Source organism: Pseudonocardia kunmingensis (assembly GCF_006716445.1).
In the GTDB taxonomy this organism is placed as follows: Bacteria; Actinomycetota; Actinomycetes; order Mycobacteriales; family Pseudonocardiaceae; genus Pseudonocardia; species Pseudonocardia kunmingensis.
In genome coordinates this window covers 517,876-573,302 of sequence record NZ_VFPA01000003.1, presented here as the reverse complement: position 1 = coordinate 573,302, position 55,427 = coordinate 517,876, and the positions used below count along the sequence as shown (strand labels likewise).

At 74.2% G+C, this 55,427-nt stretch carries 57 protein-coding genes and 1 pseudogene (2 of these 58 only partly in view); 40 read left to right on the top strand and 18 right to left on the bottom strand.

Features of this window, described 5'->3' with window-relative positions; genetic code table 11:
- The 9 genes from FB558_RS25600 to FB558_RS25560 all read left to right on the top strand — a co-directional run.
- Positions 1-222, top strand: partial view of an extracellular solute-binding protein gene (locus tag FB558_RS25600; RefSeq protein ID WP_142057603.1) — the final stretch only. It extends 1,068 nt beyond the left edge of the window; only the last 222 of its 1,290 coding nucleotides appear in the window; its start codon lies off the left edge, out of view; it ends in the stop codon at positions 220-222.
- Positions 223-310: 88 nt separating this feature from the next.
- Entirely contained in the window at positions 311-1,234 is a 924-nt protein-coding gene (locus FB558_RS25595; protein ID WP_211366840.1) for a carbohydrate ABC transporter permease, read from the top strand.
- Positions 1,231-2,151 (top strand): carbohydrate ABC transporter permease, encoded by a 921-nt coding sequence (locus tag FB558_RS25590; protein WP_142057601.1) that lies wholly within the window; start codon positions 1,231-1,233, stop codon positions 2,149-2,151. Before FB558_RS25595 ends, FB558_RS25590 begins: the two co-directional genes overlap by 4 nt.
- A 25-nt stretch (positions 2,152-2,176) precedes the next feature.
- A complete protein-coding gene (locus FB558_RS25585; RefSeq protein WP_142057599.1) occupies positions 2,177-3,058 on the top strand; it encodes an SIS domain-containing protein in 882 nt (293 codons plus the stop codon).
- Between the two features lie 2 nt (positions 3,059-3,060).
- Positions 3,061-3,990 carry an ROK family protein gene (locus tag FB558_RS25580; RefSeq protein ID WP_246106742.1) on the top strand — a complete coding sequence of 310 codons (930 nt, stop codon included), beginning with the start codon at positions 3,061-3,063 and terminating at the stop codon, positions 3,988-3,990.
- Positions 3,991-3,995: 5 nt separating this feature from the next.
- Positions 3,996-5,111: an N-acetylglucosamine-6-phosphate deacetylase gene (gene nagA, locus FB558_RS25575; protein ID WP_211366933.1), complete on the top strand. Its 1,116-nt coding sequence runs from the start codon at positions 3,996-3,998 to the stop codon at positions 5,109-5,111.
- Positions 5,108-6,034 (top strand): 1-phosphofructokinase family hexose kinase, encoded by a 927-nt coding sequence (locus FB558_RS25570; protein WP_142057595.1) that lies wholly within the window; start codon positions 5,108-5,110, stop codon positions 6,032-6,034. The genes nagA and FB558_RS25570 overlap by 4 nt, the downstream gene beginning before the upstream one ends.
- A complete protein-coding gene (locus FB558_RS25565; protein ID WP_142057593.1) occupies positions 6,012-6,860 on the top strand; it encodes a class II fructose-bisphosphate aldolase in 849 nt (282 codons plus the stop codon). The genes FB558_RS25570 and FB558_RS25565 overlap by 23 nt, the downstream gene beginning before the upstream one ends.
- Positions 6,857-8,467, top strand: a complete 1,611-nt coding sequence (locus FB558_RS25560; protein WP_142057591.1) for a DUF4091 domain-containing protein — start codon at positions 6,857-6,859, stop codon at positions 8,465-8,467. Before FB558_RS25565 ends, FB558_RS25560 begins: the two co-directional genes overlap by 4 nt.
- A gap of 5 nt (positions 8,468-8,472) precedes the next feature.
- On the opposite strand, the gene FB558_RS25555 is transcribed toward FB558_RS25560, so the two are convergent.
- Positions 8,473-9,234, bottom strand: a complete 762-nt coding sequence (locus FB558_RS25555) for a DedA family protein (protein WP_142057589.1) — start codon at positions 9,232-9,234, stop codon at positions 8,473-8,475.
- Positions 9,235-9,330: 96 nt separating this feature from the next.
- Between FB558_RS25555 and FB558_RS25550 the strand changes: the two genes are divergently transcribed.
- A complete protein-coding gene (locus FB558_RS25550) occupies positions 9,331-10,248 on the top strand; it encodes an isoprenyl transferase (protein WP_142057587.1) in 918 nt (305 codons plus the stop codon).
- Positions 10,249-10,265: 17 nt separating this feature from the next.
- The gene (locus tag FB558_RS25545) at positions 10,266-10,646 is read left to right on the top strand and encodes a hypothetical protein (RefSeq protein WP_142059074.1); all 381 of its coding nucleotides are present in this window, start codon (positions 10,266-10,268) and stop codon (positions 10,644-10,646) included.
- 21 nt (positions 10,647-10,667) lie between these two features.
- Here the strand turns inward: FB558_RS25545 and FB558_RS25540 are convergent, their stop codons facing one another.
- From FB558_RS25540 to FB558_RS25530, 3 genes are all read right to left on the bottom strand, one after another.
- On the bottom strand, positions 10,668-10,862 hold the full coding sequence (locus FB558_RS25540; RefSeq protein WP_142057585.1) for a DUF1918 domain-containing protein: 195 nt from the start codon (positions 10,860-10,862) through the stop codon (positions 10,668-10,670).
- Between the two features lie 140 nt (positions 10,863-11,002).
- Positions 11,003-11,431 carry a Fur family transcriptional regulator gene (locus FB558_RS25535; protein WP_142057582.1) on the bottom strand — a complete coding sequence of 143 codons (429 nt, stop codon included), beginning with the start codon at positions 11,429-11,431 and terminating at the stop codon, positions 11,003-11,005.
- The gene (locus FB558_RS25530) at positions 11,428-11,832 is read right to left on the bottom strand and encodes an ArsR/SmtB family transcription factor (RefSeq protein ID WP_211366839.1); all 405 of its coding nucleotides are present in this window, start codon (positions 11,830-11,832) and stop codon (positions 11,428-11,430) included. The genes FB558_RS25535 and FB558_RS25530 overlap by 4 nt, the downstream gene beginning before the upstream one ends.
- Before the next feature lie 97 nt (positions 11,833-11,929).
- On the opposite strand from FB558_RS25530, the gene FB558_RS25525 reads away from it, so the two are divergent.
- Entirely contained in the window at positions 11,930-12,244 is a 315-nt protein-coding gene (locus FB558_RS25525) for an antibiotic biosynthesis monooxygenase family protein (RefSeq protein WP_142057580.1), read from the top strand.
- Between the two features lie 10 nt (positions 12,245-12,254).
- Here the strand turns inward: FB558_RS25525 and FB558_RS25520 are convergent, their stop codons facing one another.
- The 3 genes from FB558_RS25520 to FB558_RS25510 form a co-directional block, all read right to left on the bottom strand.
- A complete protein-coding gene (locus FB558_RS25520; protein WP_142057578.1) occupies positions 12,255-13,436 on the bottom strand; it encodes a winged helix DNA-binding domain-containing protein in 1,182 nt (393 codons plus the stop codon).
- Positions 13,437-13,534: 98 nt separating this feature from the next.
- Positions 13,535-14,158 (bottom strand): SRPBCC family protein, encoded by a 624-nt coding sequence (locus FB558_RS25515; protein WP_142057576.1) that lies wholly within the window; start codon positions 14,156-14,158, stop codon positions 13,535-13,537.
- A gap of 3 nt (positions 14,159-14,161) precedes the next feature.
- The gene (locus FB558_RS25510) at positions 14,162-14,503 is read right to left on the bottom strand and encodes an ArsR/SmtB family transcription factor (protein WP_211366838.1); all 342 of its coding nucleotides are present in this window, start codon (positions 14,501-14,503) and stop codon (positions 14,162-14,164) included.
- Between the two features lie 67 nt (positions 14,504-14,570).
- Here FB558_RS25510 and FB558_RS25505 point away from each other — a divergent pair, with 67 nt between their 5' ends.
- Together FB558_RS25505 and FB558_RS25500 are read left to right on the top strand one after the other, a co-directional pair.
- Positions 14,571-14,945, top strand: coding sequence for a hypothetical protein (locus tag FB558_RS25505; RefSeq protein WP_211366837.1), 375 nt, complete (start codon positions 14,571-14,573; stop codon positions 14,943-14,945).
- 91 nt (positions 14,946-15,036) lie between these two features.
- Positions 15,037-16,434: a glycine--tRNA ligase gene (locus FB558_RS25500; protein WP_142057572.1), complete on the top strand. Its 1,398-nt coding sequence runs from the start codon at positions 15,037-15,039 to the stop codon at positions 16,432-16,434.
- A gap of 59 nt (positions 16,435-16,493) precedes the next feature.
- Here the strand turns inward: FB558_RS25500 and FB558_RS25495 are convergent, their stop codons facing one another.
- Positions 16,494-17,492: a hemolysin family protein gene (locus tag FB558_RS25495; RefSeq protein WP_142057570.1), complete on the bottom strand. Its 999-nt coding sequence runs from the start codon at positions 17,490-17,492 to the stop codon at positions 16,494-16,496.
- Positions 17,489-18,865, bottom strand: a complete 1,377-nt coding sequence (locus FB558_RS25490) for a hemolysin family protein (protein ID WP_142057566.1) — start codon at positions 18,863-18,865, stop codon at positions 17,489-17,491. Before FB558_RS25490 ends, FB558_RS25495 begins: the two co-directional genes overlap by 4 nt.
- Positions 18,866-19,095: 230 nt before the next feature.
- On the opposite strand from FB558_RS25490, the gene FB558_RS25485 reads away from it, so the two are divergent.
- The 4 genes from FB558_RS25485 to FB558_RS25470 are packed head-to-tail and all read left to right on the top strand — an operon-like array spanning position 19,096 to position 22,536.
- Positions 19,096-20,133 carry an XdhC family protein gene (locus tag FB558_RS25485; RefSeq protein ID WP_246106740.1) on the top strand — a complete coding sequence of 346 codons (1,038 nt, stop codon included), beginning with the start codon at positions 19,096-19,098 and terminating at the stop codon, positions 20,131-20,133.
- A 41-nt stretch (positions 20,134-20,174) separates the two neighbouring features.
- Positions 20,175-20,828, top strand: coding sequence for a YdcF family protein (locus FB558_RS25480; protein WP_142059066.1), 654 nt, complete (start codon positions 20,175-20,177; stop codon positions 20,826-20,828).
- Positions 20,828-22,093 (top strand): deoxyguanosinetriphosphate triphosphohydrolase, encoded by a 1,266-nt coding sequence (locus tag FB558_RS25475; protein ID WP_142057564.1) that lies wholly within the window; start codon positions 20,828-20,830, stop codon positions 22,091-22,093. Before FB558_RS25480 ends, FB558_RS25475 begins: the two co-directional genes overlap by 1 nt.
- Positions 22,094-22,122: 29 nt before the next feature.
- Entirely contained in the window at positions 22,123-22,536 is a 414-nt protein-coding gene (locus FB558_RS25470) for a YccF domain-containing protein (RefSeq protein ID WP_142057562.1), read from the top strand.
- Here FB558_RS25470 and sigJ read toward each other — a convergent pair.
- Entirely contained in the window at positions 22,530-23,408 is an 879-nt protein-coding gene (gene sigJ / locus FB558_RS25465) for an RNA polymerase sigma factor SigJ (protein ID WP_142057560.1), read from the bottom strand. The genes FB558_RS25470 and sigJ overlap by 7 nt on opposite strands.
- A 136-nt stretch (positions 23,409-23,544) precedes the next feature.
- Here sigJ and FB558_RS25460 point away from each other — a divergent pair, with 136 nt between their 5' ends.
- Entirely contained in the window at positions 23,545-24,003 is a 459-nt protein-coding gene (locus FB558_RS25460; protein WP_142057558.1) for a group II truncated hemoglobin, read from the top strand.
- A gap of 18 nt (positions 24,004-24,021) precedes the next feature.
- Here FB558_RS25460 and FB558_RS25455 read toward each other — a convergent pair whose 3' ends face one another.
- Complete coding sequence (locus FB558_RS25455; protein WP_142057556.1) at positions 24,022-25,377, bottom strand: cytochrome P450; 1,356 nt, start codon at positions 25,375-25,377, stop codon at positions 24,022-24,024.
- 57 nt (positions 25,378-25,434) lie between these two features.
- Here FB558_RS25455 and FB558_RS25450 point away from each other — a divergent pair, with 57 nt between their 5' ends.
- From FB558_RS25450 to FB558_RS44745, 6 genes and pseudogenes are all read left to right on the top strand, one after another.
- The gene (locus FB558_RS25450; RefSeq protein ID WP_142057554.1) at positions 25,435-26,016 is read left to right on the top strand and encodes a TetR/AcrR family transcriptional regulator; all 582 of its coding nucleotides are present in this window, start codon (positions 25,435-25,437) and stop codon (positions 26,014-26,016) included.
- A gap of 627 nt (positions 26,017-26,643) precedes the next feature.
- Entirely contained in the window at positions 26,644-26,844 is a 201-nt protein-coding gene (locus tag FB558_RS25445) for a hypothetical protein (protein WP_142057552.1), read from the top strand.
- A 178-nt stretch (positions 26,845-27,022) separates the two neighbouring features.
- The gene (gene dnaG, locus FB558_RS25440) at positions 27,023-28,888 is read left to right on the top strand and encodes a DNA primase (protein ID WP_142057550.1); all 1,866 of its coding nucleotides are present in this window, start codon (positions 27,023-27,025) and stop codon (positions 28,886-28,888) included.
- A complete protein-coding gene (locus tag FB558_RS25435; RefSeq protein ID WP_142057548.1) occupies positions 28,885-29,406 on the top strand; it encodes a hypothetical protein in 522 nt (173 codons plus the stop codon). Before dnaG ends, FB558_RS25435 begins: the two co-directional genes overlap by 4 nt.
- Entirely contained in the window at positions 29,403-30,170 is a 768-nt protein-coding gene (locus FB558_RS25430; protein WP_142057546.1) for a trans-aconitate 2-methyltransferase, read from the top strand. The genes FB558_RS25435 and FB558_RS25430 overlap by 4 nt, the downstream gene beginning before the upstream one ends.
- Before the next feature lie 169 nt (positions 30,171-30,339).
- Positions 30,340-31,067, top strand: a pseudogene (locus FB558_RS44745) (RtcB family protein).
- A 20-nt stretch (positions 31,068-31,087) separates the two neighbouring features.
- Here the strand turns inward: FB558_RS44745 and FB558_RS25420 are convergent.
- The gene (locus tag FB558_RS25420; protein WP_142057544.1) at positions 31,088-32,665 is read right to left on the bottom strand and encodes a putative glycoside hydrolase; all 1,578 of its coding nucleotides are present in this window, start codon (positions 32,663-32,665) and stop codon (positions 31,088-31,090) included.
- 135 nt (positions 32,666-32,800) lie between these two features.
- Here FB558_RS25420 and FB558_RS25415 point away from each other — a divergent pair, with 135 nt between their 5' ends.
- Positions 32,801-33,793 carry a polysaccharide deacetylase family protein gene (locus FB558_RS25415; protein ID WP_142057542.1) on the top strand — a complete coding sequence of 331 codons (993 nt, stop codon included), beginning with the start codon at positions 32,801-32,803 and terminating at the stop codon, positions 33,791-33,793.
- A gap of 16 nt (positions 33,794-33,809) precedes the next feature.
- On the opposite strand, the gene FB558_RS25410 is transcribed toward FB558_RS25415, so the two are convergent.
- The gene (locus tag FB558_RS25410; protein WP_211366835.1) at positions 33,810-35,597 is read right to left on the bottom strand and encodes a family 20 glycosylhydrolase; all 1,788 of its coding nucleotides are present in this window, start codon (positions 35,595-35,597) and stop codon (positions 33,810-33,812) included.
- Positions 35,598-35,614: 17 nt separating this feature from the next.
- A complete protein-coding gene (locus tag FB558_RS25405) occupies positions 35,615-36,025 on the bottom strand; it encodes a RidA family protein (protein WP_142057538.1) in 411 nt (136 codons plus the stop codon).
- Positions 36,026-36,134: 109 nt separating this feature from the next.
- On the opposite strand from FB558_RS25405, the gene FB558_RS25400 reads away from it, so the two are divergent.
- The 3 genes from FB558_RS25400 to FB558_RS25390 are packed head-to-tail and all read left to right on the top strand — an operon-like array spanning position 36,135 to position 40,632.
- Complete coding sequence (locus tag FB558_RS25400) at positions 36,135-37,694, top strand: N-acyl-D-amino-acid deacylase family protein (RefSeq protein ID WP_142057536.1); 1,560 nt, start codon at positions 36,135-36,137, stop codon at positions 37,692-37,694.
- The gene (locus FB558_RS25395) at positions 37,691-38,995 is read left to right on the top strand and encodes an alanine racemase (RefSeq protein WP_211366834.1); all 1,305 of its coding nucleotides are present in this window, start codon (positions 37,691-37,693) and stop codon (positions 38,993-38,995) included. The genes FB558_RS25400 and FB558_RS25395 overlap by 4 nt, the downstream gene beginning before the upstream one ends.
- Positions 38,996-39,027: 32 nt before the next feature.
- Complete coding sequence (locus FB558_RS25390; protein ID WP_142057534.1) at positions 39,028-40,632, top strand: SLC13 family permease; 1,605 nt, start codon at positions 39,028-39,030, stop codon at positions 40,630-40,632.
- Here the strand turns inward: FB558_RS25390 and FB558_RS25385 are convergent.
- Positions 40,583-41,191, bottom strand: a complete 609-nt coding sequence (locus FB558_RS25385; protein ID WP_142057532.1) for a TetR/AcrR family transcriptional regulator — start codon at positions 41,189-41,191, stop codon at positions 40,583-40,585. The genes FB558_RS25390 and FB558_RS25385 overlap by 50 nt on opposite strands.
- 94 nt (positions 41,192-41,285) lie before the next feature.
- Here FB558_RS25385 and FB558_RS25380 point away from each other — a divergent pair, with 94 nt between their 5' ends.
- Both FB558_RS25380 and FB558_RS25375 read left to right on the top strand, forming a co-directional pair.
- Positions 41,286-42,197: a TIGR03620 family F420-dependent LLM class oxidoreductase gene (locus FB558_RS25380; RefSeq protein WP_142057530.1), complete on the top strand. Its 912-nt coding sequence runs from the start codon at positions 41,286-41,288 to the stop codon at positions 42,195-42,197.
- A gap of 109 nt (positions 42,198-42,306) precedes the next feature.
- On the top strand, positions 42,307-43,362 hold the full coding sequence (locus tag FB558_RS25375; protein ID WP_170231587.1) for a tartrate dehydrogenase: 1,056 nt from the start codon (positions 42,307-42,309) through the stop codon (positions 43,360-43,362).
- A 67-nt stretch (positions 43,363-43,429) separates the two neighbouring features.
- On the opposite strand, the gene FB558_RS25370 is transcribed toward FB558_RS25375, so the two are convergent.
- Both FB558_RS25370 and FB558_RS25365 read right to left on the bottom strand, forming a co-directional pair.
- Positions 43,430-44,803 (bottom strand): FAD-binding oxidoreductase, encoded by a 1,374-nt coding sequence (locus FB558_RS25370; protein ID WP_211366833.1) that lies wholly within the window; start codon positions 44,801-44,803, stop codon positions 43,430-43,432.
- A 196-nt stretch (positions 44,804-44,999) separates the two neighbouring features.
- Positions 45,000-45,623, bottom strand: a complete 624-nt coding sequence (locus FB558_RS25365; RefSeq protein ID WP_211366832.1) for a GntR family transcriptional regulator — start codon at positions 45,621-45,623, stop codon at positions 45,000-45,002.
- 104 nt (positions 45,624-45,727) lie between these two features.
- Between FB558_RS25365 and FB558_RS25360 the strand changes: the two genes are divergently transcribed.
- Both FB558_RS25360 and FB558_RS25355 read left to right on the top strand, forming a co-directional pair.
- The gene (locus FB558_RS25360; RefSeq protein WP_142057524.1) at positions 45,728-46,633 is read left to right on the top strand and encodes a fumarylacetoacetate hydrolase family protein; all 906 of its coding nucleotides are present in this window, start codon (positions 45,728-45,730) and stop codon (positions 46,631-46,633) included.
- A complete protein-coding gene (locus FB558_RS25355) occupies positions 46,630-48,093 on the top strand; it encodes an aldehyde dehydrogenase (NADP(+)) (RefSeq protein WP_142057522.1) in 1,464 nt (487 codons plus the stop codon). Before FB558_RS25360 ends, FB558_RS25355 begins: the two co-directional genes overlap by 4 nt.
- Before the next feature lie 27 nt (positions 48,094-48,120).
- Here FB558_RS25355 and FB558_RS44740 read toward each other — a convergent pair whose 3' ends face one another.
- Positions 48,121-48,303, bottom strand: coding sequence for a creatininase family protein (locus FB558_RS44740; RefSeq protein WP_246106738.1), 183 nt, complete (start codon positions 48,301-48,303; stop codon positions 48,121-48,123).
- A 133-nt stretch (positions 48,304-48,436) separates the two neighbouring features.
- On the opposite strand from FB558_RS44740, the gene FB558_RS25345 reads away from it, so the two are divergent.
- From FB558_RS25345 to FB558_RS25315, 7 genes are all read left to right on the top strand, one after another.
- Positions 48,437-50,110 (top strand): FAD-dependent oxidoreductase, encoded by a 1,674-nt coding sequence (locus FB558_RS25345; RefSeq protein ID WP_142057520.1) that lies wholly within the window; start codon positions 48,437-48,439, stop codon positions 50,108-50,110.
- Positions 50,107-51,543, top strand: a complete 1,437-nt coding sequence (locus FB558_RS25340; RefSeq protein WP_142057518.1) for an ATP-binding protein — start codon at positions 50,107-50,109, stop codon at positions 51,541-51,543. Before FB558_RS25345 ends, FB558_RS25340 begins: the two co-directional genes overlap by 4 nt.
- Complete coding sequence (locus tag FB558_RS25335; RefSeq protein WP_142057516.1) at positions 51,540-51,956, top strand: OsmC family protein; 417 nt, start codon at positions 51,540-51,542, stop codon at positions 51,954-51,956. Before FB558_RS25340 ends, FB558_RS25335 begins: the two co-directional genes overlap by 4 nt.
- Positions 51,957-51,987: 31 nt before the next feature.
- The gene (locus FB558_RS25330) at positions 51,988-52,893 is read left to right on the top strand and encodes a hypothetical protein (protein WP_142057514.1); all 906 of its coding nucleotides are present in this window, start codon (positions 51,988-51,990) and stop codon (positions 52,891-52,893) included.
- Between the two features lie 139 nt (positions 52,894-53,032).
- Complete coding sequence (locus tag FB558_RS25325) at positions 53,033-53,470, top strand: hypothetical protein (protein WP_142057512.1); 438 nt, start codon at positions 53,033-53,035, stop codon at positions 53,468-53,470.
- 221 nt (positions 53,471-53,691) lie between these two features.
- Entirely contained in the window at positions 53,692-54,381 is a 690-nt protein-coding gene (locus FB558_RS25320) for a hypothetical protein (RefSeq protein WP_142057510.1), read from the top strand.
- Positions 54,374-55,427: the 5' portion of an SRPBCC family protein gene (locus FB558_RS25315; RefSeq protein ID WP_142057508.1), read on the top strand. It continues 83 nt past the right edge of the window; only the first 1,054 of its 1,137 coding nucleotides appear in the window; it begins with the start codon at positions 54,374-54,376; the stop codon falls past the right edge of the window. Before FB558_RS25320 ends, FB558_RS25315 begins: the two co-directional genes overlap by 8 nt.

Sequence of the window (55,427 nt, the reverse complement as noted above, 5' to 3'; positions counted from 1 at the left end):
TTCGGCGGCCAGGAGATCAGTGACGTGTTCGTCGACGCGGCCGCGCGCCTGCCGGTCACCTGGTCCTACGGGCCGGGCATGTCCCAGGCCTACGAGGACTTCGGCGACGCGATGGCCGGCGTGATCGCGGGGCGGGAGACGATCCCGCAGGTCATCGGCCAGGTGCAGGAGTCGACGGTGCAGCTCCTGCGGTCGCAGGGGCTGGGCGTGACCGTCCCGTGAACGCAAGCAGGCCCGACGATGGAAGGGGTTCGATGACGACCACTCGTGGCTCGCGCGCGGCGAGCGGCACGGCGGATCGGGGCCGGTCGTGAGCATCGCCGTGGCACCGGTGGCGGCGCCGGGCGACGCGGGGCGGTCCCGGCGGCGCCGGGCCGACCGGATCGCCTACACCTTCCTCGCGCCGTTCCTCGTGCTGTTCGTCGTGTTCGCGGTGCTGCCGATCCTGCTCGCCGTGTACAGCAGCCTGTTCTCGGTGCGCCGCTCCGGCCTCGGGCTCGACGGGGGCACGCTGCACTTCGTCGGCCTGGAGAACTACGCGGTCGCGCTCACCTCGCCCGAGCTGATCGGCGGCGTGCTGCGGATGGTCGGTTTCGGGCTGGTGCAGGTGCCGATCATGCTGGCGATCTCGCTGGTCCTCGCGCTCGTCTTCGACGCGGGCGGGTCCCGCCGCCTGCACCCCGTGCTGCGCACGGTCTACCTGCTGCCCTACGCGGTGCCGGGTGTGATCGGCGCGCTCGCCTGGGGGTTCCTGTACACCCCGCAGACCAGCCCCCTCTCGGGCATGGTCGGGCTGGACTTCCTCGGCGAGTCCACCGTGCTGTTCTCCATCGGCAACGTCGTCACGTGGGCGTTCGTCGGGATCAACATGACGATCCTGTTCGCCGCGCTGCGCGGCCTGCCGCGCGACGCCTACGAGGCCGCCCGCCTGGACGGGGCGGGGGAGCTGCGGATCGCCTGGTCGATCAAGGTGCCGCAGCTGCGCGCCGCGCTGACGATGACCACGGTCATCTCGATCGTCGGGACGCTGCAGCTGTTCACCGAGCCCACCATCCTGCGCAACCTCACGTCGGCGGTGTCCGCCTCCTACACGCCGAACATGGCGATCCACTCCATCGCGTTCGGGGCGCAGAACCCGCAGCTCGCCTCGGCGACCGCGATCCTGCTCGCCCTCGTGGCCTTCGTCTTCTCCTTCGGGTTCCTCACCCTGGCCCAGCGCAGGAGCGCCCGATGACCGGACTGCCCCAGCTCGCCCCGTCCGCGCCCGCTCCCGCCCCCGCTCGGGAGGCCGCGCCGGCGCCGCGCCGGCCGCGCCGCTCGCTGTGGTGGTGGCTCACCACCGTCCTGCTGCTGGGCGTGGCGGGCTACTTCCTGCTGCCGGTCTACTGGCTGGCGCTGGCCGCGTCGAAGGAGCAGTCGGACCTCTACGCCACCAACGGCCTGGTCCCGGGGGAGTTCCACCTGTGGGAGAACCTGGTGGCGCTCACCGCGGAGAACGACGGGATCTTCTGGCGCTGGATGCTGAACTCCGTCGTCTACACCGGCGGGGGTGCGCTCGGCTGCGCCTTCATCTGCGCGCTCGCCGGCTACGCGCTGGCCGTCTACGACTTCCGCGGCAAGTCGATCGTCTTCGTGGCGATCATCGCCAGCGTGCTCGTGCCGAACACGGTGCAGGTGCTGCCGATCTACCAGATGCTGCTCGCGCTGAACCTCGTGGACACCTACTGGGGCGTCCTGCTGCCGGTGCTGGTGCTGCCGTTCGGCGTCTACCTGGCGCGGGTGTACGCGGAGAGCAGCATCCCGCCCGAGCTGCTGGAGGCCGGGCGCGTCGACGGGGCGGGGGAGTTCCGGCTGTTCTTCACCGTCGGGTTGCGGATCATGCTCCCCGGGGTGCTGATGGTGTTCCTGTTCGCGTTCATCAACATCTGGAACAACTTCTTCCTGCCGCTGATCGTGCTCTACGACGAGCGGCTCTACCCGCTCACGCTCGGGCTCTACAGCTGGAACCAGAGCGGTCTCGCCGAGCAGCCCGAGCTCCAGCACCTCGTCGTCGTCGGGTCGTTCGTGTCGATGGTCCCGCTGGTCGTGCTGTTCCTGACCCTGCAGGACCAGTGGCGGTCGGGGCTCACCGCGGGTGGCGTGAAGTTCTAGTGCCTACGAGGAAGGACGAACGAGGGTGAGCAAGACCAGCGAGGAGATCGCGAGCCAGCCGGAGTGCTGGGAGCGGGCCGCGAGCGAGGTGGACCGGCACCGGGGCGCCCTGCCCGCCGCCGGCGAGCGGGTGGCGGTGGTCGGCTGCGGGACGTCGTGGTTCGTCGCGCAGGCCTACGCCAGTGCCCGGGAGGGTGCGGGGCTCGGGGAGACCGACGCCTTCGCCGCGTCGGAGCTGCCGGTCGGTCGGGCCTACGACCGGGTGCTCGCGATCACCCGCTCCGGCACCACCACCGAGGTGCTGGACGTCCTGCGCGCGCTCCGCGGCAGCGTCCCGTCCGCCGTGATCACGGCGGACGCGGGCACCCCGGTCGTGGACGTCGTCGACGAGGTCGTCGCGCTGCCCTACGCCGACGAGGAGTCGGTCGTCCAGACACGGTTCGCCACCTCCGCGCTCGCGCTGCTGCGGGCGTCGCTCGGGCAGGACCTGGCGCCCGCCGTGCAGGACGCGCGCCGGGCGCTGGCCGACGAGCTCGACCCGCAGCTCGTCGGGGCGTCGCAGCTGACGTTCCTCGGCCGCGGCTGGACCGTGGGCCTCGCCCACGAGGCCGCGCTGAAGCTGCGCGAGGCGGCCTGCGCCTGGACCGAGTCCTACCCCGCGCTCGAGTACCGGCACGGGCCGATCAGCATCGCGGGCCCCGGGCGGGTCGTGTGGATGCTCGGCACCGCGCCTCCCGGGCTGGAGGCCGAGGTCCGCGGCATCGGCGGCGCGTTCGTCACCTCCCCGGCCGATCCGATGGCCGAGCTGGTGCGCGTGCACCGCACGGCGGTGGCGAGGTCGGCCGCGGCCGGGCTCGACCCCGACCAGCCGCGCCACCTGACGCGCTCCGTGATCCTCACCGGCTGACCGTGGCCGTCACCTCCGAGCCCGTACTGGCGATCGACGTCGGCGGCACCCGGATGAAGGGGTCCGTCGTCGACGCGGCCGGCCGCGAGCTGCACGGTTGCACGCGTCCCACCCCGCGCGCGGACGGGCCGGACGCGGTCGTCGAGGCGGTCGTGGCGTTCGCGGCCGATCTCACCGCGCGTGCGGGTGGCGTCGCCGCGGCCGGGATCGTCGTGCCCGGCATCGTCGACGAGGACAGCGGCACGGCGGTGCTGTCGGCCAACCTCGGATGGCGCGACCTGCCGATGCGCAGCGTGCTCGAGGCCCGCCTGGGCGTGCCGCTGGCCTTCGGCCAGGACGTGCGGGCCGGCGGCCTCGCCGAGGTCCGCCTCGGTGCGGCCCGGGGCGCGCGCGACGCGCTGTTCGTCCCCATCGGCACCGGCATCGGCGCCGCGGTCGTGCTCGACGGCCGCCCGGTCTCGGGCTCCGGGTTCGCGGGGGAGATCGGGCACCTCGTCGTCGACGCGGGCGGGGCGGCGTGCGGCTGCGGGCTGCGCGGGTGCCTGGAGACCGTCGCGTCCGCACCCGCCGTCGCACGGCGCTACGCGGCGCGCACCGGGCGCGCCACGCCGGTGCCGGAGATCGCCGCGGCCGCGGGCCGGGGCGACGACCCGGCTGCCGTCGCGGTGTGGGCCGAGGCGGTGGACGCCCTCGCCGGCGTGTTCGCCACCTGCGCCACCCTGCTCGGACCCGAGATCGTGGTGGTGGGCGGCGGGCTCGCCGAGTCGGGTGCGCTGCTGCTCGACCCGCTGCGCGCCGCGCTGGACGGGAGGCTGTCGTTCCAGCGCCGCCCGCGCGTGGTGCGCGCGGCCCTCGGTGACCGGGCCGGCGCGCTCGGCGCCGGGTTGATGGCGCGCGAGCGGCTGCAGGCCGGGGTGGGTTCGGCCCGGTGACGATCCTGCTGGGCGGGGCGCGGGTGATCGCGCCTGATGGTGTGCTCGACCCGGGGTGGGTCGAGGTCGACGGTGCGCGCATCGCCCGCGTCGGTGCGGGCGCTCCGCCGCGCGTCCCCGACCACGACCTCGCCGGCAGCTGGGTCACGCCCGGTTTCGTCGACATCCACGTGCACGGCGGCGGCGGGGCCGGGTTCGCCGACGGCCCGGACGCCGCCCGCCGCGTGGTCGCCCACCACCGCAGGAACGGCACGACCACCATGCTGGCGAGCCTCGTCTCGGCGCCGATCGCGGCGCTGGAACGCGACATCGCCCACCTCGCCGAGCTGGTGCAGGACGGCGAGCTCGCCGGCGTCCACCTGGAGGGGCCGTTCCTGAGCGCGGCCCGGTGCGGGGCGCACGACCCGGCTGCGCTGCGGCCGCCCGAGCGCGCCGACGTGGCACGGCTGCTGCGCGCCGGCGGGGGAGCGGTGCGGATGGTCACGCTCGCACCCGAGCTGCCCGGCGGGCCGGAGGCCGTCCGCGCGGTGGTCGCGGCCGGTGCCGTCGCCGCGGTCGGGCACACCGACGCCACCTACGCGGTGACGCGCACGGCGGTCGAGGCCGGGGCGAGGGTCGCGACGCACCTGTTCAACGGCATGCCCGGGGTGCACCACCGCGAGCCCGGCCCGGTCGCCGCCCTGCTGGAGGACGAGCGGGTGGTCGTGGAGCTGATCTGCGACGGCGCCCACCTGCACCCCGCGGTCGTGCGCGCGGCGGCGCGGGCGGCGGGCCCGGACCGGGTCGCGCTCGTCACCGACGCCGTCGACGCCGCCGGCGTCGGGGAGGGCACCTGGACGCTCGGCGGGCGCCGCATCCACGTCGAGGGCGGGGTCGCCCGCCTCGCCGACGGCAGCTCGCTCGCCGGGAGCACGCTCAGCACGTCCGCGGCGCTGCGGGGCGCGGTCGGGGCCGGGATCCCGCTGGTCGACGCCGTCCGCGCGCTGACCGCGACGCCCGCCGCGGTGCTCGGGCTGCCCCGCGTGGGTGCCCTGCGCGCGGGGTACGACGCCGACCTCGTGGTGCTCGACGCCGCGCTCGGCGTGCGGCGCGTGCTGGCGAAGGGGGAGTGGGTCGCGTGATCCTCGCCGTCACCCTCAACGCCGCGCTCGACGTCACCTACGACGTCGACGCGCTCGTCCCGCACGCGACGCACCGGGTGCGCGAGGTCCGCACCCGCGCGGGCGGCAAGGGCGTCAACGTCGCCCGCGTCCTGCGCGCGCTGGGCCACGACGTCGTGGTGAGCGGGTTCGCCGGCGGCGCCACGGGCGCGGCGATCCGGGCCGACCTCGCCGCGGCGGGCCTGCCCGACGCGCTCGTGCCCGTCGCCGGGGAGAGCAGGCGCACGGTCACCGTCGTGGCCGCCGCCGACGGCGACGCCACCCTGTTCAACGAGCCCGGCCCCGAGGTGTCCGACGACGAGTGGGCGGCGTTCGCCGACCGGTTCGCGGTCCTCGCCGCGGGGGCCGACGCGGTGGTCCTCTCCGGCAGTCTGCCCCCCGGTGTCCGCCCCGACGCCTACGCGCGGCTGGTCGCCGCCACCGACGCGCGCACCGTCGTCGACGCCGACGGGCCGGTGCTCGCCGCCGCCCTCGCGGCGCGACCGGACGTGGTCAAACCCAACGCCGCGGAGCTCGCGGCCGTGGCCGGTGCCGGGGATCCGCGGGAGGCCGCGGCGTGGCTGCGCGCCCGCGGCGCCGGTGCCGTGGTGGCCTCGCTGGGCGCCGACGGGCTGCTCGCGGTGACCGCGGACGGGGCGTGGCGCGCCCGCCCGCCGCGGCGCGTCGCGGGGAACCCGACCGGGGCCGGGGACGCGTGCGTCGCCGCGCTCACCGCCGGGCTCGTCGCCGGCGCGGCCTGGCCGGACCTCCTGCGCGACGCCGTGTCGCTGTCGGCGGCCGCCGTCGCGGCCCCCGTGGCGGGCGACGTCGATCTCGACCTCCACCGGCGGCACCGCGCCGCCGTCCACCTCGAGGAGATCCATGCCGCTCACACCGACCGGTGACATCGTCGGCCCCGCCGCGGAGGCGGGGTGCGGGGTCGGCGCGTTCAACGTCATCCAGCTCGAGCACGTCGAGGCCCTCGTCGCGGCGGGGGAGCGGGCGCAGGCCCCGGTCGTGCTGCAGATCAGCGAGAACGCGGCCCGCTACCACGGCGCGCTGGACCCGATCGCCGCCGCGACGATCGCCGCCGCGCGGCGGTCGGCGCCGCCCGTCGCCGTGCACCTCGACCATGCCGAGGACGAGGAGCTGGTGCACCGCGCCGTCGCGCTCGGGTTCGGCTCGGTGATGTTCGACGCCTCCCGGCTCGACTACGCCGACAACGTCCGGCGCACCCGCGAGGTCGCGGCCTTCTGCCACGACCACGGGGTGTGGGTGGAGGCCGAGCTGGGTGAGGTCGGCGGGAAGGACGGCGTGCACGCCCCGGGCGCGCGGACCGACCCGGACCAGGCCGCCGAGTTCGTGGCGGCGACCGGGGTCGACGCGCTCGCCGTGGCGGTCGGGAGCTCGCACGCGATGCTGGAGCGCACCGCGGCACTGGACTTCGCGCTGATCGCCCGGCTGCGCGCGGCCGTACCGGTGCCGCTGGTCCTGCACGGCTCCTCGGGCGTCGCGGACGCCGACCTGGCCCGCGCGGTCGACGCCGGCATGACGAAGATCAATATCGCGACGCACCTGAACCACGTGTTCACCGCCGAGGTCCGCCGCCGGCTGGCCGCGGACCCGGCCGTGGTGGACACCCGCAAGTACCTCGCCCCCGCCCGGGCCGCGGTGGCAGACGAGGCCGCGCGCCTGCTGGGCATGCTGCGGCCGCTGCCGACCCCGAGATGAGGATCATGCTGCACGCCTGGTCGGCGCCCTCGACGCGCCGGTTCTTCCCGTCCTCCCCCGCCGAGGAGGAGCGGCCGCTGCGCCTGGCCGCCGCGCGCGGCGAGCGCGTGGCGTTCCAGGTCGTGTTCCGCACGGGCGAGCAGCCCTGCACCGTGTCGGCGGCGGTGTCCGCGCCGATCCCCGCGACGCTGCGCCGCGTGGGGTACGTGCCGGTGGAGCAGCTGACGGCCGGCGTACCCGCCGAGGAGATCGACGGCCTCGCGCACCTCCCCGGGCCGGCCCCCGACCCGCTCCTGGAGCAGACCGAGATCCCCGCCGGGCCGCACGAGACCCACAGCTTCTGGGTCACCGCCGCGGTGCCGCCCGCGGTCGGGCCGGGCGCCTACGAGGTCCGCGTGGCGCTGCGCCCGGAGGGCGGCGAGCCGCGGCAGGTGAGCGCCGTCCTGGACGTCCACCGCGCGGTGCTCCCCCCGCGCGAGGGGTTCCCCGTCACCAACTGGCTCTACGCCGACGCCCTCTGCGACCACTACGGCGTCGAGCCGTTCGGCGACCGGTTCTGGCAGGTGCTCGACCCCTACCTGCGCAACAACGCCGAGCACGGCTCGGACACGATGTACGTCCCGCTGCTCACCCCGGCGCTCGACGGCGTGAAGCGCCCGACGCAGCTGCTCGGGGTGCACCGCGACGGCGACGGGTACCGGTTCGACTGGACGCTGGTGCAGCGCTGGATCCGCGCCTGCCGGGCGCACGGCATCTCCGGCTTCGAGTGGTCGCACCTGTTCACGCAGTGGGGGGCCGCGCACGCGCCGCGCGTCTACGAGGGCCACGGCGCGGGCGGGCGGGCGCTGTGGGCGGACGGCACCGGCGCCACCTCACCCACCTACGAGGCGTTCCTGGCCCGGCTGCTGCCGGAGCTGGAGCGCTTCCTCGACGCCGAGGGGCTGGTCGGGCGCAGCTGGTTCCACCTGTCCGACGAGCCCTCCGGTGACGAGGCGCTCGCGAACTACCGGGCCGCGCGGCAGCTCCTGCGGACCGTGGCCCCGTGGATGCGGGTGACGGATGCCCTGAGCGACGTGCGCTTCGCCGCGGAGGGGCTCATCGACGTGCCCGTCCCGATCGTGGAGACCGCCCCCGAGTTCCTCGCCGGGGGCTTCCCGGCCTGGGCGTACTTCTGCAACGTGCCGCGCGGGCACTACGTCAACCGGCTGATGGACACCCCGCTGCCCAAGCTGCGGATGCTGGGCTGGCTGCTGCACCGCAGCGGCGCGCAGGGCTTCCTGCACTGGGGCTACAACTACTGGTACCGGCACCTGACCAGCGAGCTCGTCGACCCCTACCGCGTCACCGACGGGGGGCGGGCGCTGCCCAGCGGCGACTGCTTCGCCGTCTACCCCGGGGAGAGCGGGCCGGTCGACTCCACGCGCTGGGAGGTCTTCGCCGAGAGCCTCCAGGACCTCGCGCTCCTGCGGCACTCCGGCGTCGGGCCGCAGGACCCGCTGCTCGGCGAGCTGCACGACTTCGCCCGCTTCCCCCGCGACCCGCGATGGGTGGGCCGGGCCCGGCGCCACGTCCTGGACCGGGTGGCCGCGGTGCAGGCCCGCGACTGACCCGGCTACCGGGGCGGCGGGGGCGCGTCCCGGGGGACGGCCGGCATCCGCTCGGTGACGTCGCCCGCGCCCGGCCTGGGCTGCGGGGCCTGCGTGGGCACCACCGGGATCCGCTCCGTGGGGGCGTCGTCGACCGGCACGGCCCGGCGCCTGCGGGCGATCCGGCGCGCCACGAACACGACGACGGCGATCACGGCCGCCGCGAGCACCGCCTTCGAGAGGATGCCCGCGTAGCCCTCGACGATGTGCCAGTTCTCCCCGAGGAAGTACCCGGCGAGCACGAACACGGAGTTCCAGATGAGGCTGCCGGCCGTGGTGAGCACGAGGAACAGCACGATGCTCATCCGCTCGACGCCCGCGGGCACCGAGATCATGCTGCGCACGATCGGCACCATCCGCCCGAAGAACACCGCCTTCGGGCCGTGCCGGGCGAACCACGCCTCGCCCTTGTCGAGGTCGGCGAGGTCCACGAGCGGCATCCGGTCGACGATCGCGCGCAGCCGGTCGCGGCCGAGCGCGGCGCCGAGCCCGTACAGCGCGAGCGCGCCGACGACGGAGCCGATCGTCGTCCAGACGATCGCGGCGACCAGGCTCAGATCACCCCGCGCGGCGGCGAAGCCGGCCAACGGCAGGAAGACCTCGCTGGGCAGCGGGGGGAACAGGTTCTCGAGTGCGATCGCGAGGCCGACGCCCGGGGCGCCGAGCGCCTCCATGAGGTCGACGACCCAACCGACGATCCCGTCCAGCTCTGGGGCGGTGGCGGTCATGGCCTCCACGCTAGAGGCTCGGGCGGTGTGCCCGGAGTGGGGTGATCGCCGCAGGCACCCTGAGGTTTCCCGCACCCCGGCCCTTAGGGTGGCCCCGTGACCCGGTTCCAGCCCCCGTCGCCGCACCCGTCCGGCGCGCGACCGCCGGCGATCCCGCGGGAGCTGGTGCCGCGGCACGTCGCGCTGGTGATGGACGGTAACGGCCGCTGGGCCAACGCCCGCGGCCTGCCCCGCGTCGAGGGCCACCGCCGCGGTGAGGCCGCGTTCATGGACGTGGTGCGCGGGTCGATCGACATCGGGGTCCGGTGGCTCTCGGTCTACGCCTTCTCCACCGAGAACTGGAAGCGCAGCCCCGACGAGGTGCGCTTCCTCATGGGCTTCAACCGCGACGTGATCCGCCGCCGCGTCGACGAGATGGACGCGATGGGCGTGCGCGTGCGCTGGGCGGGGCGGCGCCCGCGGCTGTGGCGCTCGGTGATCAAGGAGCTCGAGGTCGCCGAGGAGCGGACGAAGGACAACCCGGGGCTGACGGTCACCCTGTGCGTCAACTACGGCGGGCGCGCCGAGATCGCCGACGCGGTCAAGCAGGTGGCCCGCCTCGCCGCCGAGGGCCGGATCAACCCCGACAAGATCGACGAGCGGATGATCGCCCGGCACCTCGACGAGCCGGACATGCCCGACGTCGACCTGTTCGTGCGCTCGTCGGGCGAGCAGCGCACGTCGAACTTCCTGCTCTGGCAGTCGGCCTACGCCGAGATGGTGTTCCTCGACACGCTCTTCCCCGACTTCGACCGGCGCCACCTGTGGGAGGCGATCGAGATCTACGCCCGCCGGGACCGCCGCTTCGGGGGCGCTGCCGAGGCTCGCTTGTCGGGGCCGAGCATCCACACCGAGGCTCGCTTGTCGGGGCCGAGCATCCACACCGAGGCTCGCTTGTCGGGGCCGAGCATCCACACCGAGGCTCGCTTGTCGGGGCCGAGCATCCACACCGACACTCCTGGAGCCGCATCGTGACCGAGACCATCCCGCAGATGCTCGCCGTCGCGAAGGCGGCGCTGGAGCGCTTCCACGACGTCACCGCCGACGAGGACGGCGCGCTGACCTTCGCCCACGGCGGCGTCGTCTGCGCGCTGCAGGGCATGGAGCTGGAGGAGGGCCTCCCGGTCCTCAACCTGACGTGCGTGGTGGCCTGGGACCTGCCCGCGGAGTCGGACGTGCCCACGCAGGTGGCGATGGGCGTGGGGGAGGGCCTGTTCGGCACCCCGCGGGTGATCCGCGGCGAGGCGGGTTGGGACGTCACCTGGCGCTACGCCTTCCCGGCGGTGGGGCTGGACGAGAAGGCGATGGGCACCCTGCTGATGCTCGTGGTGAGCGGCGCCTCCACCCTCCGGGCCGCGCTGGTCCCGGAGTAGGCGAGGACAGATCAGGGTCTGTCATCCACCCCGGGCATCCGGCGCCACGTGCGCGCCGGGGCCGGGCTGGAAGATCGATTCGTGCCCGTCGTGCCAGCGCACCCGGTAGCACGTGCGGTCACCGGAGCCGATCACCTCGAGGACCTCGCCCTCGCGGCGCCCCTGGTCGACGACGGTGCCCTCCACGACGATGTGGTCGCCCGTTCGTGCCTCCATCGGCAGGTCATCCCCTTCCTCCGGTTCGGCTGCCTCCGATGCTCCCGCAGCCGGCCGGTCGGGTCCAGGTTCTTTCGCCGCCTTCCTCCGTTCGGCTACCGCCCCCGCATGCGGCGAATCCCGTTCCGCGACCGGGAGCGTCAGCGGGCTGTGCCGCACTCCTTGCAGAGTCCGAACACCTCGGCCGTGTGGCTCAGCTCCACGAACCCGTGCGCCTCGGCCACGCGCTGCGCCCAGGTCTCCACGGCCGGCCCCTCGATCTCCACGGTGTGGCCGCAGCGGCGGCACACGAGGTGGTGGTGGTGCTCCGCGGTGGCGCAGCGGCGGTAGACGGCCTCGCCGGAGCCGGTGCGCAGGACGTCGACCTCGCCGCCGTCGGCGAGCGTCTGCAACGTGCGGTAGACCGTGGTGAGCCCGATGCCCTCACCGGTGCGGCGCAGCTCCTCGTGGATCTCCTGGGCCGAGCGGAAGTCCTCCAGCCGGTCCAGCAGGGCCGACACCGCGGCCCGCTGCCGCGTGGCGCGCAGCGCGCGCGTGGTGGGCGCCTGCCCGTCCGTGCTCGTGTTCATCGGCCCTCCTCCACGTGTGCGACCGCGTCGACCACGATGTGCGCCAGGTGGTCGTCCACCAGCGAGTACACCACTTCGCGCCCGCGGCGCTCGCCCCGCACCACGCCCGCCGACTTCAGCACCCGCAGGTGCTGGCTGATCAGCGGCTGCGCGACGCCCAGCGCGTCGACGAGGTCGTGCACGCAGCGGTCGGACTCCAGCAGCTGCAGCACCACCGCGATGCGCACGGGCGCGGCCAGCGCCCGCAGCAGGTCGCCTGCGGCGGCCAGCGTGCGCGGGGTGCGCACCGGAGCCGGGGTGGCGGCGGTGTGCCCGTCGACGTGCTCGACGTGATCGTCGGCGGGTAGCCCGCCGTCGGCGGCAGCCGGACCGGCGGGCCCGGTACCTGCGACGATCGACATCGGCGTCCCCATCCCCGGGAGCGGCGGCCACGCCCCCCGGTGCTTCGTCCGTCCGGGCCGCGCCTCCATCGTAGGCGCGTGCTGGAAGGCTGGGGGTGTGCTGCTCGTCTGCCGGTTCGCCACGACCCCCGATCTCCTCGTGCGCGCCCGCACGGCGCTGGAGCTGCTCACCGCGGCGGACGGGTGCCTCGGGGGCGAGCTGGGGCGCTCGGTGGACGAGCCGGACCGCTGGGTGCTCACCGTCCGGTTCGCCTCGGTGGACGCCTACCGCCGGGCGCTCTCGCCGTTCCCGGTGCGCGAGCACGTGGTGCCGCTGCTGTCGGAGGCGGACGCCGATGAGCCCGCGACGTTCGAGACGCTGCTGGAGGCGAGGGCCGGCGCGGTGGAGCAGCACGAGAGCCTCCGCGCCTGACGCCCCGCGGTCATCGGCGTAGTTCGGTCTGGAGGGGAGCGGGGAAGCGGGGTGTGAAGCGGACCTCGCCCAGCAGGGTCTCCAGTGCGTGGGCGGCCTCCTCGATCTCCGTCATCCGCTCGGCGCCCACGTCCTCCAGCACCCGGACGGCCAGCGTGCCGTCCGCGCGCTGCACCCAGCCCCCGACGATGCGGCCGTCGACCCAGACGGTCGGGCCGCCGTTGCCGTTGCGGTCGAACAGCAGCGGCACGTGGGCCGGGTCGAGGTGGAACGCGCGCTGCTTCCAGCCCATCGTGGACGGGTCGAGCCCGGGCAGCAGCGCCACGAACGGCTCCGCCGGGCCGGCCGGGTCGACGTCGTCGGGCAGCACGTGGCCCGGTCCCTCGTCGAGCGCGACCTCCACCGCGCCGACGTCGGCGAGGGCGCGCTTCGTGGTGGCGACCGTCCAGCCGGTCCACCACGCCACGTCGGCACGGGTGCCGGGGCCGAACGCGCGCAGCCAGGAGCGGGCGAGGGCGGCCGCGGCGACCGGCGGGTCGAGCGGGGCGGCGAACTCCGGCGCCCACGCGCTCGCCGCCGCCCACCGGTACTGCCCGTTGATCCACGTGCCGGTCGGGCGGGCGCGCAGCACGCGGCCCTCGAACCCCAGCACCAGCAGCACGCGGGTGTGCGCGGACTGGACGGAAACCTGCCGGCCGCTGCCGATCGTGAGCGGCACCGCGAGGTGCGGCACCCGCGTGCCCAGCTCCCGGGCGCTCAGCGGACCCTCGGCGGCGAGCACGGCGAGGATCTCGTCGGTCGCGGCGGCGACCCAGCGCTCGGGATCGGGCCCCAGCCCGGCGCCGGCGACGGCGTCGAGCAGCAGCGTGCGCTGCCGTGCCAGCAGTGTGACCGTGGACGCGTGGTGCGCCGCCCGGGCGAGCTCGGCGCCGAGGACCCACAGCGTGCGGCGCATCGCGTGGTGGCGCAGGAGCGTGCGCTCGGAGTAGAGCGCCTCGTCCACCGCGGGCAGCCGCGGGTGGCGCATGCGCGCCGCGGCGGACAGGTGCACCGTCACGGGATCGGTCGAGTGCAGCCCGGCCAGGTCGTCGGCGATCGCGACGACGTCGTCGGTGCGCCCGGCCGGGGTGAGCCGGTGTCGGGCGGCGAGGCGGGCACGCCGCTCGGCGGCGTCGATGCGACGGGGAGGCACGCGGCGAGCGTGCCAGAGCACGCTGACACACCGATCGCTGCGCTCGCACACCGATTGCAGTCGGTGTGGCAGCGCAGGAGTCGGTGTGCGAGCGGGTGTCAGGCGGTGTAGGCCGCGATGGTCCGGTCGGCGGCGCCGCGGGCCGTCTCCGGCGGCGCGCCGCCGGCCACGTCGGCCTCGTACCAGCGCTCCCCCGCCGCGGCCAGGAACCGCTTGCCCGCGTCCGAGGCCCACCAGCCCGCGTGCTCCTGGTCGCCTGCGGCCGATCCGGTGCGCAGGTGCAGCGCCAGTGCGGCCAGCGACATGTCGTAGCCGAGCCCCACCGCGCCCGGGCCGTACTGCTCCCAGTGCTCCTCGACGTACGCCGTGTGCGCCAGCTCGAAGCGCGACCCGCCGCCGGGCTCGGGGGAGAGGCGGACCTCGACCCAGCTGACCCCGCCGCCGAACTCCCAGGTCAGCGAGAAGCTCTTCGGCGGGTCGCACCGCTGCACCGTGCCTTCGGCGTTGCCCTCGATCCGGTAGCGCCCGCCCAGGCGCAGCTCGCCGGAGACGGGGGCGAACCAGCGCGCCAGGCGCTGCGAGGTCGTGCAGGCCTCCCAGAGGTCGTCGACCTCGGTGTCGTAGGCCTGGCTGATCGTGACGACCTTGGCCTCCCTGCCGTCGCGCTCGGTCGTGCCGACCTGCCGCTGCACGGCGCTGATCTGGGGGTCGATGTCGAACATCGGTCACTCCTCGGGTTGGTCGCGGCGCTCCCGCTTGCCGCGCGCGATCTCGGTGGCCAGCGCCGCCAGCCGCGGCGTCCAGAACCGGCGGAAGGGGGTCAGCCACGCGTCGACGTCCTGCAGCGGTTCGGGCCGCACCGCGTAGAGCCGGCGCGTGCCCTCCGCGCGGACGGAGGCGAAGCCGTTGTCGCGCAGGACCTTCAGGTGCTGCGACACCGCGGGCTGGGAGATGCCGAACTCCGCGCGGACGACCGCGGTGACCTCCCCCGAGCTCTGCTCGCCCGCGGCCAGCAGCTCGAGGATCCGGCGCCGGACCGGGTCGCCGAGGACGTCGAACGCGTGCACGGGAGGAATCTAAAGAAGCTGCTTATATAAGTCAACTCTTCTAGGAGGTTCGAGGCATGATCCCAGCATGCTGCTGCGCGGGAGGATGCTGATCGAGAGCCTGCGGACCGGGGCCGTCGTGGAGGTCCCGGACCTGCGGGTGGTGCGGCTGTGGCGGGAGGACGTGTCGGGGTCGACGTCACCCGGCCAGCCGCCCGTGTGGACGTTCCTCGACTTCGAGGCGCCGGCGGAGCGGGCCGACGCGCTCGCCGCGGCCCTCGCCGCCGCGCTGCTCCCGGACGACGGGTGGTACGCCGATTTCGAGGTCGGCGGGGACCGCGTGGTGGTCTTCGCCGGGCGGGCGTTCCGGTACCGCAAGGGTGACGCCGTGGCCAGGTCCGCGGTGGTCGCGCACGGCAGGGCGGTCGGCACGCCCGAGCACCAGCTGGACTGGGGCGAGTAGATCTCACCCCTCCGGGCGGACGGGGCTCGGCAACCCGGTGGAGCGCGGCGGATAGGCTGGGCGCTCACCATCCGTCGTCCTGGAGTCACCCGTGGCCAGCAAGCCCTCGTCCGCAAAGATCGACACCATCGTCGCGCTCGCCAAGCGCCGCGGCTTCGTCTTCGCGTCGGGTGAGATCTACGGCGGTACCCGGTCGGCGTGGGACTACGGGCCCTTGGGCGTCGAGCTCAAGGAGAACCTCAAGCGGCAGTGGTGGAAGTACATGGTCACCAGCCGCGAGGACGTCGTGGGTCTCGACTCCTCGGTGATCCTGCCCCGCCAGGTCTGGGTGGCCTCGGGCCACGTCGGGGTCTTCAACGACCCGCTCGTGGAGTGCCTGAGCTGCCACCGCCGGTTCCGGGCCGACCAGCTGGCCGAGGAGTACTCCGAGCGCACCGGCAAGGAGACCACCGAGGACGACCTGTCCGACGTGCCCTGCCCCAACTGCGGCACCCGCGGCCAGTACACCGAGCCGCGCGACTTCAACATGATGCTCAAGACCTACCTCGGCCCGGTGGAGTCCGAGGAGGGGCTGGCCTACCTGCGCCCGGAGACGGCGCAGGGCATCTTCGTCAACTTCCTCAACGTCCAGACCACGTCGCGCAAGAAGCCGCCGTTCGGCATCGGCCAGATGGGCAAGAGCTTCCGCAACGAGATCACCCCGGGCAACTTCATCTTCCGCACGCGCGAGTTCGAGCAGATGGAGATGGAGTACTTCGTCGAGCCTGGCTCCGACGAGGAGCTGCACCAGTACTGGATCGACGAGCGCACGCGCTGGTACACCGACCTGGGCATCGACGGGGAGAACCTGCGCCACTACGAGCACCCGAAGGAGAAGCTCTCCCACTACTCGAAGCGCACCGTCGACATCGAGTACCGGTTCGGCTTCACGGGCCAGGAGTGGGGCGAGCTCGAAGGCATCGCCAACCGCACCGACTTCGACCTCACCACGCACTCCAACCACTCCGGCGTGGACCTGTCGTTCTACGACCAGGCCTCGGGCACCCGCTACCGCCCGTACGTGATCGAGCCGGCGGCCGGTGTGGGCCGCTCGATGATGGCGTTCCTCGTCGAGGCCTACACCGAGGACGAGGCCCCCAACGCCAAGGGCGGCGTCGACAAGCGCGTCGTGCTGCGCCTGGACCGCCGCCTCGCGCCCGTCAAGGCCGCGGTGCTGCCGCTCTCGCGCAACGCCGACCTCTCGCCGAAGGCCCGCGACCTCGCCGCGGCGCTGCGCAAGCACTGGAACGTCGAGTTCGACGACGCGGGCGCGATCGGGCGCCGCTACCGCCGCCAGGACGAGATCGGCACCCCGTTCTGCCTCACGGTCGACTTCGACACCCTCACCGACCAGGCCGTCACGATCCGCGAACGCGACTCGATGACGCAGGAGCGGGTGGCCCTGGACCAGGTGGAGACCTACCTGGGCGCCCGCCTCCTGGGCTGCTGACGCACCTGACGAACGGCACTCTCGTCGGCTAGGTACCGACGAGAGTGCCGTTCGTCGCGTCAGGCGGGGGCCGGGAGCAGGCGGTCCAGCAGGTCCTGCAGGGTCACCAGGCCCACCACCGAACCTTCCTGCTCCACCAGGGCTATCTGGGTGTGCTCGGCGCGCATCGCGCCGAGCGCGTCGTGCAGCGGGAGGTCGGCCGCCAGCGTCCGGACCGGGCGCATCAGCTCCCGCGCCGTGGTGCCGCCGGGGACGGCCAGCGCGTCCCGCACGTGGACGACGCCGACCGCGTGCCCGTCGGCGTCACCGACGACGAGCCGCAGGTGGCCGCTGTCGCGGGCGGCGGCGCGGATCGCCGCGGCGTCGGCGTCGGCGGGCACGCCCGCCACCTCCGACCGCGGCCGGACGACCTCGCGCAACGGGACCCGGTCCAGCTCGAGCGCGGTGACGATCTGGTCGCGGCGCTCCGGGTCGAGCGCGCCCGCGGTGGCGGAGTGCTCGACGAGCTCGCGCAGGTCGTCGGGGTTGTGCCCGCTCGCCAGCTCGTCGACGGGCTCGACGCCCACCCGGTGCAGGCACCAGTTCGCCATGCCGTTCAGCGCGACCAGTACCGGCCGGGTGAGGACCATGAAGGCCCGCATCGGCAGCGCCAGCAGGGTGGCCGAGCGCTCGGGGTGCGCGATGGCCCAGGACTTGGGGGCCATCTCCCCGACGACGAGGTGCAGGAACGTCACGACCAGCAGCGACAGGACGAACGAGACGATCGTCGTCCACGGGTCACCGAGGCCGGTGAACAGCGGGTGCAGCAGCTCCTCGACGGCCGGCTTGCCGACCGCGCCGAGCCCCAGGGTGCACAGGGTGATGCCCAGCTGCGAGCCCGCCAGCAGCAGTGACAGGTCCTTCGCCGACTTGAGCGCCGCTCGTCCGGACGCGCTGCGCGCGGCGGCCTCCTCGAGGCGGTAGCGGCGGGCCGCGACGAGCGCGAACTCGATCGCGACGAAGAACGCGCTCAGCGCGATCAGCAGCGCGGACACACCCAGTGCGGCACCCGTGCTCATGAGGAGGTCTCCGCGTTCTCGTCGACGTTCTCGTCGGCCCACGCCAGCCGCACGGACGACGGCACGCGTCGTTCGAGGGCGAGCACCGTGAGGGCCAGCGTGCGCGGGGGTTCGCCCTCCTCGGTGAGCGAGGGGTTCGCCAGCGTGATGCGCACGGTGTCGCCGGGCTGGGGGAGCCGCTGCAGCTCGTCGATCACCAGGCCGCCGACGGTCTGGTACTCACCCGCGGGCAGGTCGGCGTCGAGCAGGCGTTCCACCTCCTCCACGGAGAGCGTGCCGGGCACCGTCCACTCCCCGTCGCCGACGGCGGTGCCGTCCGCCCCGGCGGGGTCGTGCTCGTCGGTGATCTCGCCGATGAGCTCCTCCGCGATGTCCTCCGTGGTGATCACGCCGGCGAGGCCGCCGTACTCGTCGACGACCACGGCGAACTCGTCGTCGGCATCGCGGAGGCGGTCGAGCACGGCGGGCAGCGGGAGCGAGGCGGGGACGAGGACGGGTGTGCGGGCGACGTCGGCGACGCGCAGCGTGGCGAGGTCGGCGCGGTCCTCGAGGGCGAGCACGTCGCGCAGGCAGATGACGCCCACGACGTCGTCGGGGCTCGTGCCGATGACCGGCAGGCGCGAGTGGCCCGAGGCCATGAGCTCGACGAGCTGGGCGACGCCGGTGTCGGCCGGGATCGAGGTGACCTTCGGTCGCGGGATCATCGCCGCACGCGCCGTGCGGTCGGTGAAGTCGAGCACCCGGTCGAGCAGGGTGGACATCTCGTCGTCGAGGTCGCCGCTGTCGCGGGACTCGTCGATGATCGCTTCCAGGTCGCGCGGCGTTGCCGCGTGCTCGACGTCGTGCACCGGCTCGATGCGCAGCGCCTTGAGCAGCAGGTTCGATGCGGCGTCGAACAGCCGGATGAGCCAGCCGAACGCCGCGAGGTAGACCGAGGTGGACAGCGCCAGCGCGCGGGCCACCGGCTCGGGCCGGGCGATCGCGAGGTTCTTCGGGAACAGCTCGCCGAACACCATCTGCACGACGGTGGCGACGAGCAGCGCGACGACCGCGCCGACCGCGGCACCGAGGCCCGCGGGGATGCCGGCGCCGCCGAGCAGGCCCGCGACGCCCTCGCCGATCAGCGGCTCGGCCACGTAGCCGACCAGCAGGCCGGTGACGGTGATGCCCAGCTGCGCGCCGGAGAGCATGAACGAGGTGCGGCGGGTGATGTCGAGCGCGCGTCGCGCGCCTGCGTCACCCGCGTTCGCGCGGGACTTCAGCCGGGAGCGGTCCACGGCCATGTAGCCGAACTCCTGGGCCACGAAGTACCCGGTGAGGGCGGTGATCGCGACGACCACGAGAACGCCCAGGAGGATGTTGAGTACGGTCACGGGCTACCGGCCCGGTCGGGACGCCGTCCTGCGAGGACGGCGCCGGTACTGTCTGCGGGGTCCATTGTTCCTGTCGTGGGTGCGGGCAGATCGACGTCCGTTGCGGGCGCGATGTCCGGATCAACGGTGGCAGCGGCGGAGGAGTTCCGCAACTGCTGACCGATCGTGTCACACGCCGGTCGGTGCTCGGGGCCGCGTCGTCGTCGGTGCCGGTCGCTACTCTTGGCCGCGTGACGGATGCGGGGCCTGCGGCGGGGGTCGGGGAGCTGGGTGCGGCCCTGGAGCTGGGTGCGGCACTGCGTCGCTGGGCCCCCGAGGGCGTTGCCGTGGTGCGTGTGCTCGCCCGCCACGGCTTCGGCACGGTCGAGAGCGGCCAGCTCGTGGCGGGCACGGCGAGCGGCGCCACGGCGGGCGTGCTCTACCGCGGCGCGCTCGACGACGCGGTGCTGCCGCTGGCCGCGGCGGCCGTCGCGGGGCCCCGCACCCAGGAGGCCCACGTGGCGGAGGCCACGGCGCTCGACGCCGGGCTCGCCTGCGCAGGCGGGGCCACCCTGCTCGGGCATCCGCTGCCCGCGGCCCCGGCGGCCGCGCTGGGCGAGGCTCTCGAGGGCGGCGTCCCGGCCGCGCTGGTCTCGGTCGCCGACGGCACGGGCGCGCTGGTGCTCACCGGGCCGGAGCTGGGAGCCGCGCACGGCACCCTGGGCGCAGCGGCGCTCGACGAGGCGGCGGCCGACGCCGCCCGCGGGCTGCTGCGCCGTGGTGCCACCACCACCGAGCGGGTCACCGCGGGGGATGCGGAGCTGCTGGTCGACCTGTGGGTGCCGGTGCCGTCGGTGCTGGTGGCCGGGGCGGGCGCGATCGGCGAGGCGCTGGTCGCGCAGGCCCGGCTGCTCGGCTGGGGCGCGCGCACCGAGACGTCGCTCGAGCCCGTGCGCGCTGCCGTCGCCGCCTTCACCGACGCCGACGTCCTGGTGCTGCTCGACCACGATCCGGCGTTCGACGTGGTGCTCGCCGCCGCGTTGCGCCGCGGGCGCGGGTTCGTCGGCGCGCTGGGGTCGCGCCGCACCCAGGCCGCCCGCCGGGAGCGGTTGCTCGCCGCCGGTCTCACCGAGGCCGAGCTGGCCCGTCTGCGCGGGCCCGTCGGGCTCGACCTGGGCGCCCGCACGCCGGCCGAGACGGCGGTCTCGATCGTCGCGCAGGTGGTGGCGGTCCGGTCCGGACGCGCCGGCACCCCGCTCGCCGCCACCGACGGCCGGATCGGCGGATGACCACCGCCCGCCCCGCCGTCGACGACGCGCCGACCATCCCGATGCACGACGGGTACCCGCAGCCACCACGCAGGCGCCCCCACTGGATGTGGCGGCTGGTCGTCGGCGCGCTGCTCGTGGCCGCGCTGCTGGTGGGTGGCACCGCCTTCCGGGTGTGGCAGGTGGCGCGGGTCGACCAGCGGCAGCCCGCCGATGCGGTGATCGTGCTCGGCGCGGCGCAGTACGACGGCGAGCCCAGCTCGATCTTCGCCTACCGGTTGCGGCACGCCGAGGCCCTCTACGACGACGGCCTCGCCCCCCGCATCGTCACCACCGGCGGCAACCGGGTGGGCGACGCCTACACCGAGGCCGAGGCCGGGCGCCGGTACCTCATCGAGCGGGGGGTGCCGCCGGAGGACGTCATCGCCGTCGAGGAGGGGGCGGACACCCTGCTGAGCCTGCAGGCGGTCGCCGCCCGCGCGGAGCAGGACGGGTGGCACAGCGCGCTCGTCGTGAGCGACCCGTGGCACTCGCTGCGGGCGCGCATCATGGCGCGCGACAGCGGGCTGGAGGCGTGGACCTCGCCCACCCGCAGCGGCCCTGTGGTGCAGACCCGTGAGACGCAGCTGCGCTACATCGTGCGGGAGACCGCGGCGCTGCTGTACTACCGGCTCACCAACGCATCGGCCGACACCCGGTCCACCGGGCTCGGTTAGTGTCGCCCCCCACCTGGGCCGACTACTCAGCGCACGACAGGGCCCGGCCGGCCACCGAGGGCCCGAAGGGCGGCGCGCCCGGCGGCGGGGGCGAGGACCGGCGCAGCCCGTTCGCCCGCGACCGGGCCCGCGTTCTGCACTCGGCCGCGCTGCGCCGCCTGGCCGGCAAGACGCAGGTCGTCGGCCCGGGCGAGGGTGCCGAGGTCAGCGGCGTGCCGCGCACCCGGCTCACCCACTCGCTGGAGGTCGCGCAGATCGGCCGCGGGATCGCCGAGGAGCTGGGGTGCGACCCGGACGTCGTCGACACGGCGGGGCTCGCCCACGACATCGGGCACCCGCCGTTCGGCCACAACGGGGAGCGGGCGCTCGAGGAGTTCGGCGCGCCCTGCGGCGGTTTCGAGGGCAACGCCCAGACGCTGCGCATCCTCACCCGGCTCGAGCCCAAGATCGACGGTGTGGGGCTCAACCTCACCCGGGCGTCGCTGGACGCGTCGTGCAAGTACCCGTGGGTCCGGCGGCCCGGCGACCGCAAGTACGGCGCCTACGCCGAGGACGCCGATGTGTTCGCGTGGGTCCGCGAGGGCGCGCAGGGGGGCAGGCGCTGCATCGAGGCGCAGGTGATGGACTGGTCCGACGACGTCGCCTACTCGGTGCACGACGTCGAGGACGGCATCCTCGCCGGCCGCATCGACCTCGCCGCGCTGGGTTCGCCCGTGGAGCGGGCCGCGCTGGTGGAGCTGGCGGTGCGCCACTTCGGCGGCGAGGCGGGCGCGCTCGCCGAGGCGGCCGACGCGCTGCTGGCACTGCCCGTGGTCGACGCCGTGCGCGGCTTCTCCACCCGCAGCGCCCCGTCGTCGGCCCACGTGGCGCTCAAGCGGCTCACCAGCGAGCTGGTGGGGCGGTTCGTGCTGGCGGCGGTGGACGCCACCCGGGCGGCCCACGACGACCGCCCGCTGCGTCGCTACGCGGCCGACCTCGTCGTCCCGGCCCGGGCGGCGGCGGAGGTGGCCCTGCTCAAGGCGGTGGCCGTGCGGTACGTGATGAGCGACCCGGGACGGCTCGCGATGCAGGCCCGGCAGCGCGAGCTGCTCGTCGAGCTGGCCACCGCCCTGCGCGACGGTGCGCCGGAGTCGCTGGACCCGGTGTTCGCCGGGGAGTGGACGGCCGCCGCCGACGACGCGGCCCGCCTGCGGGTGGTGCTCGACCAGGTCGCGATCCTCACCGACCAGCAGGCCGTCGCCCGCCACCGCGCACTCGCCCGTTGACCCGGCCCGGAAACGGGCATCCTGGACACATGCGCTTCCTCGGGAACGTCTTGTGGCTCGTCCTCGCGGGCTGGTGGCTGGCCCTGGCCTACGTGGTGGCGGGTGTACTGGCCTGCGTCCTGATCGTCACGATCCCGTTCGGCATCGCGTCGTTCCGGCTCGCCGGGTTCGCCCTGTGGCCGTTCGGGCGCCGGGTGGTGGTCGCGCGGGACGCAGGCCTGATGTCGGTGATCGGCAACGTCATCTGGATCGTGCTGTTCGGGTGGCAGCTCGCGGTGCTGCACGTCGTCGCCGGGCTGCTGCTGATGATCACGATCGTGGGCATCCCGTTCGGCATCGCCTCGGTGAAGCTCGGCGCGCTGGCCCTGGTGCCGCTGGGCACTCGCGTGGTCGACGCCGACGACGCGTGGGTCCCGCAGTACGAGCGGCAGCCGGCCTACTGACCCAGCTTCTCCGGGTCGACCACCTGGTAGATCGCCGCGATCCGCCCGTCGCGCAGGGAGAGCACAGCGGCGCCTGCGGCGACGTCGGCGAACGCGGGTGAGCGGATGCCGAGCTCGCCGTTGACCATGACCGGGGTCCACCCCGCGAGCAGGTCCGCGCCGTACAGGTCGAGCAGGCCGAGCAGCAGCCGGGCGACCTTCTCGGCGCCCACGATCGTGCGGCGCGCGGCCTTGGACCGCCCGCCGCTGTCGGCGACGTACACGGCGTCGGGGTGCAGCAGCTCGACCAGCGCCGCGCTGTCGCCCCGAGCGATCGCGTCGGCGAACTTCCCGATCACGCTGTGCTGCTCGGCGGTGGATGCGCGCGGCGGCGGGTCGGCGTCGGCGACGATCCGGCGGGCGCGCGCCGCGTGCTGGCGCGCGGTGGCCTCCGGGCAGCCGAGCACGTCGGCGATGTCGGCGTAGGGCAGTGCCAGCGCCTCGTGCAGCACGAACGCCACCCGCTGCGGCGGCGTGAGCCGCTCCAGCACGACCATCGCGGCCATCCGCACGCCCTCGTCGCGCACCACGGCGCTGAGCGGCTCGTCCGGGTCGTCGCCGGTGAGCAGCGGCTCCGGCAGCCACGGCCCCACGTACCGCTCGCGGCGGGCGGCCGCGGAGCGGAGCCGGTCGAGGCACAGCCGTCCGACGACCGTGGTGAGCCAGGCGCGCTCGTCGCGGATGGCCGCGCGGCCGTCCGTGTCCAGGCCGGCGAGGCGCAGCCACGCCTCCTGCACGGCGTCCTCGGCGTCGCTGACGCTCCCGGTGATCCGGTAACCCACGCGCACGAGGTGTGCGCGGTGCTCCTCGAACACCAGCTCGTCGGTCGGCACGCCCGCGACGATACGGGGGAAACCGGTATCGCGGGCCAGGCACTTCCGTCGGAGGGCAGAGGTGATTACAGTGTTACTCGCCCGCGTCGTGTGATCGGCGTTTCGAGGTCTACACAGCTCCGCCTGGAGGAGAAGGATGTCCGCTCCCGATGCCGGGACCGCCGAGTCGCTCTACGAGCACGCCGGAGGCCACGAAGGGCTGCACCGCGCGGTCGAGGCCTGGTACCCGACCGTGCTCGCCGACCCCCTCCTGGCGCCGCTGTTCGGGGAGGGGCGCCCCAGCCACGTCGGACACCTGACGGCGTTCTTCGCCGAGGTCTTCGGCGGCCCCCGCACCTACACCGACGAGCTCGGCGGCTTCCCGGCTGTGCTCGAGGCGCACCGCGGTCTGCGGATCCGGGAGGACCAGCGGCAGCGCTTCGTCGAGCTGTTCATCCACGCCGCCGACCGGACCGGCCTGCCCGACGACCGCCGGTTCCGCGACGCGCTGCACGCCTATCTCGAGTTCGGCACCGAGGTCGCCGTCCAGAACTCGCACGCGAGCGCGGACGACCAGCTGCACCCGTGCCAGGAGGTCCCGCGCTGGGACTGGTAGCCGCCGCGCGTGCTCCGGCTACGCCCCGCCGTGGGAGGGCGCCGCTGCCGCGGCCGGGATGCCGGCGCGGGCGTCGGGCCGCCGTGCCCGCACCCGGATCCGCGCCCCGCGGTGCGGGACGAAGGTGATGTGCTTCGCCCGTTGGCGTTCCGCCGGGGCGCTGGTGGTGCTCAGCTCCACGCGGCGGAGCACCTCGCCCAGCACCACCCGCATCTCCACCTGCGCGAACGTGGCACCGAGGCAACGCCGCCCGCCACCGCCGAAGGGCAGCCACGTGGTCGGGGTGAGGGTGGCCCCGACCATCCGGTCGGGGTCGAAGCGCAGCGGCTCCGGGTAGTGGCGCGCCGAGCGCTGCACGAACCCGATGGCGGGTGACACGACGACGCCCGCGGGCAACCGGTGCCCGCCGAGCGCGACGGGCGCGGCGAGCCTGCGGGCCACGTCGAAGATCACCGGACGGACCCGGAGGGTCTCGCGGACGACCGCGTCCAGGTACTCGTCGTCGCCGGAGTCCGCGGCGCGCACCGCGCGGGCGAGCACGTCGGGGTGGCGGACCAGCCGCTCCAGCGTCCACGACAGGCCGGTCGCAGTGGTCTCGTGACCGGCGAGCAGCAGCGTCATCAGCTGGTCGCGCAGCTCGGCGTCGGTCATGCCCCGGCCGTCCTCGTCGGTCGTCCGGACGAGCATCGCGAGCACGTCGGTGCGCTCGTCGAGGGCGGGGTCGGCCCGGCAGGCCGCGATCTCGGCGCGCAGCAGCCGGTCGGCCTCGGCGCGCACGCGCCGCACCCCGCGCCAGGGGCGCCGCGCCATCAGCGACGGGCGGGCCAAGGCGGCGGTCGCAAGGACGCCCATGTCCACGACGGGCGGCAGCGCGCGGCGCAGCGCGGCGAGGCGCCCCTCGTCCCGGCTGCCGATCACCACCTGCAGGATCACCTCGAGCGTGATCGCCGACATCCGCGGCGCCACGGCGAACTCGCGCTGCACCGGCCACCTCGCGACGTCCGCGGCCGCGATCGCGGCCATCTGCCCGGCCTGGCGGCGCACCGCGTCGCGGTGGAACGGCGGCAGCATCTGGCGGCGCCGCTCGCGGTGGCGCTGCCCGTCGAGCACGAGCACGGAGCTGTCACCGACGATCCCGCTGAGCACCGAGTTCGCCTCGCCCGCACGGTAGACCGCGGGATCTCCGGCGAAGACCGTCCTGATGTCGTCCGGGTCGGCCAGGTAGACGAGCGTGCCCATCGGCGCGGCCCGCACCGCGAAGACGTCGCCGTAGCGGCGGTGGCACCGGTCCAGCCACCACCGGGGAAGGCCCCACAGCAGTGCGGTCTGGACCGGCGTCGGCAGGCGGGACCCGGGCGGGAGGGCGGAGTCCATGCGCCGATCATACGGACGTATAATACGTCTGTATAGATGCTCCGCTAGGATCGGCGCGTGGGACACCGGGAAGACCTGCTCGCCGGCGCGCGCCGCTGCCTCGAGACGCGCGGCTACGCGCGCACCACCGCACGGGACCTGGTGGCCGAGTCCGGCACCAACCTCGCCTCGATCGGCTACCACTTCGGGTCGAAGGAGGCCCTGCTCAACGCGGCCATCGGTGCCTCGTTCGAGGAGTGGGCGCAGCGGGTGCGCGAACTCGCGCTCGCGCTCGCGGTCGAGGCGGGCGGCGAGCCGACGACGGTGCTCGCCGCCTCGTGGGACGCGATGCTCGCCTCGTTCGCCGAGTACCGCGGCCTCGCGGTGGCGTTCACCGAGGCGATGGCCCAGGCGGAGCGCCAACCCGCCCTGCGCGCCCAGCTCGCCGGCATCTACGAGCAGAGCCGCGCGTCCGTCGCCGCGATGATCGCCGAGGCCCTCGGGATCCCCGACGGCCCGCAGACCCGCGCGCTCGCCACGTTTCAGATCGTCGTGTGCGACGGGCTGCTGGTGCAGTGGCTGCTCGACCCCGACGCGGCTCCGTCCGGGCCGGAGCTGGGGGAGGCGTTCCGGCTGGCGCTCGGCCGGCTGCCGACGTAGTGCGCCGGCTCCGAGCCGCAACAGGGTCCTCGCCGGATTGATCGCCAGGAGTGGTGTGGGGACGTCAGCCCTGTCGCTCTCGCACCACTTCTGCTGATCATGGCCGGTCGCGCGTTCCGCGGAACGCGCCTGTGCGGACCCGGTCGACGTCATGGGTCTTCGGTCGCGGTCGCGGGCACTTTCCCGGCTCGAGACCGCTGCCTCCCGGCTCAGCCCGGGTCTTCGGTGCAGTCGGCGCCTTTCCCTGGTCCCGCCCGTCGGCGTGGTGGCCGGGTTGGGCGAACTACCGAGGGAGCTGGAGGGGGGCCATGATCGAGACTTCGGCGCGAAGACGGGCGTTTTCCACCCGGGAACGCGCCGAAGTGCTGATCACGAGGTCGGGGCCCGGATGAGCAGCTGGCTGTGGGGCGAAGCAGTTCGCCTCGAGCCGGGAACGGCGCGCCCACGAACGGGGAGGAGCGGCCGGCGCGGCAGCGGTGGTCGCCCATCGGCCGCGGCACGACCCGGTGGACGTTCGTGGCTCCCGCGCCGGTGCCTCCCGCGACTCGGCCGATCGGCCGAGGTCGCGAGCGGGACCCATACCTCCGGCCGAGGCGGCAAGGGCGCCCCCGCGCGCAAGGTGGAGCCATGACGAACACCGCCGACATCCTGAACCTGCTGGCCGCCGCAGGCGGTCTCGGCGTCCTGCTGGTGATGGCGCTGGTGCCGTTGCTGGTCGACCACCACCGGCCCCGCGAGCGCCCGGCCGTCGCGGTGCCGGCCCCGACGAGGCGCGAGCCCGGCCGGCCGGCCGTCCGTCGATCGCCGGAGGCGACTCTCTGCCCGTGATCGCCGCGGTGTCCGGCGCCACGCACCTCGCGACCCCGGGTGAGCCGCACACGTCCCGCCGACCCCGCACACGTGTCCGGACGCATGTGCGAGGACGGCCAGGTGTGCGGGGCGGCGCCGGTGGGGCACCCGGGCCAGGGCGCGGAGGTCGTCGGAGGGCGCGCCTAGACTCGGACCCGTGGCGGGCCGGATTCGGGACAGTGACATCGCGGAGGTCCGCGATCGCACCCGCGTCGACGAGGTCATCGGCGAGTACGTGGCCCTGCGCCGCGCGGGGGCGGGGTCGCTCAAGGGGCTCTGCCCCTTCCACGACGAGAAGACCCCGTCGTTCAACGTCCGCCCCAGCCACGGCACGTTCCACTGCTTCGGCTGCGGCGAGGGCGGCGACGCGATCGCGTTCCTCATGAAGATGGACCACATCGGGTTCATCGAGGCCGTGGAGCGGCTCGCGGAGCGGGTCGGGTACCGGCTCACCTACGAGGGCGGCGGCGCCTCCGTGCAGCGCGACCGGGGCACGCGCTCGCGCCTGCTGGAGGCCAACAAGCGCGCGGCCGAGTTCTACGCGGCGCAGCTGCACACCCCGGAGGCCGCGCCTGCCATCCAGTTCCTCACCAGCCGCGGCTTCGACGTCGCCGCGGCGCAGCAGTTCGGCTGCGGGTTCGCGCCCGCGGGCTGGGACCGGCTCACCAAGCACCTGCTCGCGGCCGGGTTCTCCCTCGACGAGCTGATGAAGGCCGGGTTGTCGAAGGAGGGCCGCCGCGGCCCCATCGACCGGTTCCACCGGCGGCTGCTGTGGTCGATCAAGGACCTCGGCGGCGACGTCGTCGGGTTCGGGGCGCGCCGCCTGTTCGACGACGACGGCATCGAGGCGAAGTACCTCAACACCTCCGACACCCCCGTCTACCACAAGACCAAGGCGCTGTTCGGGCTCGACCTCGCCAAGCGCGAGATCGCCAAGCGCCGCCAGGTGGTGGTCGTCGAGGGCTACACCGACGTGATGGCCATGCACCTGGCCGGCGTGCCCACCGCGGTGGCGTCGTGCGGCACCGCGTTCGGCGCCGACCACATCTCGGTGATCCGGCGGCTGATCGGCGACGACTCGTTCGACCTCGGCGAGGTCATCTACACCTTCGACGGCGACGCGGCGGGGCAGGCGGCGGCGCTCAAGGCGTTCGAGGGCGAGCAGAGCTTCGCGGCCCAGACGTTCGTGGCCGTCGCGCCCGACGGGCAGGATCCGTGCGAGCTGCGCCAGGCCCACGGCGACACCGCGGTGCGCGACCTGGTGGCCCGCCGCGAGCCGCTGTTCGAGTTCGCGATCCGCAGCATGCTGCGCGAGCACGACCTCGACACCGCGGAGGGCCGGGTCGCGGCGCTGCAGCGCACGGTGCCGCTGGTGGCGCGGATCAAGCGCGAGGAGCTGCGCGACGAGTACGCGCGCCGGCTCGCCGGGTGGACCAGCTGGGACGACATCGCGATGGTCGTCCGGCGGGTCCGCGAGGCGGCGGGTGCACCGGCCGAGCCGGTGCGGGGCGGCCGCAACGGCACGCGACAGGCCCCCACGCCACCACCGAAGGACGATCCCCGCCTGCACCTGCAGCGCGAGGCGCTCAAGGCGGCCCTGCAGGTGCCCGCCGTCGCCGGCCCGAGCTACGACGAGCTGCCGGAGCAGGTCTTCGCGCACCCGGCGTTCGCGGCCGTGCACCGCGGCGTCCAGGCGGCCGGCGGGGTGTGCGCGGGCCTGGAGGGGCACGCCTGGCTGGAGGCGGTGATCTCCGAGTGCCCGCCGGAGACGCGTCCGCTGGTCACCGAGCTGGCGGTCGAGCCGCTGGAGCTGCCGCGGCGCAACACCGAAGAGGCCCGCTACGTCGCCAGTGTGATCGCGGGGGTGCGGCTGGCGCTCGTCGAGGCACAGGTCGCCGACCTCAAGTCGCGGCTGCAGCGCACCAACCCCGTCGAGGAGCCCGAGGCCTACCACGAGCTGTTCGGCGACCTCGTGCCGCTGGAGCAGTACCGGATCGCGTTGCGGGAGAAGGCGGCGCGATGAGGGGCCTGCTGCGGAAGCTGCTCGGGCGCGAGGAGATCCCGGCCGAGGTGGCCGGGCGCCTCGCCCCCGACGAGCGCGTGCTCGCCGTCGCCGGGCTCGGCGAGGGCGGTCATCTGGTCGTCACGTCGCTCGGCATGTGGCTGCCCTCCGACGACGGCCCGCGGCTGCTCGGGTGGCACCTGGTGAGCAAGGCCGGCTGGCAGGGGGGCGCGCTCACCGTCGTCGAGGCGCAGGAGGCCGAGACGCTCGGGGGCGCCGTGCTGCTCGCCGACCTGCCGCCGCGGCGGCTGCGGCTCACCGAGCCCGGGCGCGTGCCGGAGTCCGTGCACGCGCGCGTGGAGGGCTCGATCCGCAGCAGGCACCACCGGCAGCTGCCGGGGGGTGGCGCGTGGTTCGTGCAGCGCAAGGTGCCGGGGCGCGACGGGATCGTGCTGCAGGTCCGTCCCGATCCGGGCACCGACGGGGCCGCGGTGCGCCAGGTCGCCGCCGACGTCGCGCGCTCCCTGGGCCTGTCGTGACCCGCACGAGCTGGGATCCCGCGCTCTACCTCGGCTTCGACGACCACCGCTCCCGCCCGTTCCTCGACCTGCTCGCCCGGGTGGGTGCCGCCGAGCCCCGCCGGGTGGTCGACCTGGGCTGCGGACCCGGGCACCTCACCGGGCTGCTCGCCCAGCGCTGGCCGGGGGCCGCCGTCACCGCGCTGGACTCGTCGCCCGAGATGGTGGCCGCGGCCCGCGAACGGGGTGTCGACGCCGAGCTCGCCGACGTCGTCGACTGGTCGCCCTCGCCCGACACGGACGTCGTGATCACCAACGCCGTGCTGCAGTGGGTGCCGTCGCACCCGCAGCTGCTGCGGCGCTGGGTCGCGGCGCTCGCGCCGGGGGCGTGGTTCGCGATGCAGGTGCCGGGCAACTTCGCCGCCCCGTCGCACGCGCTGGTCCGCGAGCTGCTGGCCGAGCCGCGGTGGCAGGGCGGGGTCACGCTGCGCGGGGAGCTGGCGGTCGCGGAGCCCGCCGAGTACGCCGAGCTGCTCGCCGGCGCCGGGGCGGCCGTCGACGTGTGGGAGACCACGTACCTGCAGCGGCTCACCGGCGCCGACCCGGTGCTGCAGTGGATCAGGGGCACGGCGCTGCGCCCGGTGCGCGACGCGCTCGCCCCCGACGGCTACGCGGCCTTCGAGGCCGACCTGGCGCCGCGCCTCCGGCGGGCCTACCCCCAGCGGACGGACGGGGCGACCTGGTTCCCGTTCCGGAGGATCTTCGCGGTCGCGCACGCGGGCTGATCCGGCAATTCGGCTCCGCGACGGGAGCGGGTGGGGTAGACCATCCGGGTGGAGCAGATCGCCAAGGGGCTGCTGAGTTGGGCGTCCATCCTCGAGCCCGCGACGCGGGAGCAGGCGTTGCAGACCGTCCGGATGCCGTTCGTCCGGCCGCACGTCGCGCTGATGCCCGATGCGCAATCACTTCGTCGAACTGTGCCGCGACGAGACGGACCGGGTGTGGGTGTTCCTGCACTCCGGCTCCCGCGGCGTGGGCAACCGGATCGCCCAGCGCCACATCCGGGTGGCCCAGCAGCTGTGCGAGAAGTGGTGGGTCCCGCTGCCGCACCGCGATCTCGCCTACCTGCCCGAGGGCATCGACGAGTTCTGGCACTACATCCGGGAGCTGCGGTGGGCCCAGCGCTTCGCCCTGCTCAACCGGGCCGAGATGCTCGACCGGGTCGTCGCCTGCCTCGCCGGGTGGGCGGGCCGCGAGATCGAGCGGGCCGAGGACGTGCAGTGCCACCACAACTACACCGAGCGCGAGGAGCACGGGGGCGGGGAGGTGTGGCTCACCCGCAAGGGCGCGATCGACGCCTCCCCCGGCCGGCGCGGCCTGATCCCCGGCTCGATGGGCACGCGGTCCTACGTGGTCACCGGGCTGGGGAACGCGGCCTCGTTCCACTCCGCCCCGCACGGCGCGGGCCGCAACTTCTCCCGGCGGCCGCGCGCGAGCGGTTCACCGTGGCGCAGCTGGCCGAGGCCATGGCGGGCATCGAGTGGCGCGCGGAGAACGCCGAGGCGTTCCTCGACGAGATCCCCGGTGCCTACAAGGACGTCGACCAGGTGATGCAGGACGCGAAGGACCTGGTGAGCGTCGACCACACGCTGCGCCAGATCCTCAACGTGAAGGGCGACTGAGCGCTCGGGGCCGGTGCGTCCTACTGCGGCGCCACCGGCTGCAGGGCGGAGGCCTGCGGGTAGCGGCAGCTCGGGTCCCACAGGATCCACGAGTCGATGCCGATCGACTCGGCGGCCTCGATCTGCGCGCGCAGCTCCTCGGGTCCGTAGTGGACCCGGAGGCTGAACGCCTGCAGCCAGGGGATCACCGCCGTGGCGCCCCCGTCGGTCAGCTTCTGGAAGTCGGCGAGCGAGCGGGCGGTGATGTCGAAGGGCTGCGACTCCGGGTTGCTCACGCCGTACTCCCCGCGGCCCCAGTGCGAGGGGTACACCATCGGCGCGACGTAGTCGGAGTACGGCGCCATGAGCGCGATGTCCTGCGCTATCTGGGTGGGGCGCGTGGCCGCTATCCCGAACACCGACGCACCGAGCAGCGCGCCGTGCTTCCGCACCTCCGGCCGCGTCTCCGCCATGAAATCGGCGATCGACTGCTCGGGCGTCGTGGTCAGCCCTTCGAAATGCATTCCGGAGACGGCGCCGTCGGGCCGGCGGATGTAGTCGTAGAGGATCTCGTCGAAGCCGAGCGCGGCCGCCTCCTCGGCGAGCGCGATGTTGTAGGCGCGCACCTCCGGATGGGCGAAGTTGGTGAACGAGTACTCGCCGTAACCACCCGAATAGGGGCCCCCGGACGCGGTCTGCACCAGCCAGTCGGTCTTTCCCGACTTCCACGAGGCCGCGCCGAGCACCGGGTCGCGAAAGGCGACGATCCGCCCGATGACGCGCAGTCCGGCCGCGTGCATCTGGTCCAGCGCGGCGCGCGCGTCGTAGTAGCCCTTGGCCGCGCCGATCTCCACGGCGAGCGGCACCTGGCTCGCGTAGCCGACCTCGCCGCTCTCGTCCTTGATGTCGAGCTGCACGGCGTCGATCCGGCCCTCGCGAGCCAGCTGGAGCACCGGTTCGCGCAGCGACGCGGCCGCCCAGGCCGACGCCGTCATGTGCACGGCGCGCATCCCGGGGTGCTGCACCGGGATCGGCACCTTCTGCGCCGTCGTGTTGCCGGCGTCGTCGCGGGCGGCCAGGTCGACGTCGGCGGCGCCCGCCGGCACCGTCAGCGTGAAGGCGCCGTCGTCGTCCAGCTCCTGCGGAACGCCCCCGACCAGCAGCTCCTCCGCGCCGTCGACACGCCCGCGCACCTCGGCCATGGCGTCCAGCGCGGTGGGCGGGATCTTGTCGACGAGCAGCGCGGGGGGCGTGTCGTCCACGGTGAAGTCGATGCGGGTGCCCAGGCCGGGCAGCGGCATCGCCGCATCGGGGGAGTCGATCTGGAGCGTGTGCTCGCCCTCGGGCAGGGGCGGCTCGTCGAGCACGATGCGGTCGCCGTCGCGGCGCACCGTGGCGGGCTCGCCGTCGAGCAGGACGTCGACGTGGGACGGGTCGCTGAGCGTCGTGATCGCGACCTCGTTCACCTTGGCGGACGGGATGGCCCCGCCGTCGGTCAGGCCGGTCACGGTGACGTCGGGTCGCAGCCAGGCCACGACCAGCACCAGCACGCCTGCGACGATCAACGCGACCGCCGCCGGCACGAGGAACCGGTTGGGCGCGACCACCGGGCGGGTCATCGGCACTCCTTCGGCAACGGGACGCATCTGATCGAAGCCTGATCATCGTGACAGGATCCGGACCCCGTGTGCCCACGAACAACACCATGGTGTGATCAAGCGTTGAATCCGGCGGTGGCCGGGTAGCGTCGCGTCATGCCTCGGTTGCGCATTGTCACCGCGTCGATCGTCCTGCTTCTCGCCGCCGGTTGTGGATCGGATTCCGGCGGTGCCGAAACGGCGCCGGCGCAGCCCGCCCCGCCCCCCGCCCCGGTTCGCCCGGCGGATGTGAAAGCGAACGAGCTCGGCACGATCCCGGTCCTCATGTACCACCGTTTCGTGCCGACTCCGGTGTCGGTGTACGACCGCACCCCCGAGGATTTCCGGGCGGAGCTGGAAAGGCTCGCCCGCGAGGACTACGTGCCGATCACGACCGCCGACCTGGCCGCGGGGCGGATCGACATCCCGGCGGGGAAGCACCCCGTCGTGCTGACCTTCGACGACGGGGACCCGACGGTCCTCACGCTCGGCCCGGACGGCACGCCCGCACCGGGGACGGCCGTGCGGATCCTGCTCGACGTGGCGGCGGCGAACCCCGGGTTCCGGGCCGTGGGGAGCATGTACGTCAACGCCGACCCCTACGGCGGCGGCGAGGCGGGCGCGGCCGCGCTGCGCTGGCTGCACGACAACGGCTTCGAGGTCGGCAACCACACCTTCGGCCACACGAACCTGCGCACCGCCGGTACCGAGGGCGCGCAGGAGGCCATCGCCCGCGGCGACCGGTTCATCCGCGACGCCGTGCCGGGCTACACGCCCACCACGCTCGCGCTGCCGTTCGGGGCGCGTCCCCGCGACAAGCAGGTGGCCGTCTCCGGCCCGGGCTACGAGTACACCGCGGCGCTGCTGGTGGGCGCGAACCCGGCGCCGTCGCCGTTCGACGAGGACTTCGAGGCGGCGGGCATCCCGCGGATCCGCTCCCAGGGTCCGGACGGCGACGAGGCCGAGTTCGGGTCGGCGACGTGGCTGGACAAGCTCGCCGCGAACCCGGAGGGCCGCTACACCTCCGACGGCAACCCCGACGTGATCTCCTACCCGACGGGCGACGAGGGCCCGGCCGAGCAGTACACGGCCGCGGCGGTGGCCTACTGACGACGAGCGGCCCCCGTTACTGCAGAGCCCGCCCCACGAGTGCGGCCCGCAGCGGTGCGAACCGGGCGAGGCTGTCGTCCAGCCCGCCGGGGCGGGCGCTGAGCAGCCAGCAGGCGCGCTGCTCGACCAGCAGCGCGTCCAGGCGGATGAGCAGGTCCACGGCCGCGTTCGGTGTCAGCTCCGCGATCCCGCCCGCAGCGAGCAGCGCGACGGCGAACCGGGCCAGCTCCACGGCCTGCGCGGTCTCCCGCACCGCGATGTCGCCGTCGGGGCCGGCCGGGCGGGCCGGCGCGAGCGCCTCGGCGGCGTCGGCAAGCACGCGCTCGGCGTGGGCCAGCGCCGCCGGGGTCACCGCGGGGACGGCCGCGGCGTCGCCGCCCTCGAACAGGACCGTGAACAGCGCCGAGGAGTTCAGGATCGGGGCGTCCAGCGCGGCGGCCACCGACCCGATCGCGGTGAGCACGGCGCCCAGCCCGGCGTCCTCGGCGAACACCACGCGGTCCAGCGCGGCCGCGAGGTCGAGGTCGCGGTTGGTCTCCACGCACCAGCTGACGGCGGCGGCGAGCAGCAGCGGCGGGTAGGTGATCGTCGGCGGCTCGTGGTGGCCGTGGTCGCCCCACGACGTCAGCACGTAGCCGGTGGCGCCGTGCTCGAGACCGGCATCGGCGGCGTCGAGGACGTTCTCCACGGCGTTGTCCAGCCGGCCCACGAACGACTTCCACGCCCCCGTGCCCGGCGCCACCCAGAACGGGCGGCCTGCCGCGGTGAGCGCCTCTGCCCGCTTGCGGAAGCCGCCGGCGAGGGCCTCCATGTCGAAGCCGTCGATCTTCCACTGCCGGTGCTGTTCCTCGCTCGCGCGGTCGAGCGCGGCGCGGGCGTGCTCCGGGCCGTCGTACTGCCAGACGACCGGGATCAGCCCGGTGGTCGGCAGGTCCCGGGCCACCGCGGGGTGGTCGGCGAGCACGTCGGCCCAGAACTCGACCTCGAACCCGTCCTCGAGCAGCGGCGTGGCGATCCGCAGCAGCTGGTCGAGGTAGACCCGGCCGACGCCGCGGTCGGCCGCGTCGGCGGCGCTGCGGCCCCGGCCCAGCTCCCACGGCTCGTCGGCGCCGATGTTGACCCGCCTCGCGCGTACCGTGGCGGCGAGCTCGCGCACCAGCCCCACCGCGAACGCGGCGTTCTCCTCGGTGGGCTCCAGGGTGCTGGGCGGGCGGTGCCGGCCGCCGATCGAGAACCCCTCCGGCTTCTCGGCGCGGTCGCGGTGCGGCTCGGTGGCCAGCCAGCGCTCCATGTGCCCGAGCGTGTTCTGGTTGGCCACCAGCGTGATCCCGTGCGCGGCGCACAGCGCGTCCAGCCAGCGCATGTCGTCGCCGGTGAGCGGGCTGGCCGCGGCCCACACCGCCTCCTGGCCGGCGAAGGCGAAGGTGTGCTCGGTGTAGAGCTCGAGCTGGTTCATCCGCGCCGCGGCGAGGATCTCGACGTAGCGGCGCAGGGCGCGGCGGGTGGGCACGCGGTCGCGGCTGATGTCGAGCATGAAGCCGCGGACGGCGAAGTCGGGCCGGTCGCGCACCCGTACCGCGCGGCCGGCGAGCTCGCGGTCGGCCTCGATCTGGTCGAGGGTCTGGCGGGCGTAGCGCAGACCGGCGTCGTCGCGGTAGCCGATCCGGGTGCCGGACACGTCGCGATCCAGGCTGTAGCCCTGTTCGGGCAGGTCGGGGTCGTGCCGCACGGCGAGCGGCGCGCCGGGCGGCGGGCCGGGCCCGTCGAGCCACTCGAGCGAGCGGGGGACGGGGAACAGCGGCACGCCGGCCATGCTGCCGGTCAGCCGTCGAGGACCGCCAGCGCATCGATCTCCACGAGCATCTCCTCGCGCGGCAGCCCGACGAACACCGTGGTGCGCGCCGGCAGCACTCCGGAGGGGCAGTGCTCGGCGACGAAGGCCGCGTACGCCTCGTTCATCAGGGGGAAGTGCTCGCGGGTGGTGAGGTAGACGCGCAGCATGATCACGTCGTCGAGGTCGGCGCCCGCGGCGAGCAGGATCGCCCGCACGTTCTGCAGCGTGCGCGTGGTCTGGGCCTGCACGTCACCGGGGTGCACGTACTCGCCGGTGGCCGGGTCCTGCGGCCCCTGCCCGGACACCTGCACCATCCCGCCCTTCACCACGCCCTGCGAGAAGACGGGCATGGGGGTGGGGGCGTCGTCGGTGCGCACGGCGCGCTTGGCCTCGGTCATCTGAAAGGTCCTTCCCTGGGCGTGATCGCGGCCGACCCTAACCGACGCGTGACGACGTTCCCCGCGCTCCGTGTGTGACCGGGGAGACGCTCCTGGGGATCATCGCAGGATGAGCGACTCGACCCTGCTGCGTGACGTCCGCCTCCCCGAGGCCGGCCCCGCCGACCTGCTGCTGCGTGACGGCCGCGTCGCCGCCGTCACGCCCCCGGGGACGGGGGAGGACGGCGGCGCCGAGGTCGTCGACGGCGGCGGCCGCTGGGCGCTGCCCGGCTTCGTCGACGCCCACGTGCACGGCGAGGCCGCGGTGTTCGACCCGGACGTGCAGCTGGCGATGCTGCGCCAGGGCATCACGACGGTGGTGCTGGGCCAGGACGGTGTCTCCATGGCGCCCAGTCCCCTCGGCGGGCCGCACGACGCCACGGCCTACGCGACGGGCTACTTCGCCGCGATCAACGGAACGCACCCCGGCTTCCCCGGCGGTTCGGTGGCGGACCTGCTGGCCACCTACGACGGTGCCACGGCGGTGAACGTCGCCTACCTCGCCCCGCACGGGACCCTGCGGTTCGCGGTGCTCGGCGGCGAGCTGCGCCCGGCCACCGGCGCGGAGGTCGAGGCGATGGTGGCGCTCCTGGCCCAGGCCGTCGCCGACGGCGCCTGCGGGCTGTCCACGGGGCTGGAGTACCTGCCGGGCGGCGCGGCGGAGCGGGACGAGCTGGTGGCGTTGTGCCGGGTGGTCGCACGGGCGGGGCTGCCGCACGTCAGCCACATGCGCGGCTACGAGACGGCCGTCCCGGCCGCGCTCGCCGAGCTCGTCGACATCGCGCGGGCCAGCGGGGTGGCCACGCACGTCTCGCACCTGCACGGGCCCGCGGACGTGGTGGAGGCCGCGCTCGCCGACGCGGCCGCCGCAGGCGTGGCCGTCACCTTCGACTCCTATCCCTACCTGCGCGGCTGCACGATCCTGTCGATGCTCACGCTGCCCGGCTGGGTGCCGGTCGCCGAGCCGGAGCGGGCGCTGGCGCTGCTCGCGCCGGGCTCGTCGCGGCGGGAGGAGGTGCTCGCGCACCTCGCAGGCCTGGGCGATCTCTGGCCGCGCACCGCGCTCGCGTCCGTGCCCGGGGAGCTGGCGTGGGCGGAGGGCCTCGACCTGCCCGAGGTCGCCGCCCGGCTGGGCCGGTCCGTGCCCGAGACCGTGCTCGAGCTGCTCGTCTCCACGGGGCTGCGGGTCAGCGCGGTGTTCGCGCAGCCGCCGACGAACTCCGGGGCCTCGGTGCGCCGGCTGCTCGAGCACCCCGGGCACCTCGCCGGCTCGGACGCGATCTACCTGGGCGGTCGCCCGCACCCCCGGGGCTGGGGCGCGTTCGCCCGGTTCTTCGCGCTGGGCGTGCACGAGCTCGGCGGCTGGTCGATCGACGACGTCGTCGCGCACCTGTCCGGCCGGGCCGCCGCGCTGTTCCGGCTGCCCGGGCGGGGCCGGCTGCGTCCCGGGGCCGTCGCCGACGTGGTGCTCGCCGACCCGGCCGCGGTGCGCGACCGCGCCCGCTACGCCGATCCGCGCCGGCCGGCCGAGGGCGTCGACGACGTCTGGGTGGGCGGCGTCCCGGCGCTGCGCGGGGGCGTGTTCACCGGGGCCGCTCCGGGCCGGGCCGTGCGACCCGGCCCGGCGTGACCCGGCGGGGCGGCGTCGGGCACGGCATGATCTGGCCCGTGCTGCTGCAGTTCCCCGATCCCGTCATCACCGCGACCACCAAGGGCTGGCGGGTGGCGGAGCCGCTGCCCGCGCAGCAGGTCCGCCGCGACCGGCCCGCGCTCGCCCACCTCCCGCTCTCGTGGCCGCTGGCCACCCTCGACGGATCGGCCCTGCGGCACAACATCGAGTCGGTCGCGCGGCTGTGCGCCGCGTCGGGCGTGGAGATCGCCCCGCACCTGAAGACCACGATGGCCCCGCTGGTGCTGCAGGCCCAGCTGGCGGCCGGCGCGTGGGGCGCGACGGTCGCGACCCCGGCGCAGGCCCGCACCGCCCTGAGCTGGGGCACCCGGCAGGTGCTGCTGGCCAACGAGCTGGTCGACGCGGGCGACGCCGCCGACCTGCTGGAGCGGGTGGCGTCCGGGCCCGAGGGCACGCAGCTGTGGTGCTACGTCGACTCGCCGGTCGGGGTCGACCTGCTGGCCCGGGAGGCCACCGGGCGCGGTGAGCGGCTCGGGGTGCTGGTCGAGCTGGGGGTTCCCGGGCGGCGGACCGGGGTGCGCACGGTGGTCGACGCCGTCGCGCTCGCCCGCGCCGCCCAGGCGGCCGGGCTGCGGGTGCTGGGCGTGGCGGGCTACGAGGGCAGCGTCACCGGCACGACCCGCCCCGACGACCTCGCCCGCGTGGGCGAGTACCTGCGCGCCCTGCGGCAGGTCGCCGACGAGCTGGTGACGGGTGGGCTGCTGGCCGACCCCGGCGCTCCCGTCGTGATCTCCGCGGGCGGCAGCTCCTTCGTCGACGTGGTGCTCGACGTGCTCCCCGGGCCGCTGCCCGGCGGCGCCCCGGTGCGGGTCGTGCTCCGCTCCGGGGCCTACGTCGCGCACGACCACGGCCTCTACAGCCGCACCGACCCGTGGTCCCGGATCCCCGGCAGCGCCCGGCTGCGCCCGGCCGTGCAGGTGCTGGGGCAGGTGCTGTCGGTGCCGGAGCCGGGGCTGGCGCTGATCGGCGTGGGCCGCCGTGACGTGCCGTTCGACCAGGACCTGCCGGTGCCGCTGCTCGTGCACCCCCGCGCCAACGGGCGCCGCACGCCCCGCCAGGCCGCCGGTCGCAGCGTTGAGCTCAACGACCAGCACCTGTACCTGCGCGACGAGCCCGACCTCGTTCCCGGCGACCTGCTGGCGCTCGGGATCTCGCACCCCTGCACGCTGTTCGACAAGTGGCGCGTCCTGCCCCTCGTCGAGGGCGACCGGGTCGTGGATCTCGTGGAGACCTACTTCTAGGCAGGACCCGTGATGGATGTCACCCTCGGTCCATGACCGCGGAGAGCTCCCGCCCCCGGACCGACGTCGACAAGGCCCTGCTCGGCCACGCCACCTACCGCAGCCTCGGTGAGCAGCAGCTCACACCGGCGGAGGAACGGTTCGAGAAGGGACGCCGCACGGTCGGGCTCTTCCTCGCCCCGCTCGTCACGATCGTCTTCCTCCTACTGCCGATGGGCCTCGAACCGCAGCAGCAGAACCTCGCCGCGGTGCTGCTCGGGGTCATCGTCCTGTGGGTCACCGAGGCCGTCCCGATCCCGATCGGCGGCCTCATCGGCGTGGCCGTGATCGTGTTCCTGCAGGTCGAGCCGGCCGACGACGTGCTCGCCAACTTCGGCTCGTCCACCGTCTTCACCTTCATCGGGGCTTTCATCCTCGCCCAGGCGATGCTGAAGCACGGCCTGGCGCGCCGCTTCGCGTTCCGGATACTCGCGCTGCCGAAGGTGGGGAGCTCGACGTTCGGCGTGATCATCGCCTTCGGGGCGATCACGGCCCTGCTCTCGGCGTTCGTGTCGAACACCGCGACCGTCGCGATGCTGCTGCCCACCGCGCTGGGCATCCTCGGCGTGGTCGCGAAGCTGCTGCAGGAGCGCGGGCTCGTGGCCAGCGACTTCGACCCGCTGCGGCTTCGGGTCGGCGCGGCGATCATGTTGATGCTGGCCTACGGCGCGAGCGTCGGCGGCCTGCTCACGCCGGTGGGCAGCCCGCCCAACCTCATCGGGCGCGGGTTGATCGAACAGGCCACCGGCGAACGCATCAGCTTCGCGGCGTGGATGGGCATGGCCGTGCCGATCTGCCTGCTGATGTTCGTGGCGCTCGCGGTGGTGCTGCTGCTGCTCAACAAGCCCGAGATCCGACGCATCGACGGCGTCGAGGAGTACGTGGCCCGGCAGCGCGCCGAGATGGGGCCGCTGTCGCGGGCGGAGAAGAACACGCTGATCGCCTTCGGCATCACCGTGGCGCTGTGGATCTTCCCCGGCATCGTGGCGCTGGCCGCGGGCACCGACTCCGACTTCTACACCGCCGTCACCGACCGGCTCGACGAGGGCATGGTCGCCGTGCTCGGCGCCTCGCTGCTCTACCTGCTGCCCACGGACTGGAGCAACCGCGAGTTCACGCTGCGCTGGCGCGACGCCGCCGAGATCGACTGGGGCACGATCGTGCTGTTCGGCACCGGCATCATCTTCGGCGCGCTCCTCTCCTCCACCGGTCTCGCCGAGACGATCGGCAACGGGGTCTCCAGCGGGCTCGGCCTCACCAGCATCGTGGCCGTCACGATCTTCGCGGTCCTGCTCGCGATCGTCGTGTCGGAGACCACGAGCAACACGGCCTCGGCCGCGGTCGTCGTGCCGATCGTGATCCCGGTGGCCGTCGCGGCGGGCGTCAACCCGTTCGTCCCGGCGATCGCGGCCACCTTCGCGGCGTCGTTCGGCTTCATGCTGCCGGTGTCGACCCCGCAGAACGCGGTGGTCTACGGCTCGGGCGCGGTGCCGATCACCACGATGATCCGGTCGGGCTTCTCGTTCGACGTGCTCGGGGCGATCCTGATCATCGTGATCCTGCCGCTGATGGTGGCGCTGCTGGGGTTCGGCGGCTGAGGGAGGAAGGCCGCAGCGCGTCGAGGACGATGCCGAGCAGGCGGCCGGGACGGTCGTCGACTGCGCCCTGACCGGCGGTGACGAGGGCGACCCCGGTGACCAGCAGGAGCACGTCGTCCGGTGTGACGTCCGCGCGCGCGGCGCCGGCGTGCTGCGCGGCCGCCAGCAGGTCCGCGGCGGCGTCGCGGATCAACCGGTGGCAGTCGACGGCGGGCCCGTCCTGCTCCGCGACCAGCATGCGGCCGGAGAGGCCGTGGTCGGTGCCCGCGTGGACCAGGAACGCCCGCAGCCACTCCGAGAGGGCCGGGCCGGGGGCGGCGCTCGTGCGCAGCTCGGCGGCGTGGTCGCTCAGCCGCTGGACGCGGTCGGTGAGCACGGCGGCCTGCAGCGCCTCCCGCGTCGGGAAGTGGCGGTAGAGCGTTCCCGCGCCGACGCCCGCCCGGCGGGCGATGTCGTTCAGCGAGGCGTCCGGGCCGTGCGCGGCGAACGCGTCCCGGGCCGCATCGACGAGGCGCTCCTGGTTGCGGCGTGCGTCGGCGCGCTGCGCCCGCCCCGTCATCGCACTTCTCCCACGGACCCATCCTAGGCAATCGGAGAGGTTCTCCGTATAGTCCGACACGGAAGCGGAGAGGTTCTCCGCATAGGGGTGTGTGATGACCGGCGAGGAACGGCAGGGCCTCGGTGAGGTCGGCGTGTGGACCTTCGCGTTCGACGGGAGCCCGGCGGGCGAGGTTCGCGATGCGGCAGCCGAGATCGACGAGCTCGGGTACGGGGCTGTCTGGTTCGGCGAGGCGTTCGGCCGCGACACGGTCGGGCAGGCGTGGCTGCTGCTCGGCGCGACGCGCCGGATCGTCGTCGCGAGTGGGATCGCCAACATCGGCTTCCGGGACCCGATCGGCATGGCGACCGCCGAGCGTGCACTGGGCGAGGCGTTCCCCGGCCGCTACCTGCTCGGGTTGGGTGGTCACCGGGTCGACGGCGAAACGGGTGCCCTCGACGGGTACGCGATGCCGGCCGTCGGCCGTCCGGTGCCGGCGATGCGCGGCTACCTGGACGCGATGGACGCCGTCCCGGTGCACGGGGTGCGCCCGGATCCGGCGCCGCGGCGGGTGCTCGCCGCGCTCGGGCCGCGGATGCTGGAACTGGCGGCACGCCGGACGTGGGGCGCGCACCCGTACTTCGTGCCCGTGGAACACACCGCGTGGGCCCGCGCCATCATGGGCGCCGAGGCCTTCCTGGGCGTCGAGCAGGCCGTGGTGCTCGACACCGACCGGGCGCGGGCCCGGGACATCGCCCGCGCGCACGTCGCGATGTACGTCGGCGCGGCGGCGCACCAGCGCGCGTCGGTGCGCCGGTTCGGGTTCGGCGCGGGCGACCTCGACCCGGTGCCGAGCGACCGACTGGTGGACGCGATCGTCGCGCACGGCGACGTCGAGAACGTGCGCAAGCGGGTCCGGCAGCACCTCGACGCGGGCGCCGACCACGTGTCCGTGCAGGTGCTGACCGCCGACCCGGCCGCCCTGCCGCGGCGCGAGTGGCGGGAGCTGGCGGCAGCGCTGCTGTGAACGGTGACGCGCGGTTGCCTACCAGTGCCCCCTGAAGTCCGCCGGACAGTTCGGCGGCCCGGTTCCGCTGCAGCCACCGGCTCACCCGACGGACTCCCGGCGGGGGACACTGGCGCCCGTGCAGAGAATCGCCGTGATCCCCGGGGACGGGATCGGGTCCGAAGTGATCGACTCCGCGCGCGCCGTGCTCGACGCGGTGTGCGCCCGGCACTCGGTGTCGCTGGAGTACACCGAGTTCGACTGGTCGTGCGAGCGGTACGCGAACGAGGGCGCGATGATGCCCGCCGACGGCATCGAGACGCTGCGCGGGTTCGACGCGATCCTGCTCGGCGCCGTCGGCTGGCCGGGCGTGCCCGACCACGTCTCGCTGTGGGGCCTGCTCATCCCGATCCGGCGCACGTTCCGCCAGTACGTCAACCTGCGCCCGATCCGGGTGTTCGAGGGCGTGCGGAGCCCGCTGCGGGGCGCCGACGACGTCGACTTCGTGGTCGTCCGCGAGAACAACGAGGGCGAGTACAGCGAGGTCGGCGGGCGGGTGAACCGCGGCCTGCCGGACGAGCTCGCGGTCCAGGAGTCGATCTTCACGCGGGTCGGGGTGAGCCGCATCGCCGACTTCGCGTTCGAGCTGGCCGCCTCGCGGCGCGGCTACGTCACCTCGGCCACCAAGTCCAACGGCATCGTGCACACCCTGCCGTTCTGGGACGAGGTCGTGGCCGAGCGCGCCGCGCGGCACCCGGACGTCCGGTGGGACAGCGAGCACATCGACGCCCTCGCGGCGAAGTTCGTGCTGTCGCCCGAGCGGTTCGACGTGGTGGTGGGCTCGAACCTGTTCGGCGACATCCTCTCCGACCTCGCCGCCGCGGTCGCCGGCTCCATCGGCATCGCCCCCTCGGCGAACCTGGACCCCACCAAGGAGTTCCCGTCGATGTTCGAGCCGGTGCACGGCTCGGCCCCGGACATCGCGGGCCAGGGCATCGCCAACCCGGTCGGCGCGGTCTGGTCGGCGGCCCTGATGCTGGAGCACCTGGGCCACGCGGCGGCCGCCGCGGACGTCGTCGCCGCGATGGAGACGACGCTGCGCGACGAGGCCACCCGGACGAAGGACCTGGGCGGCACGGCGAGCACGCAGGAGGTCACGCAGGCCCTGGTGAGAGCCCTGGGCTGACGGTCCCGAGAGTTCAGGAAAGCCACATTCATGTCCTGCACGTTCATGAATGTGGCTTTCCTGAACCTCAGCCGGAGGCGAGGACCTTGCCCGGGTTGAGGATGCCCTGCGGGTCGAACGCATCCTTGATCCTCCGGTGCAGGTCCACGCTCAGCTCGCCCAGCTCCGTCTCGAGCCAGTCGCGCTTCAGCACGCCCACGCCGTGCTCGCCGGTGATCGTGCCGCCCAGCGCCAGGCCGAGCCGCATGATCGCGTCGAAGGCCCGCTGGGCGCGGTCGACGGCGGCCGGGTCGCCGCGGTCGAAGATCACGGTGGGGTGCATGTTGCCGTCGCCGACGTGGCCGGGGCAGGAGACGAGCACGTCGTGCTCCCGTGCGATCGCGGTGATGCCGTCCAGCAGCTCGACCAGGCGGGAGCGCGGCACGGCCACGTCGTCGATGAGCGTGGAGCCGAGCTTCTCCACCGCGAAGTGGACGATCCGCCGCGCCTGCATGAGCATCTCGGACTCGGTGGCGTCGGAGGCGACGGCGACGTCGAGCGCACCGAGCTCCGTGCAGATCGCGCCCATCGCTGCGACGTCCTCGGCCGCGCGCGGGCCGCGGTCGGACTGGGTGAGCAGCAGCGCGCCGACGCCGGTCGGCAGCCCCATGTCGCGGTAGTCCTGGATCGCCTGCACGGTGACGGCGTCGAGGAACTCGCACAGCGAGGGCTGCAGTCCGGCGGCCATGATCCGCGTGACGGCCGAGAGCGCGTCGGCGGCCGAGCCGAACGCCGCGGCCATCGTCAGGGCGGCCTCCGGTGCGGGCTTCAGCCCGAGCGTGGCCTGCGTGATCACCCCGAGGGTGCCCTCGGAGCCGACGAGCAGCTTCGTGAGGTCGTAGCCGGCCACGCCCTTCGCGGTGCGCCGCCCCGTCCGCAGCAGCTCGCCGCCCGCGGTGACGACCTCGAGCCCGCGGACGAAGTCGGTGGTCACGCCGTACTTCACGCAGCACAGCCCGCCGGCGTTGGTGGCGAGGTTGCCGCCGATCGTCGACATCTCCCACGACGACGGGTCCGGCGGGTAGTACAGGCCCTGCTCGAGCACCGCGCGCGAGAGCACGGCGTTGAGCACGCCCGGCTCCACCACGGCCACCTGGTCGACCGGGTCGATCTCCAGGATGCGGTCCATCCCGGTCAGGGAGAGCACGATGCCGCCGTCGACGGCGTTGGCCGCGCCGGACAGCCCGGACCGCGCCCCCTGCGGCACCACCGGCACCCGGTGCGCCGAGGCCACCCGCAGCACGTGCTGCACCTGCGCGGTCTCCGTCGGGCGCACGACGGCGAGCGGAGCGCCCGCGGCGCAGAAGCTCGCCTCGTCGTGCCGGTAGGCGTCGGTGCTGGCCGGGTCGCTGAGCAGCGCGTCGGCCGCCAGCCCGGCGGCGAGTTCGTCGAGAACGGTCACGAGATCTCCTTCTCGGCGGCCATTGCGTGGTCGCACATCAATGGTGGTGCCGGCGCACCGACTGCAGTCGGTGTGCGAGGACGGAAGTCGGTGTGTGAGCGGAGTGGGGCGTGGGCCTCGGGCCGTCGCACACCGATTGTGGTGCTGCCGCACCGACTGCAGTCGGTGTGCGAGCGCGGGATTCGGTGTGTGGGCGTCATGTCGGCTGCAGGCGGGCGTGGCTCGACTCCAGGTGCGCGCGCATCGCCGCCGTGGCGCGCGTCGGGTCGCCTGCCTGCACGGCGTCGGTGATCCGGCGGTGCTCGGCGAGCGCCTGCGGGCCGATGCCCCGGTCGTAGTACTGCCGGTAGATGTGCAGGTGCCAGTTCGTGCGCTCGAACGCCTCGCGCACCTGGTCGCTGCCGGCGAGCTCGGCGACGAGCAGGTGGAAGCGCGCGTCGTGGGCGCTGAACGCGCGGTAGGCGGCGTAGGTGTCGGCCTCCGGCGCGTCGGCCGCGGCGATCTCGGCGGCCAGCCGGGCCCGGCCGGCGTCGTCCGCCCGTTCGGCGGCGCGGCCGGCCGCCCACGGCTCGATGAGCAGGCGGAACCGGTAGAGGTCGGCGAGCTGGTCGGGGGTCAGCAGCGGCGTGGTGCGGTAGCCGCGCATCGGTTCGGAGACGACGAGCTGCGCCGACTCCAGCCGGGCGAGCGCCTCGCGCACCGGCGTGGGGGAGACGCCCAGCTCGCGGGCGAGGCCGTCGATGGAGACCCGGGCGCCCGGGGCGATCCCGTGATCCATGATCATCGCCTTGATCGCCTCGTGCACGTCGTCGACGAGCACGGGCCGACTCCCCGGCCGTGGTGCGCGAGCCCCTGGCGTCACCGGAGAGATCCTATAGGATCCACGCGCAGCGTGTGCCGCGAACGGACAGGAGCCGGTGGAGCATGGAGATCGTCCGCTACGTCGAGCAGGGTGGGACGCAGCCCAAGGTGGGGGTGCGCCGCGAGGGGAAGATCGCCCCGGTGCGCTACGGCTCGGTCGCCGAGCTGCTGCAGGAGCCGCTGGACGCCCTGCGCGCCGGCCTCGAGCCCGCCGGACCGGAGGTGGACGCCGCCACGGTCACCTACCTGCCGCCGGTCGACGGCCGCACCGAGGTGTGGGCCTCCGGCGTCACCTACGAGCGCTCGCGCGCGGGCCGGGTGGAGGAGAGCGTCCAGGCGTCGGTGTACGAGCTGGTCTACGACGCGCCGCGCCCCGAGCTGTTCCTCAAGTCCGTGGCCTGGCGCGTGGTCACCGACGGCGAGCCGGTCGCGGTGCGCGCCGACTCCGAGGTCGACGTCCCGGAGCCCGAGCTCGCGGTCGTCGCCAACAGCGCCGGCGAGATCGTCGGCTACACGGTCTGCAACGACGTGAGCTCGCGCTCCATCGAGGGCGAGAACCCGCTCTACATCCCGCAGGCGAAGATCTTCAGCGGTTGCTGCGCGCTGGCCACGGGTATCCGCCCGGCGTGGGAGGTCGACACGGCCGACCTGGCGATCACCATGAAGGTGGTGCGCGACGGCGCCACCGCCTTCGAGGGGGAGACCAGCACGGCCCGGCTGCACCGCACGCTGGAGGAGCTGGTGCAGGTGCTCTACGCGCCCACCGACTTCCCCGACGGGGCGATCCTGTCCACCGGCACGGGTATCGTCCCGGAGCTGAGCTTCTCGCTCGCCGAGGGCGATGTCGTGGAGATCGACATCGCGCAGGTGGGCACCCTGACCAACCCCGTCGTACGGGGCCGCGAACCGTTGGCCTGGCTGGTGGATGCGTACGAGCGCCCGGCCGCCAGGCGGAAGGGACAGCAGTGACCGTTCCCGACACCACGCCCGAGGAGCTCGAGCGCGTCCTCGCGGCCGCCGCGCAGGCGGCCGGACCGCTCGCGGCGCTCCGCCCGGCCGAGCGCGCCGCGCTGCTGCGCGCCGCCGCCGACGCCCTCGACGCGGCGGCAGGCGAGCTCGTGCCGATCGCGATCGAGGAGTCCTCGCTGCCCGAGGGGCGCCTGACCGGTGAGGTCGCCCGCTCCAGCGGCCAGCTGCGGCTGTTCGCCGACGCGCTGGAGGAGGGCTCCTACCTCGAGGTCACCCTCGACTCGGCCGATGCGAACGCGAAGCCGGTGCCGCGCCCGGACCTGCGCCGGATGCTCCTGCCGCTCGGCCCGGTCGCGGTGTTCGCGGCCAGCAACTTCCCGTTCGCGTTCAGCGTGCCCGGCGGCGACACGGCGTCCGCGCTCGCGGCCGGCTGCCCCGTCGTGCTCAAGGCCCACCCCGGCCACCCGCGGCTGTCGGTGCGCACGGGCGAGGTGCTCGTCGAGGCGCTGCGCGCCGCCGGCGCCCCCGACGGCACGTTCGCCGTGGTCCACGGCATGGACGCGGGCGCCACGGTCCTCACCGACCCGCGGATCAAGGCCGGCGCCTTCACCGGCTCGGTGAAGGGCGGGCTCGCCCTGCTCGACATCGCCACCAAGCGCGCGGAGCCGATCCCGTTCTACGGCGAGCTGGGCAGCCTGAACCCGGTGTTCGTCACCCCGGCCGCGGTCTCGGCGCGCGGGGCCGACATCGCCGACGGCTACGTCGGTTCGTTCACCCTCGGTACCGGCCAGTTCTGCACCAAGCCGGGCCTGCTGTTCCTGCCCGAGGGCCACGGCCTGGAGGAGCGGCTCACCGAGGCCGTGCGGAACGCGGCGCCGGCCGGGATGCTCAACGACCGCATCCGCGAGGGGCACGCCCACGAGCGGGACCGGCTGGAGGGTCTGGGCCCGGTGCGCACGCTCGTGCACGGCGCCGACACCGACGCGGGCGTCGCGCCCACGCTGCTCGCCACCACGGCGAAGGAGCTGCTCGCCGACCCGGACGCGATGCTGCAGGAGTGCTTCGGGCCCACCTCGATCGTCGTGGAGTACAGCGACCCGGACGAGATGCTGGCCGCCGCCGAGGCGTTCGGCGGCAACCTCACCGCCACCGTGCAGGCCGAGGACTCCGACGCCGCCACCCTCGCGCCCCTGCTCGACGCGCTGCGCGACCGTGCGGGACGGCTGGTCTACAACGGCTGGCCCACCGGCGTCGCGGTCTCCTGGGCGATGCACCACGGTGGCCCGTTCCCGTCCACCACGGCGTCGATCCACACGAGCGTCGGCGTCACGGCCCTGCGCCGCTTCCTGCGCCCGGTCTGCTACCAGAACACCCCGCAGTCCCTGCTGCCCGAGGCGCTGCAGGACGGCAACCCCCTGGGCCTCCCGAGGAGGCTCGACGGGGTGCTCACAGGAGCCTGACCCGCATGACGAACGGCACTTTCGTCGCTACCTAGCCGACGAAAGTGCCGTTCGTCGCGGATCAGGGCTCAGCGCACCGGTGCTCCGGGTCCCGGTGGGAAGCCGCGCGGCCACGCGCTCGGCGACGTGCTCGGCGCGGACGAGGTCGGTGGCCAGCGGCAGCCCGGGGCCGTGCTGCTCGAAGGCGCGGAGCGACCTGACGAACGGCACTCTGGTCGGCTAGGGACCGACGAGAGTGCCGTTCGTCGCGAGGGGCTGCTCACTCCCTCGCGCGCGGCGCTAGGTTCGAGCACGGAGCCCGCCCCTACCTGGGCGGGACCGCGCGTCCCGCAGGAGCTTGCAAATGACCACGATCGAGCCCCGCTCGACCAAGCCCGTCCTGATGACCGTGGACGACGACCCCGGCGTCAGCCGTTCCGTCGCGCGCGACCTGCGCCGCCGCTACGGGCAGGAGCACCGCATCGTCCGCGCCGAGTCCGGCCGCGAGGCGCTGGAGGCGCTGCGCGAGCTCACCCTGCGCGGTGAGCCGGTGGCCGCGATCCTCGCCGACTACCGGATGCCGGAGATGAACGGCATCGAGTTCCTCGAGCAGGCCATGGACATCGCGCCGCACGCGCGCCGGGCCCTGCTCACCGCCTACGCCGACACCGACGCCGCCATCCAGGCGATCAACCTGGTCGACGTCGACCACTACCTGCTCAAGCCGTGGGACCCGCCGGAGGAGAAGCTCTACCCGGTCGTCGACGCGCTCGTGGAGACCTGGCGCGCGGTGGGCGTGCGGCCGATCGACGAGATCCGCGTCGTCGGGCACCGCTGGTCGGCGGAGTGCTTCTCCGCACGCGACTTCCTCGCCCGCAACGCGGTGCCCTACCGCTACTACTCGGTGGACGAGCCCGAGGGGGCGCGGCTGCTGGAGGCCGCGGGCGCGTCGCCGGAGGACGTGCCGGTGCTGATCACCACCGACGGCACCGCGTTGCGCGCGCCCAGCGATGCCGAGATCGCGGCCGCCGTCGGCCTCACCACCGACCCGGCCACCGACTTCTACGACCTCGTCGTGATCGGTGGCGGCCCGGCCGGCCTGGGCTCGGCCGTCTACGGCGCGTCCGAGGGCCTGCGCACGGTGCTGGTGGAGCGCCAGGCCACCGGCGGGCAGGCCGGGCAAAGCTCGCGCATCGAGAACTACCTCGGCTTCCCCGACGGCGTATCGGGTGCGCAGCTCACCGACCGGGCCCGGCGCCAGGCCGCCAAGTTCGGGGCGGAGGTGCTCACCGCCCGCGACGTCGTCGGGCTGGAGGCGCGCGGCTCGGCGCGGGTGGTGAAGTTCGGCGACGGCAGCGAGATCGCGGCACACTCCGTCGTGCTCGCCACCGGCGTCTCCTACCGCAGCCTGGACGCGCCGGGCGTCGCCGACCTGACCGGGCGCGGCGTGTTCTACGGCTCCGCGGCCACCGAGGCGCCGGCCTGCCGCGGCGAGGACGTCTACATCGTCGGGGGCGCCAACTCGGCAGGCCAGGCGGCGGTGTTCTTCGCCAAGCACGCCGCCACCGTCACGCTGGTGGTGCGCGGGCCCAGCCTGGACGCGTCGATGTCCAGCTACCTGATCAAGCAGGTCGAGGCCATCGACAACATCACCGTCCGCACCGGGTGCCAGGTCGTGGAGGCGTCGGGCGACGGGCACCTGCAGTCGCTCAGCCTCTGCGAGGGCGACGTCACCGAGTCGGTGAAGGCGGGCTCGATGTTCGTGTTCATCGGCGCCGCCCCGCGCACCGAGTGGCTCGACGGCTTCGTCCAGCGCGACGCGCGCGGCTTCATCCCCACCGGTCCCGACCTCGTCGTCGACGGGCAGCGACCACCGGGCTGGACGCTCGACCGCGACCCCTACCACCTGGAGGCCAGCGTGCCCGGCGTCTTCGTGGCGGGCGACGTGCGGGCCGACTCGGTGAAGCGGGTCGCCTCCGCCGTCGGGGAGGGCGCCATGGCCGTCACCCTCGTGCACCGCTACCTGGCGGAGCAGTGAGCGCGCCGGCCCGGCTGGCGCCCGAGGAGCTGCGCACGCTGTTCCTGTTCGCCGACCTCACCGACGAGCAGGTCACCTGGATCGTCGAGAACTCCGACGTCGTCGCGATGCCGGCGGGCGAGGACATCGTCACCGAGGGCGAGGCGTCGCGCTGCTTCTACGTGCTGCTGTCGGGCACGATCTCGATGAGCCGGCTGGTGGGCGGCGACCCGGTGGAGACCACCCGCACGGACCAGCGGGGCGTGTACTTCGGCGCCACCCAGTTCTACCTCGACGACGAGTCGGCACGGATCTACGGGGCGTCCGTCCGGGCGATCACCGACGTCACCGTGCTCGCCCTCCCGGCCGCCGAGTTCGCGCGCGCGTTCGCCCAGTGGTTCCCGATGGCGGTGCACCTGCTCGAGGGCATGATGCTGGGGATGCGCCGCAGCAACTCGCAGGTGGCGGAGCGGGAGCGGCTGCTCGCGCTGGGCAAGCTGTCCGCGGGCCTGACGCACGAGCTGAACAACCCCGCCGCCGCGGCCGGGCGGGCCGCGGACACCCTGCGCGACAAGGTCGCCGGCATGCGGGCGAAGCTCGCCATGATCGCCGACGGGAAGATCGCAGGCGCGCAGCTGAAGAAGCTGGTGATGGCGCAGGACGAGTTCGTCAAGAAGGTCCGGCACGCGCCCGCGCTGTCGCCGCTGGAGGCCACCGACCGCGAGGACGAGCTGTCCGACTGGCTCGACGACCGCGGCATCGAGGGCAGCTGGGACCTGGCGCCGGTGTTCGTCGCGGGCGGCCTGGGCGTCGAGGACCTGGAGGCGGTGCACGCCGCGGCCAACGAGACCACGCTCGAGGGTGCCGTCCGCTGGCTCGCCTACACCGTCGAGACCGAGAGCCTGCTGCGCGAGATCCTCGATGCCACCAGCCGGATCTCCGACCTGGTGCTCGCGGCCAAGCAGTACTCCCAGATGGACCGCGCCCCGCACCGCTTCATCGACGTGCACGAGGGCCTCGACGCCACCCTCGTCATGTTCGGGCGCAAGCTGGGGGAGGAGGCGGGCATCGGCATCGTCAAGGAGTACGACCGGACGCTGCCGCTGATCCCCGCCTACCCCGCCGAGCTCAACCAGGTGTGGACCAACCTCATCGACAACGCGATCGACGCGATGGACGGCTCCGGCACGTTGACCGTGCGCACCGGCCGCGTCGACGACTGCGTGGTCGTCGAGATCGGCGACACCGGCTCCGGCATCGCGCCCGAGGTCCGGCAGCGGATCTTCGAACCGTTCTTCACCACCAAGCCGGTCGGGCGCGGCACCGGGCTCGGGCTCGACGTCAGCTACCGCGTCGTCGTCACCCGCCACCGGGGCGACCTCTCGGTCACCTCCGAACCGGGCGACACCCGCTTCCGGGTGCGCCTGCCGATCACCGAGGAGCCCGGCGCATGACGATGCAGGTGCCGATGGCGTCGGCCGACGCGCGGCTCGCCGCCGGTGCGGGGCGCGCCGTCGACGTCCGGCTGGGTCCGCACGCCGTCACCGTCGACCACGCGGAGAGCGGCGACGGCGCCGGGCCCAGCCCTCTCGAGCTCATGACGGGCGCGCTCGCGGCGTGCAGCGCGATGTCGGCGCGCAGCCACCTGGAGCGTGACGGCGAACCGGGCGACATCGAGGTCACGGTCACCCTCGACGCGGGCCCGCCCACGCTGCTGTACCGGCGGGTGCTGCTCGGGTTCCGGCTCGACGCCGCCGAGGCGCACCGGCTCGCCGACGCGCTGGAGCGCACCGAGGTGACGATGATGCTGCGGCCCGCATTTTCAATCCGCACGCAGATCGAGCACGCCGGCGAACCATTGTTGTGAATTAGCCGCGAAAACTGCCATGCTCGGGGCCATGCGATTTCCCTACATCGGATCCGGGCCGTACTGCTACGCCAATTCCCTCGCCATGGTCCTCGGGCGCGGGGCGCCCGAGCCGTCCGCGATCGAGGTGCTGACCGGCTCGCCGTTCGGGTTCCAGTGCCAGGACGGGCTGGCGTGGTTCGACCCGCTGGGCTGGGACCCCGGCATCGGCCTGGACAACGCCCTCGACCTTCTCGGGTGGACGTGCGAGCGCGCGGCGGGCGGGTCGGCGGCCGACGCCGTGCAGCGGCTGCGGGACGCGGGCGGGCCGGTGCTCGTCGGCCCCGTCGAGATGGGCCTGCTCATGCACCAGCCGGGGTCGGGCACCGCGATCGGAGCCGACCATTTCGTCGTCGTCACCGCGGTGGTCGACGGCGTCGTGCATTTCCACGACCCGCACGGACACCCCTTCGCCACGCTGCCCGTCGACGAATTCACGACGGCCTGGGAGTCGGTGTCCTTCAGCTATCCGGCGCAGCCGTTCACCATGCGCACGGCGTTCCGCCGGGTCCGCTCGGTGGACGTGCACGACGCGCTGCGGGCCTGCCTGCCCGCCGCCCGGCGCCTGCTCACCCCCGACGGCGAACGCCCGGCGACGGCGGTCGAGCGGTTCGCCGCGCACGTCGCGGACGGGCTGACGGACGCGCAGACGGGGCACCTGGTGCACTTCGCCGTCGAGGTCGGGGCGCGGCGGCTCGCCGACGCGGCCGCGTGGCTCGGGCGGCTCGGGCTCGGCGCCGCCTCCGCCGTGGCCGAACGCCAGGCCCGGCTCGTCGGTGGCCTGCAGCGCCCGCTGGTGGGCGGCGAGGGCGACTCGGCCGTGGCGATCCTGCGTGATCTCGCCCCGACCTACGCCGAACTGGAGGCGTCGCTCGCCGGTTCGGGCGTGCCGCGCTGACATCTGGCCCAATTGGTTGCGCGAACCGGGGGAAAGCACCTTCGGCGTATTGCGGGAAAGTGTGCCCGCGGCGCCGGGAGGGGTACGCCGGGTCCGCGGCTGCCGTCCGGGCGGCCCGATTCGACGGAGGGAAGCGGACATGGCGTCGAGGGGCGAGGCGACGGCGCCCGCAGTGCTGCGGATCCCCGGCGGGAACGGGTCGGGACCGGACGGGCCGTCGCCGGTGGAGGAACTGCGCGCGAGCCTGCGCAGGTTGCTCGCGACGGTGCTGGAGCGCGCGTTCGGCGTCGCGCTCGACGGGGTGGAGCAGCTCGCCACGTGGTTCGACGACGTCGCCGCGCGCGGGGGGATCCGGATGAACGCCCTGCTCGGCGGCGCGCGGGCCGCACTCGGTGGCCGCAACCCGGTGTGGGGCGCGGTGCTGGGCGCCGTGGGTCGCATGAGCACCGGGGCCAAGGTCGCGCTGGTCCTCGCGCTGGTGCTGGCGCTGGTCCTGCTGCCCGTGACGGTCGTCCTGCTGCTGCTGGTGCTGATCGTCGTCGCGGTCGTCGCGGCCGTCCGCACGGCCGGGCGGTGATCGTGGCGGGGCTGCATCCACCTGTGGACGCTCTCAGCCTATTGGGCCTGCAATTCCCCCGACTGCCCGGTAATCGGGGACGCCTGCGGGAGCCGCTTGCTCCGAATGGCGCAAATATCGCGGTCGGAGCGTGGTGGAGTGTTCGGGAACTGCACGCCGGGTAGTCGCTGGAGCGCTCCCGAGAAGTGGATTGCGCACATCGGCGAGACGGAGGAGTAGCAGTGAAATGTGGAGCGCGGGTAGCCCTCGGCGTCGCCGGCGGCTACTTCCTCGGACGCACGAAGAAGATGAAGCTCGCCCTGATGCTGGCCGGGATGAGTGCGGGCCGCCGGGCCGGAGGGCCGGGTGAGTTGCTGAAGGGCGGCTCGAAGCTGCTGAACGCCTCGCCCGAGCTGGCGCAGCTCACCGACGTGGTGCGCGGCCGGCTGCTGGAGGCGGGCAAGGGAGCCGCTCTGGCGGTGGCCACGCGGCAGGTCGAGTCGCTCACCGACCGGGTCGGCAAGCGGGTGGAGTCCCTGGGTGACCTCGGCGCGCCACGGCGCCGCCCGGAGGCGGACGAGCCCGCGCCTGCCGATGAGCGGGCGGAGGACGACACCGGCGAGGACACGGGTGTCGTGGACGACACGTCGCCCGCGGACGAGCCGGAGCGTGCCGGCGCGGATGCCGAGGACGCCGAGGACGAGGAGCCCCCACCGGCCCGCCGCCGGACGTCTGCACCGGCCACGAAGGCGCCGTCCGGCCGGGGTGGCAAGAGCTCCGCGGCCACGACGACCGTGCGGCGCGCCGGCACGGCCGCCGGTGGCGGCACGCGCGCCACGAGCAAGGCCGCCGCGGGCACGGCGGGCAAGGCCGCGTCGGGCCGCAAGCCCGCCCGTGCCACGCGCACCCGCCGGGGTGAGGGCAATGGCTGACGCCGGCACGTCGGAGAAGCTCAAGGACGCCGTGCCCACCGACGCGCTGCGCGACGCCGGTCAGCGCCTGCTGGGACTGCTCGTCCAGCGCGCCGCCGAGGCCGCCACCGAGCGGGTCACCTCGCTGTCGGACCGGCTCACCGGCGTGGCCGAGAACGGGGGCGAGGGCCTGCGGGAGGCGCTGAACCCCGACGGGAACCGGCGTGACGGGGACGACGACGGTGACTCGTCGCCGGGCCTGCTGAGCCGCGGGTTCGGCGCCGTCAAGGACAAGGTGCAGGAGGCGTTCGGCGGCGGGGGCCGCGGCTCCGGAGGCGGGGGCAAGAAGCTCAAGGTCACCGTCATCAGCGAGGACCTCGACGTCGGCCTGCCGCTGCGCACGACCTACGACCTGTGGACGCAGTTCGCCGACTTCCCGAGCTTCATGAAGAAGGTCGGGAGCGTCGAGCAGGCCAGCGACGAGAAGCTGAACTGGAAGGCGCAGGTCGTCTGGTCGCACCGCACCTGGGAGGCGACGATCGTCGAGCAGGTGCCCGACTCGCACATCGTGTGGCGGTCGAAGGGCGCGAAGGGGCACGTGGACGGGGCGGTCACCTTCACCGGTCTCGGGCCCAACCTCACCCGGGTGCTGCTGGTGCTCGAGTACCACCCGCAGGGCCTGTTCGAGCGCACCGGCAACATCTGGCGCGCGCAGGGCAGGCGCGCGCGGCTGGAGTTCCAGCACTTCCGCCGCCACGCGATGAGCAACGTGCTCATGCACCAGGACGAGGTCGAGGGCTGGCGCGGCGAGATCCACGACAGCGAGGTCGTGAAGACCCACGAGGAGGCCCTCGAGGAGGAGCAGCGCGCGCAGGAGGAGTCCGAGGACGAGGCCGGCGAGGACACCGGGCAGGACACCGGGGACGAGGCCTACGCCGAGGGCGAGTACGAGGACCAGGACGAGGACCAGGGCGAGGACCAGGACGAGTACGAGGACGAGGACGAGTACGCCGCCGACGAGGGCGAGCCCGTCGACGAGGACTACGCCGACGAGGACTACGCCGACG

Excerpts from the sequence above, each read along its gene's own strand:
- FB558_RS25420 (WP_142057544.1), bottom strand. The coding sequence starts at position 32,665 with ATGACCCGCCCGGTGGTCGCGCCCAACCGGTTCCTCGTGCCGGCGGCG.
- FB558_RS25540 (WP_142057585.1), bottom strand. The coding sequence starts at position 10,862 with ATGGAGGCACGAACGGGCGACCACATCGTCGTGGAGGGCACCGTCGTC.
- FB558_RS25495 (WP_142057570.1), bottom strand. The coding sequence starts at position 17,492 with ATGAGCACGGGTGCCGCACTGGGTGTGTCCGCGCTGCTGATCGCGCTG.
- FB558_RS25505 (WP_211366837.1), top strand. The coding sequence starts at position 14,571 with ATGCTGCTGCGCGGGAGGATGCTGATCGAGAGCCTGCGGACCGGGGCC.
- FB558_RS25445 (WP_142057552.1), top strand. The coding sequence starts at position 26,644 with ATGACGAACACCGCCGACATCCTGAACCTGCTGGCCGCCGCAGGCGGT.
- FB558_RS25515 (WP_142057576.1), bottom strand. The coding sequence starts at position 14,158 with ATGTTCGACATCGACCCCCAGATCAGCGCCGTGCAGCGGCAGGTCGGC.
- FB558_RS25360 (WP_142057524.1), top strand. The coding sequence starts at position 45,728 with ATGGAGATCGTCCGCTACGTCGAGCAGGGTGGGACGCAGCCCAAGGTG.
- FB558_RS25455 (WP_142057556.1), bottom strand. The coding sequence starts at position 25,377 with ATGGACTCCGCCCTCCCGCCCGGGTCCCGCCTGCCGACGCCGGTCCAG.
- FB558_RS25435 (WP_142057548.1), top strand. The coding sequence starts at position 28,885 with ATGAGGGGCCTGCTGCGGAAGCTGCTCGGGCGCGAGGAGATCCCGGCC.
- FB558_RS25400 (WP_142057536.1), top strand. The coding sequence starts at position 36,135 with ATGAGCGACTCGACCCTGCTGCGTGACGTCCGCCTCCCCGAGGCCGGC.
- FB558_RS25335 (WP_142057516.1), top strand. The coding sequence starts at position 51,540 with ATGACGATGCAGGTGCCGATGGCGTCGGCCGACGCGCGGCTCGCCGCC.
- FB558_RS25330 (WP_142057514.1), top strand. The coding sequence starts at position 51,988 with ATGCGATTTCCCTACATCGGATCCGGGCCGTACTGCTACGCCAATTCC.
- FB558_RS25545 (WP_142059074.1), top strand. The coding sequence starts at position 10,266 with ATGCTCGCCGTCGCGAAGGCGGCGCTGGAGCGCTTCCACGACGTCACC.
- FB558_RS25470 (WP_142057562.1), top strand. The coding sequence starts at position 22,123 with ATGCGCTTCCTCGGGAACGTCTTGTGGCTCGTCCTCGCGGGCTGGTGG.
- FB558_RS25535 (WP_142057582.1), bottom strand. The coding sequence starts at position 11,431 with ATGAACACGAGCACGGACGGGCAGGCGCCCACCACGCGCGCGCTGCGC.
- FB558_RS25590 (WP_142057601.1), top strand. The coding sequence starts at position 1,231 with ATGACCGGACTGCCCCAGCTCGCCCCGTCCGCGCCCGCTCCCGCCCCC.
- FB558_RS25555 (WP_142057589.1), bottom strand. The coding sequence starts at position 9,234 with ATGACCGCCACCGCCCCAGAGCTGGACGGGATCGTCGGTTGGGTCGTC.
- FB558_RS25415 (WP_142057542.1), top strand. The coding sequence starts at position 32,801 with ATGCCTCGGTTGCGCATTGTCACCGCGTCGATCGTCCTGCTTCTCGCC.
- FB558_RS25565 (WP_142057593.1), top strand. The coding sequence starts at position 6,012 with ATGCCGCTCACACCGACCGGTGACATCGTCGGCCCCGCCGCGGAGGCG.
- FB558_RS25530 (WP_211366839.1), bottom strand. The coding sequence starts at position 11,832 with ATGTCGATCGTCGCAGGTACCGGGCCCGCCGGTCCGGCTGCCGCCGAC.
- FB558_RS25390 (WP_142057534.1), top strand. The coding sequence starts at position 39,028 with ATGACCGCGGAGAGCTCCCGCCCCCGGACCGACGTCGACAAGGCCCTG.
- FB558_RS25325 (WP_142057512.1), top strand. The coding sequence starts at position 53,033 with ATGGCGTCGAGGGGCGAGGCGACGGCGCCCGCAGTGCTGCGGATCCCC.
- FB558_RS25405 (WP_142057538.1), bottom strand. The coding sequence starts at position 36,025 with ATGACCGAGGCCAAGCGCGCCGTGCGCACCGACGACGCCCCCACCCCC.
- FB558_RS25385 (WP_142057532.1), bottom strand. The coding sequence starts at position 41,191 with ATGACGGGGCGGGCGCAGCGCGCCGACGCACGCCGCAACCAGGAGCGC.
- FB558_RS25345 (WP_142057520.1), top strand. The coding sequence starts at position 48,437 with ATGACCACGATCGAGCCCCGCTCGACCAAGCCCGTCCTGATGACCGTG.
- FB558_RS25560 (WP_142057591.1), top strand. The coding sequence starts at position 6,857 with ATGAGGATCATGCTGCACGCCTGGTCGGCGCCCTCGACGCGCCGGTTC.
- FB558_RS25460 (WP_142057558.1), top strand. The coding sequence starts at position 23,545 with ATGTCCGCTCCCGATGCCGGGACCGCCGAGTCGCTCTACGAGCACGCC.
- FB558_RS25380 (WP_142057530.1), top strand. The coding sequence starts at position 41,286 with ATGACCGGCGAGGAACGGCAGGGCCTCGGTGAGGTCGGCGTGTGGACC.
- FB558_RS25480 (WP_142059066.1), top strand. The coding sequence starts at position 20,175 with ATGCACGACGGGTACCCGCAGCCACCACGCAGGCGCCCCCACTGGATG.